The sequence below is a fragment of the Bacillus sp. PAMC26543 genome (genome assembly GCF_014250375.1).
GTDB lineage: Bacteria > Bacillota > Bacilli > Bacillales > Bacillaceae > Bacillus > Bacillus halotolerans.
On record NZ_CP060193.1, the window covers coordinates 353,529 to 411,199 of the forward strand.

A 57,671-nucleotide genomic window follows, 5' to 3' on the forward strand; every position below is an offset into this window, starting at 1 on the left:
GGGGATATTTGCAAGTGTATTCGGAGAGAAAGAGGGATTACGGTTTTTTTTCGCACCGGGAAGAGTGAATCTGATTGGAGAACATACGGATTATAACGGCGGGCACGTGTTTCCGTGCGCGCTGACCATGGGTACATATGCTGCTGTTGCAGAAAGAAAAGACGGGCTGGTCAGATTGTATTCGGACAACTTTCAGGAAGCCGGCATAAAGGAATGCAATCTTGACGGCATCCGTTTTCAAAAAGAAGATGACTGGGCCAATTATCCGAAAGGCATCATATATGAATTTCAGCAAAGGGGTTATTCGATTCCGCATGGCTTTGACATCGTGTTTTCAGGGAATATTCCAAACGGGGCAGGGCTTTCATCTTCCGCTTCCATTGAGCTGCTGATGGCGGTCGTGCTCCAAAGCTATTTTCATCCTCAACTCGATGCGCTGGAGCTTGTCAAAATGGCGCAGCATGCGGAAAACACATTTATCGGTGTCAATTGCGGAATTATGGATCAATTCGCAATCGGAATGGGGAAAGAACATCATGCGATGCTTCTGAACTGCGATACGCTGGACTATGAATATAGCAAACTCGATGTCTCCGGGCTTGCGCTGGTTATTGCGAACACGAACAAAAAAAGGACATTGGCGGACTCAAGCTATAATGCGAGACGCCAAGAGTGCAGTGACGCGTTGCTGGATCTGCAAAAGGAGCTCGACATTACATCACTTGGCGACATCAAGCCTTCTGACTTCGACGCCCACTCTGGCCTGATCCAAAATGAAACGAACAGACGCCGCGCAAAGCACGCCGTATATGAAAACCACCGCGCCATCAAGACCGCCGACATGTTTAAAGAAAACAATATTCAGGAAATCGGGCGGTTAATGAAGGAATCCCACCTTTCATTGAAGGATGATTACGAGGTGACATGCCCGGAACTCGATGAGCTCGTATTTGCAGCGTGGGAGCAAGAAGGAGTGATCGGCTCAAGAATGACGGGAGCGGGTTTCGGCGGCTGCACGATCAGTATTGTAAAGGATGAATTTGTTGATGACTTTATCCAAAAGGTTGGAGACAGGTATCAAGAAAAAACAGGCCTCAAAGCTGATTTTTATGTCGCTGATATTGGTGAAGGAGCGAGAGAGCTAAAGGGGGAGTGACACATGAGCATTTTTGAACATCTGGAACAGCTGATCGAGTATGGGCTGGAACGAAAACTGATATCGATTTGGGATCAGGAATACACGAGAAACCGACTTTATGAAGCGCTGGACATCAAACATCCCCAGCCGGTCTCAAGCACACTCATTAAGCAGAGCAAGCGTCTTCCTGACTTGCTTTCTCCCATTTACAAGTGGGCGGCAGAAACCGGCCGTATAGAAGCAAATACAGACACCTATCGAGATTTGCTCAGTGCAAAGCTGATGGGCTGTTTTGTCCCGCCTCCGTCTGAGGTCATCCGCAAGTTTGAAGAGACAAAGGCGTTATACGGACCGAAACAGGCGACAAAAGAGTTTTATCAGTATGCAGAGGATGTCTATTATATCAGGTCTGACAGAATCGCCAAAAACGTTCATTGGACGGTGCCGACCGAATATGGCGAGCTGGAAATGACAATTAACCTGTCAAAGCCTGAAAAGGACCCGAAGGCGATTGCGGCTGCCAAAGAACAGACGCAGACGGATTATCCTCCGTGTGTGCTTTGTAAGGAAAATGTCGGCTTTGAGGGAAGTGTGAACCATCCGGCCCGGCAGAATCACAGAATTATTCCTGTTATTCTCAGAGACGAGCAATGGTATTTGCAGTTCTCGCCATACGTGTATTATCCGGAGCATTGCATCGTTTTAAAGGGTGAGCATGAACCGATGGAGATCAGCAAAAAGGCGTTTGAAAGACTGCTCTCATTCCTCGGGCAATATCCGCATTATTTTATCGGATCAAACGCAGACCTGCCGATTGTCGGAGGCAGCATTCTAAGCCACGACCATTTTCAAGGCGGGGCGCACGATTTTCCGATGGCGCGTGCCGAAATGACGGACAGATATGAATTAAACAGTTATCCCGGCGTGTCACTGGGCTTAGTGAAATGGCCGATGTCTGTGCTCAGGCTTCAGGGAGATGATCCGCATATTGTCGCTGACGCAGCGGACCATATATTCCGTGCATGGCAGCAATATTCAGATGAAAAAGCCGGCATAGCCGCCTTCACAGGGGATACGCCACATAATACGGTCACACCGATTGCAAGACGCAGGGGAGGCTCATATGAACTCGACATCGTGCTGAGAAACAATCGGACGGATGAGGAGCATCCATTAGGAATCTTCCATCCTCATCAGGAGGTTCATCATATTAAAAAAGAAAATATCGGCCTGATTGAGGTTATGGGCTTAGCGATTTTGCCGGGCCGTTTACAGGAAGAAATGAAAGCAACGGCAGCGTCCCTGTGCTCTGCTGATCCGAAAACAGCATTAGAAGAAAATGAGCTGACGGCTAAACATAAGGATTGGGCTCTTCGTCTGATGGAAAGAAGAACCATAACAAAAGGGAATGCGGAACAGGTTATAAAAGAAGAGCTTGGCCATGTATTCGCACGCATTCTTGAACATGCCGGCGTATTTAAACAGACACCCGAAGGAAAACAGGCCTTCAAAAGGTTTATCCATTGTTTAGGCGTCAAACAAGTAAAAAGCCTCAACCGTTAAGGGAGAGGCTTTTTACTATTGAAAAAAGAGCCCAAAACGTGACGCTTTGGGCTCTTTTGCTCTTATCCTCTTTTTCTTGCTAAGAGGCTTACTAGAAATACAACAATGGCTGAACCGATAATCGCCGGGATAATGGCAAATCCGGCAAGGTGCGGTCCCCATGTTCCAAGCAGCCCGTGGCCGATCCAGGCACCGATAAGACCTGCGATCATCGACCCGATAATTCCTCCGGGCATATCTCCTTTTACAAACAGGCTGCCAACCCATCCGATAATAATAGCGACGATAAGTGAAATTATGAAACTCATCATGCAACACATCCTATTTTAAATTTATTTGCTTATATCATTCCTCCTTTTTGTATAAGATAAACAATTGAATGTGCTAATAAAAAAGCGGGATCAGTTCAGAGCATATCGCCGCTCTATTCAGCCTTTTCTTTCAATATTGGTTGCGTTAAAATGGTAATCGTGTGAAAAGGTGCTAGGCAAGGAAAAATTAATTCCCTTGTAGAATGTTTAACAAAATGAAATTTTTGATTGACCTTGGTTTTTTATTGTGGTAAACCTTTATTTGTCAGTAGAATTAGTTCTTCATCATCTTTCTTTACTTATATGCGGAAATAACTAGAAACTTTTCATCTTAAGCGATAGATATGAATAAAGTTGGAGCAATTTTTGTCGATTTTATGACATTTAAGCGAAAATGGGCTGAAGTTTATAAAAAAATAAAGCTAATAAGTGAAGTTTTTGATAGCATAACAAAGTAGAGAAAAGATTTTGAGGAAGTATGCACTTCAGATTTATTACATCAATAGGAAGGATGGTGATCTTCTTGTTCAGAGCAATAAAACCGTTACTTGTATTAGCGCTGTTAACTGTGGTTTTCGTCCTTGGGGGATGCAGCAATGCCTCAGTACTAGATCCGAAAGGGCCTGTGGCTGATCAGCAAAGTGATTTAATCCTGTTATCTATCGGATTTATGCTGTTTATTGTCGGGGTCGTCTTTGTTCTATTTACCATTATTTTAGTAAAATACCGCGACCGTAAAGGCAAAGATAATGGATCTTATAACCCAGAAATTCACGGTAACACGTTCTTAGAAGTAGTCTGGACAGTGATCCCAATTTTAATCGTCATCGCACTTTCTGTGCCAACCGTACAGACGATATATTCGTTAGAAAAAGCTCCTGAAGCAACAAAGGATAAAGAGCCTCTTGTTGTTTACGCTACTTCGGTAGACTGGAAATGGGTATTCAGCTACCCTGAACAGGATATTGAAACGGTCAACTACTTAAACATTCCTGTCGACCGCCCGATCTTGTTTAAAATCTCATCTGCAGATTCAATGGCATCGCTATGGATTCCTCAGCTTGGAGGACAAAAATACGCGATGGCAGGAATGCTGATGGATCAATACTTACAGGCTGATGAAGTGGGAACTTATGAAGGCCGCAACGCGAACTTTACAGGTGAACATTTTGCCGACCAAGAGTTTGATGTGAATGCTGTAACAGAAAAAGACTTTAACAGCTGGGTGAAAAAGACTCAAAATGAGGCTCCTAAGCTGACAAAAGAGAAGTATGATCAATTGATGCTTCCTGAAAATGTGGACGAATTAACGTTCTCTTCTACTCACTTAAAATACGTTGATCACGGACAAGACGCAGAATACGCGATGGAGGCCCGCAAACGCCTTGGCTATCAAGCCGTTTCACCGCACTCTAAAACAGATCCGTTTGAAAACGTAAAGGAAAATGAATTTAAGAAGTCTGATGATACAGAAGAATGATATTGATCAGGAAAGGAGGAAGCCCGCATGAAATTTAAATGGGATGAATTTTTTGTAACAGGTGACCCATTAATTCTGGGCGCACAAGTTTCCATTGCACTATCTACCATCGCCATCATTGTTGTACTTACCTACTTCAAGAAATGGAAATGGCTCTGGTCTGAATGGATAACAACTGTTGACCACAAAAAACTCGGAATCATGTATATTATCTCTGCTGTAATTATGTTATTCCGCGGCGGTGTCGACGGTTTGATGATGCGTGCCCAGCTAGCGCTTCCGAATAACAGTTTTTTAGACTCAAACCACTATAATGAAATTTTTACGACTCACGGTACGATCATGATTATCTTCATGGCGATGCCGTTTTTAATCGGTCTTATTAACGTTGTTGTACCTCTTCAAATCGGTGCTCGCGACGTTGCATTTCCTTACTTGAACAACCTGAGCTTCTGGACGTTCTTCGTAGGGGCTATGCTTTTCAATATTTCTTTCGTTATCGGAGGTTCTCCGAACGCAGGCTGGACAAGTTATATGCCGCTTGCAAGTAACGACATGAGCCCTGGGCCGGGTGAGAACTACTACCTCCTCGGACTTCAGATTGCCGGTATCGGTACCCTGATGACAGGGATCAACTTTATGGTCACAATCTTAAAAATGAGAACAAAAGGCATGACACTGATGCGTATGCCAATGTTCACATGGACAACACTGATCACAATGGTTATTATCGTGTTTGCTTTCCCTGTGCTTACAGTAGCTTTAGCACTATTATCATTTGATCGTTTGTTCGGCGCTCACTTTTTCACACTGGAAGCAGGCGGTATGCCGATGCTTTGGGCCAACTTGTTCTGGATTTGGGGACATCCTGAAGTATATATCGTTATTCTTCCGGCGTTCGGTATTTTCTCAGAAATTATCTCAAGCTTTGCAAGAAAACAATTGTTTGGTTACAAAGCGATGGTTGGTTCTATTATCGCCATCTCCGTATTGAGTTTCTTAGTTTGGACTCACCACTTCTTCACAATGGGGAACAGTGCGTCCGTTAACTCATTCTTCTCAATTACGACAATGGCAATCTCGATTCCGACCGGGGTTAAAATCTTTAACTGGCTCTTTACAATGTATAAAGGCCGAATCAGCTTTACAACGCCTATGCTGTGGGCGCTTGCGTTCATTCCTAACTTCGTTATCGGCGGGGTTACAGGGGTTATGCTTGCGATGGCAGCAGCGGATTATCAATACCATAATACGTACTTCCTGGTATCTCACTTCCACTACGTGCTGATCGCGGGTACTGTATTTGCTTGTTTCGCAGGATTTATTTTCTGGTATCCAAAAATGTTCGGCCACAAACTGAACGAAAAAATCGGAAAATGGTTCTTCTGGATCTTTATGATCGGGTTCAATATTTGTTTCTTCCCGCAATATTTCTTGGGGCTTCAAGGCATGCCTCGCCGTATTTACACATACGGACCGAATGACGGCTGGACAACATTGAACTTTATCTCAACAGTCGGAGCTTTCATGATGGGTGTAGGATTCTTAATCCTTTGCTATAACATCTACTACAGCTTCCGTTACTCTACTCGTGAAATCAGCGGAGATTCATGGGGTGTGGGACGTACGCTTGATTGGGCGACTTCATCTGCGATTCCGCCGCACTACAACTTTGCGGTGCTTCCTGAAGTCAAATCTCAAGATGCATTCCTGCATATGAAAGAAGAAAAAACTGAATTATACCCTGAAAGCAAATTCAAGAAAATCCATATGCCAAGCAACTCAGGCAGACCGTTCTTTATGTCTGTTGCCTTCGGTATCGCCGGCTTTGGACTTGTCTTTGAATGGTACTGGATGGGCGTAGTCGGATTGATCGGAGTCCTGCTCTGCATGGTTCTGCGTTCATTCGAATACGACAATGGCTACTACGTTAGTGTTGATGAAATAAAAGAGACGGAAAGAAAGATTTCCGAATAAGGAGGCGTGAGTTATGGAACATGCAGAACACGGCAATTCTAACGCGCCTATGGAATATCAATCTGAAACCGGCAGACTTAATATTCTCGGGTTTTGGATCTTTTTAGGGGCAGAAATTGTGTTGTTCTCAACACTATTTGCAACCTTCTTCGTTCTTCAAAACAGAACAGCAGGAGGTGTCTTACCGGACGAACTGTTTGAAGTGAATCTGGTAATGATTATGACGTTCTTGCTGCTTATCAGCAGCTTTACCTGCGGGATCGCTGTTCATGAAATGCGCCGCGGAAGTTTAAAAGGCGTAGTCATTTGGACAATTATTACTCTTCTTCTCGGCGCCGGCTTCGTCGGTTGTGAGATCAACGAGTTTGTCCACTATGTACATGAAGGAGCATCTCTCGGTACAAGTGCGTTCTGGTCTGGATTCTTTGTTTTACTTGGAACTCACGGAACTCACGTAACAATCGGTATTTTCTGGATTACAGGAATTCTGATTCAGTTGAAGAAACGCGGCTTAACTCCGCAAACTTCATCTAAAATCTTTATCTCAAGCTTGTACTGGCACTTCTTAGATGTTGTATGGATTTTCATCTTTACAGGTGTCTATCTCATGGGATTGGGGGGTCTGTAAAATGGCAAACAAATCTGCTGAACACAGTCACTTTCCATGGAAGCACATTGTAGGTTTTGCACTGTCTATTGTTTTGACCCTGCTGGCTCTATGGGTTGCAGTGTATACTGACCTGAGCTCATCAGCAAAACTTTGGATCATTTTCGGCTTCGCCTTCATTCAGGCGGCGCTCCAGCTTCTCATGTTCATGCACATGACAGAGAGCGAAAATGGCGGTATCCAAGTCGGAAACACGCTGTTCGGATTCTTCGGTGCGATCGTTATCGTGCTTGGATCCATCTGGATTTTCGCGGCCCACTATCATCACGGTGACCATATGGACGGAAATCCTCCTGGAGGCGCTGAACACTCAGAGCACTCAGGCCACAACAAATAAGCAAAAACCCTCTTCGTCAGAAGAGGGTTTTTTTGCTGTTTCAGCTGCTGCTTCGCTTTCTGCGAAGATAAGGAAGGCCATAAATGATAAAAGCTGCGATATGAGCGACAATGACGTTGACGGCAAACAGGATAATCATGAGAGTGTGTCCGAGTGGAGAAAGGCTTTCTGTTGCGTAAAAGAAGAAGAATACCCACATTAAAATAATTGGCGGAATAGCAGAGAGTGCGACTTTTTTGTTATCGAGCCAAATAAAGAGGGGAGTAGCGCTGGCAACCAATAAATAAGCAAAAAACATGTCCATCATACCCGTCTCCTTTCATTTTGTGACAGCGTTTACAAAAATGAAGTAGAGGAAATGAATTGTGTCTGTTTTGTGGTTGTTTTGTGAACATTTTGTTACAATTATTATACCATGTTTTCCAGAAATTGATACAGGTATTTGCAGAAATGGTCTGGCACTATTGCCTTATTTTTTATCGCCAATCCGCTAGGAGAATGTATGGAAACCGTGAATGGAACAGTTTGTTTACTTAGGCATTGGTTTTCTGGGAACTTGATATACGATAGGAACATTCAATAAATCTTTGAGCAAATCAACTTATTTAATAAGAGGCTGCATTCATAACCCTTGAGAAATAGGGTTTTTTTCATATGAAAAGTTTTGTGTCAATCGAAACATTTCGGTTTATGATACGTCATATTTCGTGTAGCTGAAAAAGCGGCGCAAATGCGCGCAAAAAACAAAAAAGGAAACGAGCTTCACGTGTCATCTTGAACGTGGTTCATGTATAATAAACATTAGTGATTTTCCGATGAAAATGTAAGGCGGGATAGAATGAGTCGATATAAGAAACAGCAAAGCCCCTTTTATCAGGGGGATTTGATTTTTATATTTGGTGTGTTTTTTATCATAAGCGTAGTATCAATTTATGCTGCCGGTCAGTTTGGGCAGTATGGGAATACGGATTGGATACAGCAAATTGTGTTTTATTTTTTGGGGGCTGTTGCCATTACAGTTCTTCTGTATTTTGATTTAGAACAGCTTGAAAAATTAAGTTTATATATTTTTATCATTGGTATTTTATCTTTGATTATTCTTAAAATCAGCCCTGAGTCCATTGCACCTGTCATTAAAGGAGCAAAAAGTTGGTTTAGAATTGGAAGAATAACTATACAGCCGTCAGAGTTTATGAAGGTTGGTTTGATTATGATGATTGCGTCAGTCATCGGAAAAGCTAACCCTAAAGGAGTTCGGACGCTTAGAGATGATATTCACCTTTTATTAAAGATTGCGGGTGTAGCTGTTATCCCTGTTGGTCTTATCCTGATGCAAGATGCTGGGACGGCGGGAATATGTATGTTTATCGTTCTTGTAATGGTTTTTATGTCAGGGATAAATTGGAAGTTGATCACGATCATTGCCGGTTCAGGTATCCTATTCATTTCACTCATTTTATTAGTCATGATTAACTTTCCTGACGTTGCTAAATCAGTTGGGATACAGGATTATCAAATTAAGCGGGTCACTTCTTGGGTTTCTGATTCAAGTGAGACGCAGGAAGATGCAAATAGCAGCTGGCAGGTTGATCAAGCTATCATGGCTATAGGATCTGGTGGCATTATAGGAAATGGTATTTCTGATTTAAAGGTTTATGTTCCGGAAAGTACGACTGACTTCATTTTTTCTATAATAGGTGAATCATTTGGCTTTTTAGGCTGTGCCTTTGTTGTTATCATGTTCTTCTTCTTAATCTATAGACTTGTTGTTTTGATTGACAAGATCCATCCATTCAACCGTTTTGCTTCTTTCTTTTGCGTAGGTTATACGGCGTTAATTGTTATCCACACATTCCAGAATATCGGGATGAATATCGGTATTATGCCTGTTACCGGGATTCCGCTGCTGTTTGTCAGCTATGGGGGTAGCTCGACGCTTGCCACGTTAATCGGTTTCGGTATTGTGTATAATGCGAGTGTTCAGTTGACGAGATACAGAAGTTATTTGTTTAATTCATAAAATGCAGACAGCCTCTAAAGGGCTGTCTTTTTTTGTTTCAGAGCATTTCACTTTTGACTTCACTTTTTTTGGGATATGATAAACAGATAAGGAGGTCCTTGTGATGAACAACACAATTGAAACCATTTTAAACCATCGGTCGATCCGATCTTTTACTGATCAGCTTCTGACAGCTGAGGAAATTGATACATTAGTGAAAAGCGCGCAGGCTGCGCCTACGTCCAGCTATGTGCAGGCTTATTCGATTATCGGTGTTTCCGATCCGGAGAAAAAGCGTGAACTGTCTGTGCTTGCGGGGAATCAGCCTTATGTAGAACATAACGGGCACTTTTTTGTGTTTTGTGCGGACTTGTACCGACATCAAAAACTGGCTGAAGAAAAAGGCGAACCTATTTCTGAGCTGCTGGAAAATACGGAAATGTTTATGGTCAGTTTAATTGATGCTGCGCTTGCGGCTCAAAATATGAGCATCGCCGCAGAATCAATGGGGCTTGGCATATGTTATATCGGAGGCATTCGGAATGAACTGGACAAGGTGACAGAGGTGCTGCAAACGCCTGACCATGTGCTCCCGCTTTTTGGCCTGGCTGTAGGACACCCTGCCAACCTATCCGGCAAAAAACCGAGATTGCCGAAGCAGGCTGTATATCATGAAAATACCTATAACGTGAATGACGATGATTTTCGTAAACATATGAGTGCATATGACAAAACCATTTCTGATTATTATAGAGAAAGAACAAATGGTCAGCGGGTGGAAACGTGGTCTGACCAAATTCTGAACTTTATGAAGCAGAAACCGCGTACGTACTTAAATGAATATGTGAAAGAAAAAGGTTTTAATAAGAACTAAATGTGAAACCTCTCCGCTGGCGGAGAGGTTTTTATGTTTCACGTGTAACATATTCCGACAAATAGAGACAAGATGACCAAATAAATGACGATTGATCGGGGGACACTGATGAACAGTGTGAGCGGCTTAGAAGAAAAAATAATGGATCAGTGATACGATGAGGACGAGGTGGTAGGGATGTTATCATTAAGTATATTAGATCAATCTCCGGTGTCCGAGGGAAGCTCTGCAGAAACGGCATTACGGGAAACCGTTGAGCTTGCCCAGGCGGCTGAGGATCTTGGGTATAAGAGATTTTGGGTTTCAGAGCATCACTTTTCAAAGCGTCTGGCAGGGTCCAGTCCAGAGGTGCTGATCAGCCACATTGCGGCGAAAACGAACCGGATCAGGGTGGGATCAGGAGGTGTCATGCTGCCGCACTACAGTGCCTATAAAGTAGCTGAGAATTTCCGTGTGCTGGAGGGGCTGACACCGGGAAGAATTGATCTCGGCCTAGGCAGAGCGCCGGGAGGAATGCCGATTGCATCTTGGGCGCTGAATGACGGCGGGAAACGCAATGCCGATCAGTACCCGCAGCAAATCAAGGAGCTGACGATGTATTTGCATGATTTGGCGGATGACAGTCACCGGTTTCCTAATTTAACGGCTGCGCCGCATATTTCAACTGCGCCTGATGTGTGGCTGCTCGGTTCATCTGGAGAAAGCGCGCTGCTCGCCGCTGAATCGGGTGCCGGCTATATGTTTGCCCATTTTATCAATGGCGAGGGCGGGGAGGATACGGTCAGACAATATATGAGACGATTTAAGCCGTCTGTGTTAGGAGAAACACCTCGGGCGGCAGTTGCTGTTTTTGTTCTATGTGCGGATACAGCGGAGAAAGCGGAGCAGCTGGGGGCAGTGCTTGATTTTACTCTCTTGGCGGGTGAGCAGGGCATTCCTTTAGAAGGCGTTCCTGATTATGAGGCTGTCCGGCAAAATACGTACTCTCCTTATGAACAAAGACGAATTGCTGATAACAGAAACCGAATGATTGTCGGTACGAAAAAACAGGTCAAGGAACAGCTGATGTCCTTGAGTAAGGCTTATGGTACAGAGGAAATCATGGCGGTAACCATTACGAACCGATTTGAGGATAAACTTCATTCTTATCGCCTTTTACAGGAGGCGTTTGCTGAGGCATGAAGCCGCTAAAGCCTGCATGAAAAAAGCCCCGCCGATGTTTCTCGGCAGGGCTGCTTTTTATTCAACAGTAAACGGCTCTTCAGTCAGAACCTGGCTTGATTTGCCTTTGTTCGCTGCATAGGCGAGCATATAATATTCACCGGCTGGGAGCTTTGTGCCCCCATTGATCGTGCCGTCCCAGTCAAAGTACTGATAGCCCTTATCTTGGTTTTTATAAATGCCGGCTTGGCCTGCAAAGTCAAGGTTGCTGTCATAGACGAGAAATGCCAGCTCTTCCGCTCCCGCAGGAAGGTAGGTTTCAATTTCATAGGTGCCTTGTTCAGAGCCCTCATTAACTGAGACAGACGTTACCCTCGGATAATCCGGCTCTTTTACGATCAGCAATGTAGGAACCTTGGCGACGGTTTTTCCGCCTTCTCTAACGATGACTGTTCCTTCATAGGTGCCTGCTTTTGTTTTCTTTGTGTCGACCTTTACTTTTGCAGTGGCTTTTCCGGTTTTATGAGCCGGAATCACAACACGGCTTGTGCCGGATGTGGAAATGCCGCTTCCGTTAAATGAGTATTCTAGCGTGTATGATTTTCTAATGGAAGATTGATTTTCAATTGTAAAGGTTTCTTTTTTCGTTTCGGTTCCTTTTTCCTTCAAAAATGTGCCGTACGAGTAGCTTCCCGGTGTGACGAACGAGTCGGCTTTGATCGCGTTCATAATTCTTGCGCTGCCTGCGCCTTGAGCGTTATGCGGATAGACTTCTCCGTCGCCATCCTTTAATGTGACGGCGGTATTCATGATGGCAGCCTTGATCTGTTCAACGCTCCATTTCGGTTTAGCTTGTTTGATAACGGCAACCGCTCCGGCAATATGAGGTGATGCCATGCTTGTTCCTTGTTTTGACCCGTAGCCATATGGATTGTCAGGATCATGTGTCGGAATGGTGCTGACGATATTGACGCCTGGCGCGGAAATATCCGGCTTAATCATCCACGTGTCCATCACAGGGCCGCGGGATGAGAAATCGGCAACCTGTTCACCGAGCGCTTTTGAGACCGTCAACTTGAATGTTGCTTTTGTCTCGCCTGCTTTCATGGCGCTGATGAGTTTTTCGCCGTCTTCTAATGAAAGCTTAATCGTTGGTACTGACATGCCTGGCACATTGGCTTCAACTTCTCCGGACAGGTTGTTATACACAACCATGCCGATGGCGCCTGCTTTTTTTGCGTTATCTGCTTTATCCACAAAAGCAATGCTGCCCCGTTTGACGAGTGCCACTTTGCCTTTCAGATCTTTTCCTTCAAAGTCCTTTTCTTCGCCGAGGCCAGCGTCGACAAGCTCAACCTCTTTATTGTGAAGCGCCTTGACGTCCTCTTCTTTGTCATAGCCCATGACTTTTGCTGAAGAGTAAGAGCCGAATGAGACGGCGTATTCATTGAGCGGGAGCTGCGTTGCGCCGACAGAAATCGCTTCTCTGGATGTGCCTGGCGATCCGACTGTCCAGCCGTTTGGTCCGCTGTTGCCATTTGATGTAACGGCGACAACGCCTTCTGACATGGCCCAGTCAAGCGCTGTGCTCGTCGCCCAATCCGGGTTGTTTAACGAGTTTCCGAGAGACAGGTTCATCACATCTGCTCCGTCCTGAACTGCACGTTCTACACCGGCGATGACGTTTTCTGTTGTGCCGCTTCCTCCCGGTCCGAGAACGCGGTAAGCGAGAAGTGTTGCATCAGGCGCTACGCCTTTAATCGTACCGTTTGCAGCGACAGTTCCGGCCACGTGTGTTCCATGGTCAGTGGCTCCGCCTCTTGGATCGCCTGTCGGTGTTTCTTTCGGATCGTAATCATTGTCTACAAAATCGTATCCTTTATATTGTCCGAAGTTTTTCTTCAGATCAGGGTGATTGTACTCAACCCCTGTATCAATAACAGCCACTTTGACGCCTTTCCCTGTGTAGCCTAAATCCCATGCATCATTTGCTCCGATATATGGCGCGCTGTCATCCATTTGCGGAGAGACAGCGTCCTCGGAGATGGTGATGTCTTGCTCCTTGATATTGTCTGTTTTGTAAGTGACGTTCGGGTACACAGCTTTAACGTCATCTACTGCTAGAAGTTTTGGAATTTCATTAGCTGGAAGCTTCATAGAAAATCCGGAGAATACCTGCTCATATTCTCGTTTTACTTTTCCGTTTTTCACCGCTTTCACGGCTTTATTTTTTGCTTTTGAGCGGGCGTTTTTGAGCTTGCTTTTCGTTTGGTTTACTCCCGCTTCTTTCGCCTCTGCTAAGGATTTTTCTTTTAATTCCACAATCACCGTTGTTTGTTTGCTTGTTGTCATGTCAATATCACCGAATACCTCGGCCTTTTCCAGATTCGCCGATCCTTTTGAAGAAACCGGTGCTGCCTGTACACCTGTAATGCCTGTGGATAACGTAAAGAATAAAACCAAACCTAGAAGCAGAAAACGAATAATCCCGTTTTTCAATGTGTTTCCCCCTTTGTGTTTAGAAAAAGTGTTAAATATCTAGTATATATTTCTTGAAAATTCAAAAAAATCCTTGTGTCATTTGGACCATTTATTGGATTTTGGTTGTGTATAAGGAAGGAGTTATACACAGAACCCTGTGTATAAGTGAATAAAGCTGTGTATATATATAGTTGGGAATATATGTTCTTATACAAAATATAGATGGGGTTTGTGGACATGTGGATATCTCTTGTGATTAAGTTGTTCTTATCTTTGGGATAACTTGTGTATAAACTTTTTAAAGCCGTTCTCCAATTTTCATTTCATTTCTTTCAGCTTTCAACAAAACTTCTTAAAACTAGTTTGTTTTTTCACTCATATTGTGACAAAGAATTCTCTTTCCACGGTCTATCATAGAGTCATGAGTTTTGCTAGAGCTGCTAGTTTGCGAGAAAAGAAATCGGCCGTCTTTTCCTGTGAGCTGCGGCTGAAAAAACGGGCTGCTAAAAAGGCTGCCTGCCAAAAAGAAGCGGAGGGATGTTTTTCTATGAAACGTTTGTTTGTATCTTTACGGGTGTGGATGGTCTTTTTGATGAACTGGGTGGCGCCGGACCGAAAACATGCGGCTGCCGCTATTTATTCGGCTCAGCGTACATATCAAAGAAAAGCGGCGGTGCAAGCCGCAGGACTGGTTTCGTTTTATGAATGGCGGATGGCTGTGAATGACGAAGAAAAACAGAAAGCGAAAGCCGCCGCTCTCTATAAAAGAAGATGTCTGCAAGCCTTCAAGGAATCGCCAAAGCAGGAGAGGGCCGGCCCGCAGCTTTACATGGCGGTCAAAAGGAGGTAAAATCCCAGTCATAAAAGCTAATTTGGCGGGAGAGAGAGCCTCTTGAAAATCTATAAGGTATTAAACAACAATGCGGCTTTAATCAAAGAGGATGATCAGGAAAAAATCGTTATGGGTCCGGGCATCGCTTTTCAAAAAAAGAAAAATGATCTCATCCCTATGAATAAAGTAGAAAAGATTTTTGTCGTGCACGACGAGAATGAAAAATTTAAACAAATCCTGCAAACACTGCCTGAGGAGCATATTGACATAGCTGAGGAAATCATCAGCTATGCGGAAGGGGAGCTCGCGGCGCCGCTGAGCGACCATGTTCATATCGCGCTTTCTGACCATTTGTCCTTTGCGATCGAAAGGATTCAAAATGGGCTGCTTGTGCAAAATAAATTATTGCATGAGATAAAGGCGCTCTATAAAAAAGAATACGAGATCGGCCTGTGGGCGATCGGACATGTAAAAGAGACATTGGGCGTGTCTCTGCCTGAAGATGAAGCGGGTTATATTGCCCTTCACATCCATACGGCAAAGATGGATGCAGAGAGTATGTATTCAGCGCTGAAGCATACGACGATGATAAAAGAAATGATAGAGAAAATAGAAAACTACTTTAATCGAAAGGTGGATGAAAACAGCATTTCCTATCAACGCCTTGTCACGCATTTGCGATACGCGGTCAGCCGGTTGGAATCAAATGAAGCGTTTCATGCCATGGACGAAGAGATGCTTTATTTCATCCAAAAAAAGTATTCATTTGCCTATCAATGTGCGCTGGAGCTGGCGGAGTTTCTGAAAAATGAATATCAATTACATTTGCCGGAGTCCGAGGCCGGCTATATCACGCTGCATGTCCAGCGTCTTCAAGATCTCTCGGAATAACCGCTTTGACTTGCAGGGAGTGATCTCTGGAAGTTTTTTTATTGATCGGCATTCAGCATGTGATACATCCAGCCCATCATCACAATTCCTGCGGCCAGATTGCCGAGTGTAACAGGAATTAAGTTTCTGGCTGCTCCCGCCAGTGTGACTGTATCAGGGTGATCGATCAAAAGTGAGATCGCAAATGTGCACATATTGGCAATGCTGTGTTCAAAACCGGAAATAAAAAAGCAGAAAACGAAAAGCATCATGGCAAACAGCTTTGCCCCTTCTCCTTTGAGAGACATCGGAATGAAAAAAGCGAGACATACAAGCCAATTGCACAGCATTCCTCGGAAAAACAGCTCTGAGGCAGGCGGCTCTATCTTGTGCTCTGCCAGATGAATCAAAAAGGAATGGGATGCCCCCTCGAAAAGCCCGGTTGCGCTGATAAGAATCGCAAACAAAACGGCTCCGATCAAATTGCCGGTATAGCTGAAAACCCACAGGTACAGGGTGTCGCGCCAGCGGATTCTTTTCCGGAGTGCGGTATAAGTGAAATAAAAGGTGTTGCCGGTGAATAAATCCCCGCCTCCGTAGGCAATTAATACAATAGCAGCTCCAAATGTCACAGCGGCAGCCGGGAAGGCAAACGGTGAGTCGGCAATAGAGAAATAGCTGCCTGTTTTGCTTGCGGCTGTAATGCCAAAACCGATAAACATGCTGGCCAAAATGGATCTGAGCAAATAACGGATTTTGCTTGAAACGAATATGTTTTGTTTTCTTAAAGCATACTGTTCAACCTTTTGCAATGCTTGAGTTTCCATTGTCTTTTCCTGCTTTCTTTGATAGATGAGCATAGTATAGCACGATATTGTGAAGTATTTCACAATTAATATTTACGACTTTTTGTCTAAATGTTTTACATCACTTTTTATCTAAAAAAACAGTTGACGAAAACGCTGTCATCAATTATGATGAAAGCGTATTCTTTATTCGAATAAGCGGGATTGTGACTGGTAAAGCAGGCAAGACCTAAAATTTGCGTAAATGAAAAAGGATCGTTGTGTCCTTTATTCGTTGGCGAATTTTAGGTCTTTTTTGTTTATAAAAGGGGGAGAAGAAGATGGATTACAAAGAGACTGCAAAACGCCTCATTGAGCTTCTCGGGGGACAAGAAAACATTATCAGCGCGGCTCATTGTGCGACAAGACTGCGTTTGGTGATTAAGGATGAATCAAAGATAGATCAAGCACAAGTAGAAGAGCTTGAAGGCGTCAAAGGCGCTTTCAGCAGTTCAGGCCAATACCAGATTATTTTTGGAACAGGCCTTGTCAATAAAGTGTATGACGCTTTTTCTAAGGAAGCCGATGTAGAGCGTGAAGAACATGTGAATCACCAGGATGCTGCTAAAGAGAAACTGAACCCTGCAGCGAGATTTGCGAAAACGCTTTCGAATATTTTTGTTCCGATCATTCCAGCCATCGTAGCCAGCGGCCTGTTAATGGGGTTATTGGGAATGATCAATGCCTTTCATTGGATGAGTAAGGACTCTGCGCTGCTGCAGCTCCTCGATATGTTTTCAAGCGCGGCATTTATCTTCCTGCCGATTTTGATCGGGGTCAGCGCTTCAAAAGAGTTTGGAAGCAATCCGTATTTAGGAGCGGTCATCGGGGGAATCATGATACACCCCACTCTTTTGAATCCATGGGGTCTGGCGGAAGCATCACCTGATTATATGCATCTTTTCGGGTTTGATATCGCGCTTCTCGGATATCAGGGAACTGTCATCCCTGTTCTGCTGGCAGTTTACGTCATGAGCAAGGTAGAGAAATGGACAAGAAAAGTGGTTCCGCATGCGGTCGATTTGCTTGTTACGCCTTTTGTTACTGTCATTGTCACCGGGTTTGTCGCATTTATTGCCATCGGTCCTCTAGGAAGAGCGCTTGGCTCCGGTATTACTGTTGCTTTAACATATGTGTATGATCATGCCGGTTTTGTCGCAGGCCTTCTTTTCGGAGGCACCTATTCACTGATCGTCCTGACAGGTGTTCATCACAGCTTCCATGCGATTGAGGCGGGGCTCATTTCAGATCTTGGCAGGAACTATTTATTGCCGATTTGGTCTATGGCGAATGTCGCCCAAGGTGGGGCCGGCCTTGCTGTCTTCTTTTTAGCGAAAAAGGCAAAAACGAAGGAAATCGCTCTTCCGGCGGCATTTTCCGCTTTTCTAGGCATTACAGAGCCTGTCATTTTCGGGGTGAACCTTCGATACCGGAAGCCGTTTATCGCCGCCATGATCGGGGGCGCGTTGGGCGGCGCGTATGTCGTATTTACACATGTTGCTGCAAACGCTTACGGGTTAACAGGCATTCCGATGATCGCCATTGCAGCACCGTTTGGCTTTGGAAATCTAGTAAACTATATGATAGGAATGGTTATTGCAGCAGTATCAGCATTCATTGCGGCGTTTGTCATGAAAATTAACGAAGATGAGGAGAGAAAAAAATGACAGCACATGATCAGAAGCTGCGTCGCCGGGCTTATGAAGAAATTGAGAAAAAAGAACATATCGCTGCCAGCGATCCGCACCGCCAGCACTTTCACATCATGCCTCCGGTTGGTTTGCTGAATGATCCAAATGGCGTGGTGTATTGGAAAGGAGTCTATCATTTGTTTTTTCAGTGGCAGCCGTTTCAGACGGGGCACGGCGCAAAGTTTTGGGGGCATTATACGACACGCGATTTTGTGAATTGGAAGCGGGAAGAGATTGCACTGGCTCCGAGTGATTGGTTTGATAAAAACGGCTGCTACTCGGGCAGCGCTGTTGTCAAAGATGACCGGCTCTATCTGTTTTACACAGGAAATGTCAGGGATCAGGATGGGAATCGGGAAACGTATCAGTGCCTTGCTGTATCGGATGATGGGCTGACCTTTGAGAAAAAAGGTGTTGTCGCCCGCCTTCCGGAAGGCTATACAGCTCATTTTCGCGATCCGAAGGTGTGGGAGCATGAAGGAAAATGGTATATGGTGATCGGTGCACAAACGGAGAACATGAAAGGCCAAGCTGTTTTGTTTACTTCCGATAACCTGACAGAATGGGCGTTTCTTGGCCCGATAATAGGTGCCGGCCTCAACGGACTGAACGGTTTCGGGTATATGTGGGAGTGCCCTGACCTGTTTTCTCTTCAAGGCTCTGAAGTGCTGATTGTCTCGCCCCAAGGACTTGAAACTGACGGCTATCGTTATCAAAATGTGTATCAATCTGGATATTTTGTAGGCCGGCTCAATTATGAAAAAATGGGGCTGATGCATGCTGCGTTTACGGAGCTTGATCAAGGCTTTGATTTTTACGCGCCGCAAACACTTGAAGACGATCAGGGACGCCGGATACTGTTTGCGTGGATGGCTGTACCTGATCAGGATGAGAAGGATCATCCGACGAAAGATTATCACTGGATTCACTGCATGACGCTGCCGAGACAGCTGACGCTATCAGGGGAGAAGCTGATTCAGCAGCCGCTTCCCGAGCTGAAAGCGATGCGGAAAAATAGGCAGGAAGTTCAAATCAACATGTATGGATCGTCTGGTACGCTGCCAGTCGAAAATCCTGAAAGAGCTGAGATTTTGATTGAAGACATTAGTACGGAGTCTGGTTTTGAAATCGATATCCGAGCCACTGCCACATTCTCTTTCCAGAAGGAAGAAGGGCTTATCACGCTAACGCGCACAAGCTTTGACGGTACAAGAACAGAAGCGAGACATTGCCGAATCAGCAATCTGCACACAGTGCACATGTTTATCGACGCGTCATCTGTGGAAGTCTTTATCAATCATGGGGAAGAGGTATTCAGTGCGAGATATTTTCCTTTCCCGGGAAATGATGAAGTGACAGCGAGATCAAATGGAAAATCTGAAATGAAAGTCGGAATTTGGACACTCATGTAGAAAATCCTCCTATTTTCTTATGTGAAATCTGTGCCATCTGTGCTATTCTTCAACGATAACCTACTATTTTTTTTCTGTAAAAGGAGTTGTTTTCTTGAATATACATGAACAGAAGATAACACCGGAATGTTTAGAAAAGGCTGCGGATCATGTTGAGGATAAGCGGGAAGAGTATAAGGATGTGCTTCTTCAGCTGAAAAAAATGCTTCGGGGAACATCGCCGCATAGTGAAGCGGCAGAAACCCTTTCACGGGCATATGAACAAATGAAGGAATATGCACTTTTTGTTCAGTCGATAGAAACATTTTTGAGATCATCTGCGAACAATTTAAAAACCAAATAAACAGGCTGCCGATGTGATCGGCAGTTTTTTCTGTTGCAAAAGAGGACTACTTTCAAGTATGGAAGCGGCAGATGAAACGCACAAAGACTCTTGTGATATAGACATTTTTGAGGCGGACGGTTACGAAGATGTGAAATGGAATGCGACAGAGCGTCCCAATATGTAAGATTGAACATAAAAACAGGCTGCCTCTTTATAAGGCAGCCTGTTACGCTTATGATTGCTTATTCAGGCGCAAAGCAGAATGCTTCGTAGGTCCGACATACTGATTCAGCGGGAAGGATTCTTTAATCGCAGCTGTAATAAATTCTTTCGCCGCGTAAATCGCTTCTTTGACTTCCGCACCTTTTGCGAGTTCTGCTGTCACCGCTGCGGAGAACGTACAGCCGGCGCCATGTGTATAAGGCGTATCAATCATTTCGCTTTCAAGGACTTCCGCTGTTTCTCCGTCATACAGAACGTCTACAGCTTTTTCGTGCTTCAGCTTGCCTCCGCCTGTAATCACAACATATTGAGCACCGAGGGCGTGGATTTTTTTCGCCGCTTCTTTCATGTCTTCAATCGTTTTTAATTCGCCCATGCCGCTGAGCTGGCTGGCTTCGAACAGATTTGGCGTAATCACGGTAGCGAGCGGTGCCAATTGTTCACGCAGGGCTTGCGCGTGCTCTGGATAAAGGACCTCATTTGCCCCTTTGCAAACCATAACCGGATCAATCACGACGTTTTGCAGTTGTTTTTCCTTGATCGTTTTCGCCGCAAGCTCAATAATTTCAACGGTTGGCAGCATTCCTGTTTTCATGGCGTTCACACCGATGCCGTCTACAATCGTTGCGAGCTGGGCGCGAATCGTGTCAGGATCGATCGGAAAGACTTGATGGTCCCAGCTGTTGTTTGGGTCCATCGCGACGATCACCGTTAAGGCCGTCATCCCGTATACGTTTTTTTCTTGAAATGTTTTTAAATCAGCTTGAATTCCCGCGCCGCCGCTGGAATCGGAGCCGGCAATCGTGAGTGCTTTATGCATAGACATGTGTTGAACCTCCATCAATGTTTTATATCTCATTATAGTTAGATTTTCTGCTTATCACAATATGAAAGGTTTATAGGAATCAATTGACAATATCAGGGTGATTTCATAAAATGCTACATAAGAAAACTAGGTAGGGGTTTTGTCATGTTAAATCGTGAGCTGATTAAAGGCAGCACTGTGATATTGGTATTAACGCTCCTGAGTGAGAGGCCGATGTATGGCTATGAGCTTGTAAAAGAGATGGGAAGCCGCAGCGATCATGAACTGCAAATGAAAGAGGGAACATTGTATCCTTCCCTTCATAAACTTGAACGGCAAGGATATATTTCTTCCTATTGGGAGAAGCAGGAGAAAGGCCCGGATCGTAAGTATTATCGGATTACAGAAGACGGCAGAGAGATCCTGGCAGAGCGCACAAAGGAATGGAGCATGTTTTCAGCCATGATGGACCGAATGCTGAAGCGGGGCGGACAGAATGGATAAAGAGACTTATATATATAAAGTGAAAAACGGGCTTAAAGGGGTTTCTGATTGTGAAGCGATGATCGAAGAGATCGAAAACCATATTGAACACCACTTGTTTCACTTCATTCAAGAGGGAAAGAGTGAGGCGGAAGCCATGGAATGTTTGCTTCGGGAATTTGGCACACCGGATGAGATTGTGTCTTCCTTTCAGAAAGAACAGCCTGTATCCGCCCGTACGTTTTTATTATTCCATCTTTTCTGCAATAGTGCTTTATTTGCAGCAGGTATTATCATTACGGCATTGCATGCATGGTTAGAATCTCCCTTTGTTCATGCAGTGTGGAAAGGCATTTCTGTTTCTGTGTGGCTGATTTTAGCTGCTTATATTCTCTATTGGGTGCTGATTGGGTACCAAGGCGTCAGGGAGTTCGGGCAACGCGGTGAACGGCTTGTTTTACATACGATTCTTATTTCCATGGTGCCGAACGTTATTTTTATGTTTGTTTTTCTGTTTGATCTCGTTCCTGCTGCGCTGTTTCAATCTTTGCTGACACCTTGGTTTATAGGGGCGTGTGCTTGTGCTACGCTGTTATTTCCGGCGTGCGGACGAATAGGCTGTTATTTTGGCAGGTGCCAGCTTGCCTGATTTTTTAGGTATATACATAGAATTTCTATGTAATAAGGGGGATTGTCATGAGACTCGGCTCTTGTTTATATGGCTTTGTTATTCATGTGGCTGTATTTTTGTTTGTGGGTGCCTCCATGCTTTTGGTTATGGCTGTGTCCGTACCGCTTGTTTTTTTGTTCGATAGGCTGCCAGATGTTGTTTTTACTGCTGGTGCAATCATTTTTCTATTATTCTTCTATTCTATAGGCTGGTTTTGGGCACTCAGGCTTGCTTGCCACCAACGCATGCGTCTGTTTGATGTTCAATTGGGGTCCTTTGTTCTGCTGGCCTTGCTGATTGGTTTGTTCTTATCAGATGGAACGAGTGTTTCTGAAATTGTGAGGGATTGGGACGATGCAGGCTGTGCTTTTGTTCCGCCGGCATTCACTTTTTTGTGCCTTTCTTACGCATTGGTGCTGCTGCCGGTCTATCAATCGAAGCTATGGCATCTCGTCCTGCCGAATGGCGTCCGCCTGAAAGATGTCGTTCGTGTATGCGCAGATCTGATGCTGATTATGGTGCTTCTGGTAGGCGTCACATTGCTGTTTCTGTAGTTTCCATTTCACAGTTCGGTAGGATCTTCCCACTGATCTCCCGTCCAATATATGTTTTAATAGTACATGACTATGAAAATGAGAAGGAGAGCATCATGAAGATTTCTATCGTAATTGTGACCTATAATCGGATTCCGGCTTTGTGCGAGCTGCTGGAGTCGATTTCGCAGCAGACTATGAAGCCGTATGAAGTCATTATTGTCAATGATGCCGGGGAATCGGTTGAGCGGGCCAAAGCACTGTATCCGGATCTGCCGATTGTTGTGATTGATTTAGAGAAGAACTCAGGTCATGTGGCCGCGAGAAATGCGGGTGTCAAAGAGGTGTCAGGCGACTGTATCATGCTTTGTGATGATGATGATTTCTTCACGCCGGGCCATCTGGAAAGAATGGCGAAGGAAATGGAAACGGCAGATTTCGTTCATTCTGATGCCGAAATTGTGTCGTTTGAAGAGAGGGAAGGGACAAGATATCCGATTTCGCGGAAGTTATTTGCGTATACCGCTGATTATGAGGATATGAGAGTGTTCTCGACCTACGTGCCGTCGGGCAGCATGTACAGACGTTTCCTGCACGATGAGATCGGGTATTTCGATGCTGATGTGCATAATTATTGGGACTGGGATTTTTACTTGCGTGCAGCGAAGGATTACCGGGTCAAGCGTGTGCCTTGTGCCAGTGTGATATATGCATTCAGTGACGCGGGAGACAATCAGTCCGCAGACCTTGGCGCCAAGCGGAAGCAATATTTGGATCGTTTAAGCGAGAAGCACGGACTAGGGGAACTGCCGACGAAAAACTTTGCCGTCCTGCTTGAAGAGCCTGACATGAAGAGGCGGGAAGCACAAAGTGAGATTGTTTGGGATGGCAAACCTGTCTATTCCAGACTTCATCGTTCGTAAGGAGGTTTGCATGTTGAAACAGCTTTTACAGGACAGCTGGTGGGAACAGCTGAAGGAAGAGTTTGAAAAACCGTATTATCAAGAGCTGAGAGAAATGCTGAAGCGGGAATACATGGAGGAGACGATCTATCCGGACAGCCGCGATATCTTTAATGCGCTGCACTATACGCCGTACGATGATGTCAAGGTGGTCATTCTCGGCCAAGATCCGTATCACGGGCCTGGACAGGCTCAAGGCTTAAGCTTCTCCGTAAAGCCGGGCGTGAAGCAGCCGCCTTCATTAAAAAATATTTTTCTCGAGCTTCAGGATGATATCGGATGCACCATACCGAATCACGGGTCGCTCGTCAGCTGGGCGAAGCAGGGGGTTCTTTTGCTGAATACCGTGCTCACGGTGCGGCGCGGACAGGCGAATTCCCATAAGGGAAAAGGCTGGGAGCGGCTGACTGACCGGATGATTGACGTGCTGAATGAAAGAGAGCGGCCGATCATCTTTATATTGTGGGGCCGGCATGCCCAAATGAAAAAAGAACGGATCGATACGTCCAAGCATTTTATTATTGAATCGACGCATCCCAGCCCGTTTTCAGCAAGAAACGGATTTTTTGGCAGCAGGCCATTTTCAAGGGCAAATGCCTTCTTGGAGAAAATGGGTGAGGCTCCGATTGATTGGTGTATAAAGGATTTATAAAAAGCGCAGATGGCCTGCGCTTTTTTATTTGAGTATTTTTCGAATCAAACGCAAGCCGTTTTTGGAGGATGGATAACGGAAAGCGAAGTCGAAGCGGTTCGTTTGCTTGACGACGCTTTTTTTATGCGTAAATGTATTAAAACTGTCAAATCCGTGATAGCTGCCGATTCCGCTTTCTCCCACGCCGCCAAATGGCAAATACGGTGTCGCGGCATGCATTAACGTATCGTTGACACAGCCGCCGCCAAACGACAGGTTTTCTAATACCTCTCGTTCAATTGTTTGGTTTGTCGTAAACACATACAGGGCGAGCGGCTTGGGACGCGACTTGATTTTCTCAATGACTTCATCGATGCCGCGATATGTAAACAGCGGAAGAATGGGTCCGAAAATTTCCTCTTGCATTACAGGGGAATCATCTGTGACTTGATCGAGAATGGTCGGCGCTATTTTGTGGTGCCTGTGATCGGCTTGGCCGCCGCTTAGCGCGACGCCGTCTTTCAGAAAGCTCAGCAGCCGCTGATAGTGGCGTTCACTGACGATTTTGCCATAAGCCGGATTCAGTTCGGGCTGCGGTCCGTAAAACTCGCCAATGACACGCTTCATTTCTTCCGCAAGCACTGTTTTGATGTCTTCGTGAACGAGCAAATAATCCGGTGCGATGCAGGTTTGGCCCGCATTCGTAAATTTCCCGAAGACGATGCGTTTGGCGGCAAGCTTGATGTCAGCATCCTTATGCACGATGCAGGGGCTTTTGCCTCCGAGCTCTAAGGTGACAGGAATTAATTGTTTGGCCGCCGCTTCCATGACAACTTTTCCTATGGCGACGCTTCCCGTAAAAAATATGTAGTCGAACGGCTGCTGTAATAAAGCTGTGCTGATGTCCGGCCCGCCTTCCGCCAAAGCGACATAATGATCGGGAAAAACGTCGCGGATGAGATCGGAAAGAACAGCCGAAACAGCTGGCGTATATTCTGAGGGTTTGAGAACGACCGTGTTTCCGGCCGCAATGGCTCCGATCAATGGAGAAAGCGCCAGCTGCAAGGGATAGTTCCATGGCGCAATCACCAAGACGGTGCCATACGGCTCGGGGATAATGACACTTTTGGAACCGATATGGGTCAATGGCGTTTTGACTCTTTTCGGCTTGGCCCATTTTTTCAGCCGTTTCATCACAAAGCTGATTTCCTCCAGAACGATGCCGATTTCCGTTGAGTATGCTTCTTGTTCAGATTTGTGAAGATCCTGATAGAGAGCGGCTGTGATGTCTGCTTCATACGCTTTGATGGTGTGTTTCAGTTTCTTTAAGACGTCCAGTCTTGAGTCAATTGATTTTGTATGCCCTGCCGCGAAAAATGCTTGATGGCTGCTGACAATAGAGGGGATGCTGTTCATATTCTCTCTCCTTCCTGGGGGTCATGGTGATTCATTATGTGAAAATTGTCTTCTGCTTGTCAAATGCGAGGCGCTTGTCAGAAAAAATAACAAACTCTTGTCTGCGTTTGCGGCGGGAATTTGATAAAATGCAGGGAGACTACATTTTATTTTTGGAGGATTTTTTATGAACATTCATATATCCGCTTTGATTCAGAAGATGGAAGAGGAATTGAAGAAAGCAAAGACGGCTGAAGGTGATGAGGAGCTGAAGCGTCACGTGGCGGTCGTCCGTTCTTTGTGCGACGTTGTGCTGGATCAGCAGGAGACGGGGAGCGCGCCGCGCATTCAGCCGAGTGTCACGGCAAGTCCTTCGGTGCCGCCTTCGACAGATCAGCTGCTGATGGAAAAAATGATGGGCAGCGCGGGATTAAACAAATATCGGAAGCAGGAAAAAGATAAGCAGGAAGAGGATGGAAACGGAGAGTCTTTATTTGATTTTTAATCAGAAAGGTTGAGCTTACGTGAAATTGGTTCTTGGCGCTCTGCAATGGACAGCGTTTATGATTGCCGCGGCGATTGTTGTTCCGGTGGCGGTTGCCCAGTCGTTTCATCTGGATCATTCAGATTCTGCACGGCTGATTCAAAGCACTTTTTTTGTATTGGGAATTGCCGCAGTTATTCAGTGTTTGAAAGGACACCGGCTGCCTATAAATGAAAGCCCTGCCGGCTTGTGGTGGGGAGTGTACACGATCTACGGCGGCCTGACCGGAACGGTGTTTGCGACATATGGCGAAACATTGCGCGGCTTGCAGGGGGCGCTTCTTGTAAGCGCTGTATGTTTCTTTTTGTTAAGTGTCTTCAAGGTCATTGACCGGCTTGCTGCCTTGTTTACTCCGGTTGTGACAGGGGTCTATTTGCTGCTGCTCGTCATGCAGCTGAGCCAGCCGATAATAAAAGGGCTTCTCGGCATCGGCTATTTAAAAGACAGCGTGGACGGTCTTGTATTTGTCCTCGCGCTGGTTGTCGTTGCTGCAGCTTTTATCATGTCAAATTCTCATATCGTTTTTTTAAAGCAATATTCTATTTTATTGGCCCTTTTCGGCGGATGGGTGCTGTTTGCGGCTGCGGGCGTTGCGAAACCGATCGAAATGCCGGATCGGCTGTTTCAGCTGCCGTCTCTGTTTCCGTTCGGTGCCCCGTTATTTAACAGCGGCCTAGCCATCACCTCGGTTTTTATTACGATCCTGCTGATCGTTAACATGCTGGCAAGTATGAAGGTTGTGGACATTGCAGTGAAAAAATTCGGCAAACAGACAGATGGAAAGCGTCATGAGCGCCCTGCCGGTTTTGCGGCTGCATTCAGCCATTTGCTGAGCGGTTTGTCTGGAGCCATTGCACCGGTTCCGATTTCGGGAGCCGCGGGTTTTATTGAAACGACAAAGATGCCTTCTAAAAAGCCGTTTGTTCTCGGCAGTATGCTGGTCGTTTTCATCAGCGTGATTCCGTTTTTTATGAATGCGTTTGCGAGTCTGCCGTCACCCGTTGGATTCGCGGTAAACTTTGTTGTGTTCTCGGCAATGGTTGGTTTGGCGTTTACTGAATTTGATTCCTATGAGAAATCAGAGCTGAAAAGAGTGCGGGCTGTGATCGGCATTTCACTGCTTACAGGTGTCGGCATTATGTTTGTGCCAGAAAGTGCATTAAAGGATATGCATCCGGTGTTTATTTCTCTGTTAAGCAACGGGCTTGTCTTAGGGACGCTTGCTGCAATAGCGATGGATCAGTTTCAGCTTTGGCGCAGGAGAAAATCCGACAATCTCGTGTCATCAGAGAACAAACATTGAATTTTCATACAGGTGCGATATGATAATTGATATGATTTTAACGAAAAGGCGGGAGAGAATAGATGAAAGTATTTATTATATTAGGCGCTATTAATGCCATGCTTGCCGTGGGCCTCGGGGCATTTGGCGCACACGGATTAGAAGGGAAAATTCCTGATAAATATCTTCAGGTGTGGCACACAGGCGTGCAGTATCATATGTATCACGCGCTGGGGCTTTTTGTTGTCGCGTTTCTTGCGGATAAACTGTCTGGCATCGGCAGCGTCACAACAGCCGGCTGGCTGATGTTTGCGGGGATTGTGCTGTTTTCCGGAAGCTTATACATCCTCAGTGTGACGCAAATTTCCATTCTCGGGGCAATCACGCCGCTTGGCGGTGTGGCGTTCATTATTTCTTGGATCATGATCGTTGTCGCAGCCGTCAAATATCTATAAATAAAAAAGCCAATCCTCATGATATGAGAGATTGGCTTTTTTTCTTTATCTTGGCGAATAGGATGACATCGAGTATGGGTACGTATATGCAATTTCTTCATCAAAGGTAACGTAATCAAGATAGATCGTCAGCAGAAGATAGCGGGTTCCTGTCTTTGGATCGCTGATAATAATGTGATCCCGGCCCGCAGCCTCGATGACGCCGCGAAAAATCTTTGATCCCCACTCTTTGCTGTTTTCAAATGTCATATAGATGGTAGCCGTTTTTCCCCTGTTCAGGCGCAGTATATTTTCGATATATGATTCCTCGACAGGCAGCATGCCGGGAATGTTTTGGCCGCCCGATGGCGTCGGCCCCGATGGAATTTGAAACCCGCCGCCCTGGCCTTGCTGCTGAGTGGGGAATCCGAAGCCTTGCTGCCCCTGCTGCATGGGCATTTGCTGCATTTGTCCCATAGTCTGCATTTGTGGGCCTTGCATTTGCGGGCCTTGCCCTTGCGGCTGCGGGTACGGATTTGGGCCGAATTGAGGCGAATACCCCTGCATATCATATCCCTGCATTTGCTGATATTGATTTTTTTTCGGTTTCATATCGTTCCTCCTTTTTATGAAAACCATTCAGAACATGTTCCGGATGTATAAATAAACGATCCGAGATGACTCACCTCCGATGACAAACGATCTTAGTCGCTAGTGCGATTTTTATCTCTTTCACCTTATGAGGCCAAAGCTTGGAATATGCTGAAAAAAAGAACAGTGAGCGTGCCGATTTCTCTGGCCGATCACTGTTTTTTCAATGGACGTACACAATCTTTTCGCATATTAGTCTGTATTCCTAGCGCAACTTGCGCTTAAGCAACATAAGATAACGTTAGTTTCAGGTGTGAAAATTCAAGAAGGAGGTGTAGGATTTGCCGAAAGTTTCAGTGATTATGACGAGCTATAACAAAAGCGATTATGTGGCAAAGTCCATTTCAAGCATACTCTCACAAACTTTTTCTGATTTTGAATTGTTTATTATGGATGACAACTCAAATGAAGAGACGCTGAATGAAATCCGTCCCTTTTTGAATGATAACCGTGTGCATTTCTATCAAAGCGATGTATCTGGAGTGAAGGAAAGAACGGAAAAAAACGAGATACGCGGCCCTGATCAATCAAGCGATTGAGATGGCAGAGGGTGAATATATCACCTATGCGACGGATGACAACATCTATATGCCGGATCGGCTGTTAAAGATGGTGCGTGAACTCGATGATCACCCGGAAAAGGCTGTGATCTACTCAAGCTCGAAAACCTATCATTTAAACCAGAATCGAGACATTATAAAAGAAACTGTCAGGCCCGCCAGTCAAGTAACGTGGAACGCTCCGTGCGCAATTGACCATTGCTCGGTGATGCACAGGTATTCGGTGCTTGAGAAGGTGAAGGAGTCGTTTGGCTCTTATTGGGATGAAAGCCCGGCGTTTTATCGGATCGGTGATGCCCGGTTCTTTTGGAGAGTCAATCATTTTTATCCGTTTTACCCGCTGGCCGAGGAGCTTGATCTGAACTATATTACAGACCAATCCATTCATTTTCAGCTGTTTGAGTCAGAAAAAAACGAGTTCGTTCGGAATCTTCCTCCGCAGCGCAACTGCCGCGAACTGCGTGAATCATTAAAAAAGCTTGGAATGGGGTGAGAGTTTGTCGGCCTATTTAAGCAATTATTGGGTGTTGTACCGGAAGTATGCGGAGCTTTTTGACAGGCTTCGCTACAAGGGGATTCCGCTCGGGCTTATCAGTAATTTTTACCAATACATCAGCCCTGAGCTGAGAGTGATGATGGAAGAAGAACCGGAATTATTCGGGCCTGCGGATCAGCATATCGATGAAGGCCAGATTCAGACGTTTTTTGAAGAGAAAAAACAGAGCATTGCCAAAACAAATGACGCGCCTGTTAAGGGAAAAGTGATCTTGCATTTTGATCACCTTCGTTTTGTAAACGCTAATTACTACCAATTTGATCCTGAGAAAACAGCTGTTTTGGCAAGATGGAGTATGCCGAATTATTGCGATTTGCCTGTGATCAGCAAGCCTGAAGTGGCTGCTTCATGTGAAAAAGGCGATCCGAAGCCGTATCTTGAAAAGGCTTTTTCGATTCTTTCGGCTTATGACGACCACCCGGCATTCGGTGATCAAGCATTTCGTGAACGGCTTTTCAAGGATATTCCTTTGTTCATGGAAGCCATTGACACAGTAGATGCTTTATTCACGAAAGAGAACATTTCTGCCGTTGTTGTAGGAACGACAGAAGACATTTACAGCAGGGTGCTCGCTCTTATGTGCGAAAGGAGAGGGGCCGTGAGCGTCTGCCTTCAGCATGGAGCGCTGATGGGTGATGAAGCCTTCTTGCCCGTTTTTACAACCTATCAGGCTGTTTTTGGCGCATATGAAGCTGGTTGGTATCAGCAAAAAGGCTGCAAACCAGAACAGATTCTTATAACGGGACATCCCCGCTTTGACGAAATTTTTAACAGGACACCTATGGACATGTCAGTATTTTATCGAAAGCTGGCCTTTCACCCGTCTAAAAAAATCGTTTTGATCGCGACACAGCCCTTTTCCGAGGAATTTTATTCAAGTGTGTTAGCGGAGCTTACCACGCAAAAACAGCTGCAAATCATCATTAAACCTCACCCATGGGAAATCGGAAAAAACAAGCTGGATCTGTATCATGCGGCGGCAAAAAAACATAAAGCATGCAGAGTCATCAAAAAAGAGATGGATCTGTACGATATTCTGGCGTATGCTGACGCCGCTGTGACACAAACCTCAACGGTGGGCCTTGAGGCCATGCTGTTTCAAAAGCCCGCACTGATCGGGAAATCGACCGGAAACCGCACGTATCCGTATTACGAGTCTCTTGGCGATTTTATATTTGAAAAACCGGAGGAATTAGCGCGCACCCTGATTGAGGTTCTTCAAAATCCCGCCATGTATCAGAAGGCAGAAGCGGCGCGTCTGTCATTTACGGCTTCCAATTACCCGGTTACTGAGTCGACGCTCGCCTTGTTTTCGGAACTGAAAGCAAAAACAGGAGTTGATTACAGGCGGGATCATTCTGAATAAAACGATAGGAGCGCAAAGAAATGGTGCAAAAGAGAAATCATTTTCTTCCTTATTCCTTGCCGCTGATCGGAAAGGAAGAAATTCAGGAGGTCACAGAAACGCTTGAATCCGGATGGCTTTCCAAAGGCCCGAAGGTTCAGCAGTTTGAAAAAGAGTTTGCCGCGTTTGTCGGAGCCAAGCACGCCGTGGCGCTGAATTCATGTACCGCTGCTTTATTTTTGGCTTTAAAAGCAAAAGGGGTCGGACTGGGTGATGAAGTCATAACCTCTCCACTGACGTTCAGCTCAACCGCCAATACGATTATTCATACCGGAGCAACGCCGGTGTTTGCGGATATAGATGAAAAGACGCTTAACATTGATCCGAAAAAGCTTGAGACGGCGGTCACACCGCGGACGAAAGCCGTTGTACCCGTCCACTTTGGGGGGCAGTCCTGTGACATGGACGCAATTTTAGCCATTGCCCAAACGCACGGTCTATTTGTGCTCGAGGATGCGGCGCACGCAGTATACACCACTTATAAGCAGAGAATGATCGGCTCCATCGGGGATGCGACAGCATTCAGCTTCTACGCGACCAAAAACCTGGCGACAGGGGAAGGCGGCATGCTGACGACGGATGATGAGGAGCTTGCCGACAAAATCAGGGTTCTGAGCCTTCACGGCATGAGCAAAGGCGCGTGGAACCGTTATTCTTCAAATGGCAGCTGGTACTATGAGGTCGAGTCGCCCGGCTACAAAATGAACATGTTTGATCTGCAGGCGGCGCTCGGGCTTCATCAGCTGAAACGGCTGGATGACATGCAAAAACGGAGAGAAGAGATTGCAGGTCAGTATCAAGCCGCTTTTCAGCAAATCCCGGGGCTGATCACGCCGTTTGTTCACAACGAAGGACGGCATGCCTGGCATTTATATGTCCTGCAAGTTGATGAAAAACAGGCCGGCGTCACTCGGGATGAAATGATTACGGCTCTAAAGGATGAATACAATATCGGGACCAGTGTTCATTTTATCCCAGTGCATATTCATCCGTATTATCAAAAGGAATTCGGATTTAAGGAAACAGACTACCCGCTCGCCATGAAGTATTACAAACGCACCCTGTCACTCCCGCTGTATCCATCAATGTCTGACGAAGATGTCAACGACGTGATAGAGGCCGTGCGGGACATCGCAAAAGGGGCTGGTTAGGTGTATACGATAAAAGAGAATGTTTCCAAAGAGGCGATCATGGAATTTCTCCAAAGCAAACAGATGACACTTGACGGGTCGTATCAATTTTCGCTCGGCCTATTTGAAAACAGCCAGCTTCAAGGCGTGATGATGTATGAAGACGCCCTTTGGGAAAGCAAAATGCTTCAGAAAAAAGCCATGAACGTAAAGCTTCTCGCGGCTAACAGCACAGGACAGCTGAAACGGCTATTTCAGGCCTTTTATTCTGTTCGGCAAACGGATGAAACGGATTTTGTGTTTGTGCGTGTACCGGCAGAGGATATCGGAGCAGTACATGTCATTCAGCAGCAGCCGTCATCTTATTTTGTCGGCAGTTTGCTTAAACTGGCGAAGACCCCGTCTATATATGAAAAAACGCCGCCATTTTTTGAACTGGTTCAGCCTGAGCCTGGAGACACCGAAGAGATTTGCCAGTTAGCCAGCGACGCATTTACGAAAAGCAGATATTTTCACGATCCTTATCTCAGCCGTGAGGCAGCGAACAAAATCTTTCAAGAGTGGACACGAAACAATCTGATGGGGAGAGCGGATATCAATATTGCCGCTAGATATAATGGGGAAATAATCGGCTACCTGCAAGGTTTATCAAAAGGTGATGAGTATGTGCTTGATTTGATGGCTGTGAAGCCGGGGTATGAAGGCAAGCGTATCGCGTTTCATTTATTGGCGCATCTCATAGAACAACCGGAGACGCTGAAGCATAAAACGGTAACAGCGGGGACGCAGCTTCATAATGTAAGAGCGATCCGCCTATATGAAAGAATGGGCTTCACCGCTGTTCAATCATATTACTATTACCACATTTGGTCGGGCAAGGAGGCGAAATAATGGCGGGTTTTCAGATCGCAAACAAAACTGTCGGCAAAGATGCTCCCGTTTTTATCATTGCCGAGGCAGGAATTAATCATGACGGAAAATTGGATCAGGCCTTTGCACTGATTGATGCCGCGGCGGAAGCGGGTGCAGATGCCGTTAAATTTCAAATGTTCCAGGCTGATAAGATGTATCAGAAAGATCCTGGATTATACAAAACGGCTGCGGGCAATGATGTATCAATTTTTTCTCTCGTTCAGTCCATGGAATTGCCCGCGGAGTGGATTGATCCGCTTTTGGACTACTGTCGCAAGAAACAGGTGATTTTTTTAAGCACGGTGTGTGATGAAGGATCAGCTGATCTGCTGCTTTCCACTTCTCCAAGTGCTTTTAAAATCGCATCCTATGAAATTAACCATCTCCCGCTGCTCAAGTACGTCGCCCGCATGAACAGGCCGATGATTTTTTCGACAGCCGGAGCGGAAATTGCTGATATTCATGAGGCTTGGCGCACCATCAGAGCAGAGGGCAACCACGAAATTGCCATTATGCATTGTGTGGCGAAATACCCTGCACCGCCTGAATACAGCAACCTCAGTGTGATCCCGATGCTTGCCGCCGCTTTTCCGGATGCGCCCATCGGTTTTTCGGATCATAGCGAGCACCCGACAGAAGCGCCATGTGCCGCGGTCCGGCTCGGCGCCAGACTGATAGAAAAGCATTTTACTATCGATAAAAACCTGCCGGGGGCTGATCATTCATTTGCATTAAATCCGGATGAATTAAAGGAAATGGTCAAGGCCATCAGGGAAACGGAAGCCGAGCTGAAACTAGGCATCAGGAAGCCAGTTTCTGAAAAGCTGCTGGGCAGTTCATACAAAACAACAACTGCCATTGAGGGTGAGATCAGAAAATTTGCATATAGGGGAATTTTCACAACGGCTCCGATTCAAAAAGGGGATGCCTTCAGCGAAAACAATATTGCCGTGCTCCGCCCCGGACAAAAGCCTCAGGGGCTGCACCCGAGATTTTTTGAGCTATTGACCGGCGGCGTGCGTGCGGTAAGGGACATCCCGGCAGACACAGGCATTACGTGGGAAGATATTTTAACGAAGGACAGCCCGTCCCATGGATGACATACTTTTTATCGTGCAGGCGAGAATGGGATCGGAACGCCTTCCTGGAAAAGTACTGCGTCCGCTTGGTTCGGAGCATTTACTCGATATTCTCGTTCAGCGCGTACGGCAAAGCGCATTCTATCAAAAGGAGCGCGATAATCTTGTCATCGCTACATCTGACAAAAAAGCCGACGATGTATTAGAGGCACACTGCATCAAGAACGGCATTCGCGTTTTCCGCGGCAGTGAGGAACGGGTTCTCGACAGATTTGCGCGAGTCATAAAGGCTGCGAAACCGGAAGTCGTCATCCGCTTAACGGGGGATAATCCGTTTGTCGATCCAGAGTTGCTCGATATGATGATTTCAGCTCATCTTGATCAAGGTGCGGATTATACGTATATCCTGAATACGCCGTTAGGCATTTGCGGTGAAGCGGTGAGCGCCAAGCTTTTGCTCGATATCAGCGGCATCAAAATGCTGGAGGATAAATACCAAGAGCATGTCACCTTGTATGTCCGGAAACATCCCCATCTTTACCGTTTGCAGTTTTTAGAGGCTCCGGAACAGCTCTGCGCTCCTCAATATCGGCTGACCGTCGATACGGAGGAAGATTATCAATTGGTCTCAGCCCTCTATCAAAAAGCAGGTGAGCGCCCTGATGTCTCGGCTGCAGAGTTAATCAGCCTGCTGAACCAGCACCCTGATCTGGCGGCGATGAACGGTATGACAAAGCAAAAAGAGGTTGAGTAGCATGCATATCGGGATATTCGCAGACGGCGGGTTCGAGAAAGGAATGGGGCACGTCGTTCGAATGAAAAGGCTTGCGCAAGAACTCAAACACCGCTGTTCCATTACGTTTTACACAAATGACGAGTCTGAACAATTTCTTCAAGAAGAGTACTGGCAGGTCATCGTAAAACCGGGGCTTCAGCAAAATGAATGTATTCTCCGGGAAATAAACGATAAAAAGCTCGATCTGCTTTTATTCGATATCCTTGGTGCACCTGTCGATTTATTAACAAAAATAAAAGCAGGCACAGATGCCAAAATCGTTCTGTTCGAAGAAAAAAATGAGAAAGCGATAGGTCAAAGTGATGCGGTCATTAACGGAATTTACGGCGATGTCAGAAGCAAGGTTTACGATCAGGGAAACGCCCGTGTCTATGAAGGCCCGGATTATCTGATTCTCCACCCTGCCTTTCAAGCCGCAAGAGCTGATTACGCACTTAAGGAAGACTGCCGCAATATTCTTGTTGCATTAGGAGGAAGCGATCCAAAGCAGCTTGTTTTTAAAGTGATAGCAGCGGCCGATCAGCTCCCGGACAGGAAAGACAAGAAAATGATTTTTATCATGGGCAGCGCTTCGCCGCATCAAGAGGCGGTCCGTAAATTGATTCAAAACAAACCCCAATACGCACTAATCGAGCAGACAAATGACATGGCTGTGTTTATGAAACAAGCAGATGCAGCCATTGTCGCCGGCGGCATCTCGCTTTATGAAGCGATCTGTATCGGCGTGCCGTGCCTCGTACTTTCTCAGGTTGCCCATCAAACCACAACCGCTGCAAAATTTGCGGAACATGGCGCCGTTCTTGATCTTGGCCTGGGAGAGAATGTATCCGTCGAAAAGCTTGCTTATCATATGTCACAAATATTCAGCAGCTATCCTCTCCGTCTTTCTCTGCACGAGGGAGGAAGGCCGCTCGTAGATGGAAAAGGAATGAAACGGGTATCAGCCATTCTTTATGATTTGCTTGATGATAAGATATAAAAATGCACGTAAGGAAGTGTTAATGTGAAAGGTGTCATTTTAGCCGGAGGAAACGGCTCACGCCTTATGCCCTTAACCAAAGCCGTCAACAAGCATTTGCTTCCTGTAGGCCCTTATCCGATGATTTACTGGTCGATAATGAAGCTTGAGGAAGCCGGAATTAAAGAGATTTTACTCATCAGCCAAAAAGAGCACATGCCGCAGTTTTATAAGCTGCTGGGAAGCGGGGAGGAGCTTGGCGTCTCTGTCACTTATCAAGTGCAGCCCGCCGCATCGGGAATTTCAGATGGGTTATCTTATGCAAAACGCTTTACCGGAAAGGAGCCTTTCATTTTATTATTAGGTGATAATATATTCGAAGATTCATTAAAGCCTTATACGGAACGATTTGAACAGCAGGGAAAAGGGGCGAAAGTGCTTCTGAAAGAAGTGGATGATCCAGAACGTTTTGGGATTGCTGAGATTGATGAGAAAAACAAACACATTCGATCCATTATTGAAAAACCTTCACATCCGCCGACCAACCTTTGTGTAACCGGCATTTACATGTATGATGCAGAAGTGTTTTCGTATATTGAACAAATATCACCATCAAAGCGCGGCGAGCTGGAAATCACTGATGTAAATAATTTATACATTGAAAACAGCAAGCTGACGTATGATGTGTTATCGGGCTGGTGGGTTGATGCAGGTACACACGAATCGCTTTATCTCGCCTCCCGGCTGGTACATCAGGCTTTACAGAAAGGACAGGACGAATAGCTATGGCAAAATCATATTTCATTACAGGCGGGGCCGGATTCATAGGGCTCACGTTTACAAAGCTCATGCTGGAGGAAACGGATGCGCGCATTACCGTTCTAGATAAATTAACGTATGCCAGCCACCCTCAGGAAATCGAAAAACTAAAGGAAAACAGCCGGTTTCGGTTTGTAAAAGGGGATATCAGCATTCAGGAGGATATCGACCGGGCGTTTGACGAGACCTATGACGCCGTGATTCATTTCGCCGCGGAATCGCATGTAGACAGAAGCATCTCCCAAGCGGAGCCGTTTATCACAACGAATGTCATGGGCACATACCGTCTGGCGGAGGCAGTCTTACAAGGAAAAGCCAAAAAGCTGATTCATATTTCAACAGACGAGGTGTACGGGGATTTAGAAGCGAATGATCCCGCATTTACGGAAGCAACGCCGCTTTCTCCTAACAACCCTTATTCCGCGAGCAAAGCGAGCTCTGACCTTCTTGTTCTATCGTATGTGAAAACACACAAACTGCCGGCTATTATTACACGCTGCAGCAACAATTACGGCCCATATCAGCATAGTGAAAAAATGATCCCAACGATTATCCGCCATGCAAAACAAGGCTTGCCGGTTCCGCTCTACGGTGACGGGCTTCAGATCAGAGACTGGCTTTTTGCAGAGGACCATTGCCGCGCCATCAAGCTTATTTTAGAAAAAGGAACCGACGGTGAGGTGTATAATATCGGCGGCGGAAATGAACGCACGAATAAAGAGCTGGCGAGTATTATCATGAAACATTTGGGCTGTGAGGAATTGTTTGCTCACGTCGAAGACCGAAAAGGGCATGACCGGCGCTATGCGATCAATGCGTCAAAGCTGAAAAATGAGCTTGGCTGGCGGCAGGAAGTGCCGTTTGAAGAAGGCATTGCGCGCACGATTCGCTGGTATACAGACAATGACCGATGAGAAGGTGATCCGATTGAAAAAGGTATTGGTAACCGGTGCGGGCGGACAGCTTGGCTTGGAGCTGTGCCGCCAGCTGAAGCAAGCCGGATATGAGGTCATTGCGTTAACAAAGCAGATGATGAACATCGCCGATCAGCGTTCTGTACGGCATTCGTTCGGGCATTATCAGCCGGATATCGTGGTCAATACCGCCGCGTTTACGTCCGTCGACAAATGCGAGACGGAGCTGGATAAAGCTTACTTGATCAACGGAGTTGGCGCTTATTACACTGCGCTGGAGTCATCCCGCATCGGAGCGCAATATGTTCATATCAGCACGGATTATGTATTTGACGGGAAGGGGACCCAGCCATACAGGGAAGACGGCCACCTTGACCCGAACACCATCTACGGTAAAAGTAAAAAACTCGGAGAAGAGCTGATCCAGTTAGCAAGAACCGACAGCACGATCATCAGAACATCGTGGGTGTATGGACAAAGCGGCAGCAATTTTGTTCATACGATGCTGAAGCTCGCAGAAACAAAACAAGAGCTGCGGGTTGTGAATGATCAAATCGGCTCGCCGACCTATACGAAGGATTTGGCGGAAGCGGTCATCAAGCTGTTCAGTCATCCGCCGGGCATCTACCATGTCAGCAATTCAGGCATATGCAGCTGGTATGAGTTCGCAAAGGCCATTATGGAAGAAAGCGGGCTGAACACAACGATTACGCCTGTGACGACAGAGGAATACGGGAATCCGACACCCCGGCCGGCTTACTCTGTGCTGAGCCACCGTGCCATTGAAGAAGCCGGCATACGCCCGCGTCATTGGCGGGAAGCTTTACGGGAATTTTTGCAGGAAAGGAGCAGTGCGCGTGATTGAAGGAGTCAAGGTTAAGAAACTGACAAAGCATTGTGATGACAGAGGTTTTTTTGCCGAACTGGTTCGCGATGATGAGAACCTTCTTGAGCATTTTGGGCAGGCGTCTTGGTCCAAAAGCTATCCGGGTGTGATTAAAGCGTTTCATTATCACGAGAAGCAGGATGATCTCTGGTTCTTCCCGACAGGCCACGCTCAGGTTGTCCTTTACGACCTGCGGGAGGATTCAGAAACAAAGGGAGAAACCGATGTCTATTATATGGGAGAAGACAACCCGATGCTGTTATTGATTCCAAAAGGCGTCGCTCACGGATACAGAGTGCTGGGCGAAACGCCGCTGACAATTATCTATTTTACGACAACCTCGTATAACCCTGATCAGCCCGATGAAAAAAGAATCCCATGGAATGATGAGACAATCGGTTTTAACTGGAATACCGAATTTAAATAAATCATAGAGCAGTTATCCATCGAAGATCATCAGGCATCTTCGACTTTTTTTGTCCTGTTTTGATATCAGGACAAAAGATAGAGATACAAGGCGCATATTTTACTAGATACGGATCAGAAATAGTCTATTAGAATCTTGTGTAAATAGGATGAATTTATTACATCATTCCAAGTGTTAATATTCCTGAAAAAACATTTACTTCCATGGAAAATGGTGATAGATTAACTTTTAAGAAAAAGAAATGGTAATTCGCGAGTTACGGTAAAACGCTTTTTCTGCAGAGGACGCTCTGGCCAAATTCCAACCGTGATTTGAGGAGGAAATGTCATGTTAAAAAGAAATTCATTCGTATCTTCATTTTTCATCAGTTCAGCTGTCCTGCTATCAATCTTGCTTCCTTCAGGCCAAGCGCATGCACAGTCTGCATCAATTGAGGCAAAAACCGTAAACAGTACAAAAGAATGGACGACTTCAGATATTGAAGTGACTTATAAACCAAACGCAGTGCTTTCTCTGGGAGCAGTCGAGTTTCAATTTCCTGACGGATTCCACGCGACAACAAGAGATTCTGTGAATGGAAGAACACTGAAAGAAACACAGATTTTAAACGATGGAAAAACGGTCAGGCTGCCGCTTACTCTTGATTTGTTAGGGGCGTCTGAATTCGATCTCGTCATGGTGCGCAAAACGCTTCCGCGTGCAGGCACATACACGATTAAAGGCGATGTGGTAAACGGTCTGGGAATCGGCAGTTTTTATGCTGAAACACAGCTGGTTATCGACCCTCGTTAATATCAATAGAAATGATCAGGGGCTGGTGTGATATCAGCCTCTTTTTTTGTATGGTTAAAAAACTGGTACGAATCTTGCATGTAGATAAGGGTGAACCCAATCAAGAAAGGAATTGATCTATTACAGTTTTTTAAAAGCGCTTACATTTTTCTGGAGATAAAAATATGATGAGGTGAAAAAACATGTCAGAAAAACAAATCACAAAGGATGAAGAAAAAGAAGCTCTCAATTTATTTCTGTCTACGCAAGCGATCATAAAGGAAGCCCTGCGGAAATTGGGCTATCCGAGCGGAATGTATGAATTAATGAAAGAACCGATGAGAATGCTCACTGTACGAATTCCGGTGAAAATGGATAACGGCAGTGTGAAAGTGTTTACAGGCTATCGTTCACAGCACAATGACGCGGTCGGCCCCACAAAAGGGGGCGTGCGTTTTCATCCCGAGGTGAATGAAGAGGAAGTGAAGGCGTTATCGATTTGGATGACGCTCAAATGCGGGATCACGAATTTGCCGTACGGCGGCGGAAAGGGCGGCATTATTTGTGATCCGCGGACAATGTCGTTTGGAGAATTGGAACGGCTGAGCCGGGGGTATGTCCGCGCCATCAGCCAGTTAGTCGGCCCGACAAAGGATATTCCCGCTCCCGATGTATACACCAATTCGCAAATTATGGCGTGGATGATGGACGAATACAGCCGGCTTCGGGAATTCGATTCCCCGGGTTTTATCACAGGAAAACCGCTCGTTTTAGGCGGCTCACAGGGCCGGGAAACAGCAACCGCTCAAGGCGTAACCATTTGTATAGAAGAAGCGGTTAAGAAAAAAGGAATCAAGCTGCAAAACGCGCGCATCATCATACAGGGCTTTGGGAACGCCGGCAGTTTTCTGGCTAAATTTATGCATGATGCCGGCGCCAAGGTTATCGGTATTTCGGATGCCCACGGCGGTCTGTACAACCCGGATGGCCTCGATATTCCTTATTTGCTCGATAAGCGGGACAGTTTCGGAATGGTCACCAATTTATTTACAGATGTCATCACAAATGAAGAGCTGCTCGAACAAGAATGCGATATTTTAGTGCCGGCGGCTATTTCAAATCAAATCACAGCCAAAAACGCCCATAACATTAAGGCCTCAATTGTGGTCGAAGCGGCTAACGGGCCGACGACAATCGACGCGACAAAGATTTTGAATGAAAAAGGCGTACTCCTGGTGCCGGATATACTGGCGAGTGCCGGCGGCGTAACGGTTTCTTACTTTGAATGGGTTCAAAACAACCAAGGATATTATTGGGCAGAAGAAGAGGTTGCTGAAAAGCTGAGAAACGTGATGGTCAATTCATTTGAAACGATTTATCAGACCGCGGCCGCACACAAAGTTGATATGCGCTTGGCGGCTTACATGACGGGCATCAGAAAATCTGCAGAGGCGTCTCAATTCCGCGGATGTGTTTAGGGGGGATAATCCCCCCTTTCTCCTGCAAAAATATTTTGCGTTTTTGTTTGCGAACGACATAAAAATCGCAAAGTGATTTTGCACTTTATACTCATAAAAGGGAAAATGTTTAGATTTCTGACAAAGTTCTCTGCGATTCTGCAAGTTTTTTTGTGAAAAGACGAAATATTGGTACGAATCTTGCTTTTATATTCGTATGAAGACATATTACATAATGAGGGGGATTACATATGACCGTTTCATATGCGCACGAACCATTCACTGATTTTAAGGAAGCAAAGAATAAAACAGCCTTTCAAGAATCACTGGCCTTTGTAAATACTCAGCTCGGCAAGCATTATCCGCTTGTCATTAATGGAGAAAAGATCGAAACGGATCGTAAAATTGTTTCGATTAATCCGGCCAATAAGGAAGAGGTGATCGGCTACGCCTCAGCGGCTAATCAAGAGCTTGCTGAAAAAGCGATGCAATCGGCGTTACAGGCATTTGAATCGTGGAAAAAACAAAGACCGGAGCACCGTGCGAATATCTTTTTTAAAGCTGCGGCTATTTTGCGCAGAAGAAAGCATGAATTTTCAAGCTATCTTGTAAAGGAAGCGGGAAAACCGTGGAAGGAAGCAGATGCTGACACAGCGGAAGCAATAGACTTTTTAGAATACTACGCGCGCCAAAGCTTAAAACTGAAGGACGGGGCTCCGGTAAAGAGCCGGGCAGGCGAGTACAATCAATATCATTATAAAGCGCTTGGCGTCGGCATTGTCATTTCGCCATTTAATTTCCCGCTCGCCATTATGGCAGGGACTGCTGCGGCTGCGATTGTCACGGGGAATACGATCCTGTTGAAGCCGGCAGATGCTGCGCCAGTAGTGGCTGCTAAATTTGTCGAGGTGATGGAGGAAGCGGGTTTGCCAAACGGCGTTCTCAATTACATTCCGGGAGACGGAGCGGAAATTGGTGATTTCTTAGTAGAACACCCTAAAACAAGATTTGTATCATTTACAGGTTCCCGTGCGATCGGCTGCCGGATTTACGAGCGTGCCGCAAAAGTGCAGCCGGGCCAAAAATGGCTGAAACGCGTGATTGCTGAAATGGGCGGGAAAGACACAGTGCTTGTCGACAAAGATGCTGATTTGGATCTTGCTGCCTCTTCTATTGTTTACTCCGCATTCGGGTACTCAGGGCAAAAATGTTCAGCGGGTTCCCGTGCAGTGATTCATCAGGATGTCTATGATGAAGTCGTAGAAAAAGCAGTTGCGCTGACCAAAACGCTGACAGTCGGAAGTCCGGAAGATCCTGATACGTATATGGGGCCTGTGATTCATGAAGCTTCCTACAATAAAGTCATGAGCTATATTGAAATCGGCAAGTCTGAAGGCAAGCTTTTGGCCGGCGGAGAAGGCGATGATTCAAAAGGCTACTTTATTCAGCCGACGATCTTTGCAGATGTTGATGAACATGCGCGTCTCATGCAGGAAGAAATCTTCGGTCCGGTTGCTGCCATCTGCAAAGCGCGTGATTTCGATCATATGCTTGAGATTGCAAATAACACAGAATACGGACTGACAGGCGCTCTGCTGACGAACAACCGTGCACACATTGAACGGGCTCGCGAGGATTTTCATGTCGGAAACTTATACTTTAACAGAGGCTGTACCGGAGCTATTGTCGGCTATCAGCCATTCGGCGGGTTTAATATGTCCGGAACAGACTCAAAAGCAGGAGGTCCGGATTATTTAATTCTTCATATGCAGGCGAAAACAACGTCCGAAGCGTATTAATTGAGAAAACCGAAATAGTGCGATTGTTTTTAGATCGCACTATTTACATGTTTGGATGAGGGGGATGATGTATGCTCTATACAAAAATCAGTCACATGCCGCCGGCAGAACGGGTTGAGACACTGACAAAGTCTTTGGTCAGCCTCAGCAGTGTAAACGGCACCATCGGCGAAGGGACGAAAGCAGATTTTATCAAAGAAGTCATCATGAGCTATCCTTACTTTCAGGAACATCCTTGCCATGTATGGGAACAGGCTATTCCTAATGACCCGTACAACCGGAAAAATATTTTTGCGTTTGTGGAAGGCAGCGGGGAAAGCCGGAATACTGTCATTTATCACGCCCACTTGGATACGGTGGGAATTGAAGATTTCGGCCCGCTTAAGGATATCGCTTTTGATTCTGGAAAATTGGCTGAGTATTTCTCCAACTATGACTTTGATGAAGACGTTCAGCGGGACGCCAAGTCGGGTGAGTGGATGTTCGGCAGAGGCTCTGTCGACATGCAAAGCGGCATCGCGGTGCATTTGTCCAATCTCCTGCACTTTTCAGAGAACCCCAAAGCATTGCCGGGAAATCTATTATTTATGGCAAACCCGGATGAAGAAAGTCAGCATGCCGGTATTCTCGCCAGTATTTCTGAGCTGAACCGATTAAAAAAGGAGAAACAGATTCAGTATCTGGCTGCCATTAATACCGATTTTATTACGCCGCTGTACGATGGTGATTCAACCAGATATATCTATACCGGAGCCGCGGGAAAGCTGCTGCCTTGCTTTTATATATCCGGCCGGGAAGTGCATGTCGGAGACACGCTTGCTGGCATCGATCCAAATCTCATTTCTTCTGAAATCACAAGACGCATCCACAACAATATTCATTTAGCAGAAAAGATTGAAGGCGAATTAGTTCTGCCCCCATCCTGCTTGTACCAGCGTGATAACAAAGAATCCTATAACGTCCAAACCGCCGTCAGCAGCTATTTGTATTTCAATTATTTTATCTATGAAAAAACAGCAAAGGAAGTCATGGACCAGCTTACCCAAGTCGCTGAGAAAGCGTGCCGGGACACAGAACGAAAATTATCAGAGTATTATGAAGAATATCTGAAGCGAACAAATCTTCCGAAGAGACATTTGTCTTGGGATATTCAAGTCTTCAGTTTGGATCAATACATGGAAAAGCTAAGAAGCCGCGGCGTCGATCCTGAGCAGTGTATAGAGCAAGCATTCAAAGCCAATGAGCACCTTGAACTGCGCATGAGATGTTTTCATGCAATTGAAGAACTCCAAAAGCTTGATCCCGATCAGGGCGCAAAAGTCATTCTGTTTTATGCTCCTCCTTATTTACCGCATAACTATTTAAAAGAAGAAAGCACAAGAGACCAGCTATTGCAGCATGTGATCAAAGAAGCGGTGGACAAAACCGCCGAAACGACAGGCGAAACCTTTGTTTTCAAAAAGTTTTTCCCTTACTTGGCAGACGGCAGCTTTTTATCGCTGCATGAAACCGATGACGAAATTGATTCCTTTATCAGAAACTTCCCGGGGTGGGAGATGATTGGAACCATTCCGTTTAAAGATATACGGAAACTGAACATTCCTTCCATTAACATGGGTGTATACGGAAAAGACGGACATAAATGGACTGAAAGAGTATACAAGCCGTACACATTTCATGTATTGCCTGATCTGATACAGCAGACCACTGTTCACCTTTTGCAAAGCTATCGGATGAATATCAGCACAAAAGAGCCGAAGGGAGAAGGATGATGCAGGATCATAAAAATGAATTGCAGCGCAGTATGAAAAGCCGGCATTTGTTTATGATTGCCTTGGGCGGCGTCATCGGCACCGGTCTGTTTTTAGGTTCCGGCTTTACGATCAGCCAGGCGGGTCCTCTCGGAGCCATTGTCGCCTATATGATTGGCGGATTTTTAATGTATCTGGTCATGCTTTGTTTAGGGGAGCTGGCTGTCGCCATGCCGGTGGCCGGATCGTTTCAAGCCTACGCCACAAAGTTTTTGGGGCCGTCGACAGGTTTTATGATCGGCTGGCTGTATTGGTTCAGCTGGGCGAATACAGTCGGCTTGGAGCTAACGTCAGCGGGCATTTTGATGCAAAGATGGCTGCCCTCCGTGCCGATCTGGATATGGTGTCTCGTTTTCGGTGTCATCATCTTTTTGATTAATGCGCTGTCTGTCCGAAGCTTTGCGGAAATGGAATTTTGGTTTTCGAGCATCAAAGTGACAGCGATCATATTATTTATCGTGATCGGCGGGTGCGCCGTGTTTGGCTTGATTGATTTTAAAGGCGGTCAGGAAACGCCTTTTCTATCTCATTTCATGACTGATAAAGGACTGTTTCCAAATGGCGTGCTGGCTGTTATGTTTACGCTGGTTATGGTCAATTTCTCATTTCAGGGGACGGAGCTGGTCGGAATTGCGGCAGGGGAGAGTGAAAGTCCGGAAAAGACATTGCCAAAGTCCATTCGAAATGTCATCTGGCGAACACTGTTTTTCTTTGTGCTGGCTATGTTCGTTTTGGTTGCCATTCTTCCGTATGAAACGGCTGGGGTGATTGAGAGTCCGTTTGTAGCTGTACTTGATCAAATCGGCATCCCATTTGCGGCTGATATGATGAACTTTGTCATATTAACGGCCATTTTATCTGTTGCCAATTCTGGTTTATATGCAGCCTCGCGTATGATGTGGTCGCTTTCAACAAACAAAATGGGCCCGGTTCTTTTAACGAGACTGACCAAAAAAGGGGTGCCGATCAATGCCCTGCTGATTACGATTGGGATTTCCGGCTGTTCGCTGCTGACTAGCGTCATGGCTGCAGAAACCGTGTATTTATGGTGCATATCAATCTCAGGTATGGTGACAGTTGTCGCGTGGATGTCCATTTGCGCCTCGCAATTTTTCTTTCGCAGGCGGTTCCTCGCTGAAGGCGGAAACGTGAACGACCTGGAATTCAGAACCCCTCTTTATCCGTTGGTGCCGATTCTTGGGTTTGTATTATACGGATGCGTATTGATAAGCCTTATATTCATCCCAGATCAAAGAATCGGCTTGTACTGCGGTGTACCAATCATTATTTTCTGCTATGCGTACTATCATCTGAGCATCAAGAAACGCTTACAAAATGAACCGCTGAAAAAAGAGCAAACAGAAGCGCAATAGAAGAAGCTCTCCGGGAGACCGGAGAGCTTTTTTACGCGTTACGTCTGACAAGAAACACATAGGACAATATCGCGAGCACATCAAAGCCGAATATACTCAACGCCATCGGCCGCGCGTTTTCTTCCCCGGCTACACCGGCGAGCGCCGTTGATGGCAAACGGCATGCTGAACATCTGAGCCGACACATCGTATATGTTTTGCAGGATAAACGGCGAACCGGAAATATACGCAAACATGCCGGTCCCGATATAGGCCTGGCTGAAAGCAAAACCCATAAACGCCCGGTCGCCAAGCAAGTGCCGACATGTGATCAGCTTTCAGGCAGTGATTCAGGCAATGCGGTCAGAACCGTGACAAAAATAAGACACCCGGTCCCTGCCAGCACGATAAGCAAAGTTGACCAGTCAGTAAATTGAAGGATGAATCCTCCCGAAATCGGGCTAACTGTTGAATAACCTTGATTCATCACCTGACCCGCCTTAACAAATGCATTACTATAGCATATCCCAGGATATGTTTTTATTTTATTTTAAATTTGAAACAAGAAATCCCTTATTCGTATTTGAATGAAAATAATAAAAAGAAAATTATTTTCGTTCGAATTGTAAATTGCAAATAAAGGATGCTAAACTATAATTCAACTTTATTTTAAGATTCCGGAAGAGGTGTTAAGGGAGAATGAACAGTAAACAAAACAATCACATCAAATCAAAACATCATTTTCCGCTATTTCTTGCGCTGGCTTTAACAATGGGCGTATTTGCGGCTGGATCTGAAGAGCTTGTCATTTCACCGCTGCTGCCTGATTTAGCAGATGCCTTCAACTCAGATGTCAGCGTGCTTGCGCTATCTATCAGTATATATGGGATCATGATCTTTATCGGTGCCCCGCTGCTGGTGCCTTTAGGGGATAAATACTCGAGAGAACTGAGTTTAATGCTGGGACTCGTGATCTTTATTATAGGAACCGTGATATGCGCTTTGGCGCAAAATATTTTTTTCTTCTTTTTAGGCCGTGCGCTTTCAGGGTTGGCGGCAGGTGCGTTTGTCCCGACCGCTTACGCAGTTGTCGGGGATCGTGTTCCGTATACATATCGGGGGAAAGTGATGGGTCTGATCGTCTCAAGCTGGTCGCTTGCACTGATTTTCGGTGTGCCGATCGGATCATTTATAGGCGGCGTCTTACATTGGAGATGGACATTCTGGATTTTCGCCTTGATGGGTGCACTTGTTGTTTTGCTCGTCCTATTTGAAATGCGCCGCCATAACGATAATAAAAGCACCGTCCAGGAGGAAAAAGATGAGCCGGCGGGGACATTTCGAGACGCGCTTAAAGTGCCGCGTGTTCCCGTTTATATCATAATCACTTTGTGCAATATGATTGGTTTTTACGGTATGTATTCGTTTTTAGGCTCTTACCTACAGGACGTTTTTACCGGAGGCAATACGGCTGCCGGCTTATTTATTATGATTTATGGCATCGGGTTTTCCATGAGTGTCTTTACAGGTAAGATTGCCGACCGCATTGGAAAAATGCGCTCTCTGATCATTGCGCTGGCGGTCATCAGCGTTCTGCTGGCTTGTATCGCGTATGCGCCCGCATCAATGCCTCTGCTAATCATCAGTCTATTCATCTGGGGGTTAATGCAAAGCTTGACGGTGACGCTGCTCAGCACCATTTTGAGTGATTGCTCAGAGCGTCATCGCGGGAAAATTATGGCGTTTTACAGCCTTGCCTCAAATTTGGCTGTGACATTAGGTTCTGCTTTGATGGGACCTGTATATGTGGGATACGGGTATGCAGCTGTCGGAATGATTTGCGCCATCATTACAGTGCTCGGTTTTGTGCTCAGTGTATTCGCATATAAAAAGTACGGAAAGCATGAGCAGAAAGCAGATCATTCCTTATCCCAATAAACAAAGTTTCTAAATTCCTATAACAAAAAACCCTTTCTTAAGGGTTTTTCTGTTTGTATGGGAATAATTATCAGTATTTTCAAAAAATGTTGACAGTTCGATTTTCGCTGGATAAAATTTACTTAAAATTTAAAAGATTGGTTGGTGCTCATGATTATATTGGATAATAGCATTCAGACAAAAAACAAAGCTTATTCAATATCAAAACTGATTACAGTCAACACGCTCGGCCCAGAAGGGACAAGCAGTGAGTACGCAGCAAAACATTTCATCTCTAATTTTACTCTTCTCCAAGGGCTAAACAGTAAATTATCTTTGCATGATACATTTGAATCATGCATCGAAAGGACTCTTCAAAGCCCGCTGGAATACACCATCGTTCCACATGCTTATGACGGCATTAAACATTTCTACATGAGGCCGGATTTGCAGCTTTTGCAAATCTTCAGGTGCGATACACCGATGTACGGCCTGGCTGTTCGTCCTGATTTCACATACAGCGACGACATGCTTGACACATCTATTATTGTTTCACACCCATCACCTATCAATTTAATTAAATATTTTACCCGCAAAGACGTCAGGTTCGAGCTGGTCAACTCAACCAGCGCCGCGGCAAAAAAAGTAAAAGAAGGTCTTTCTGACATTGCTTTAACCAATGAACTGGCAAGACAAAAATACGGGCTCAAATTTGTTAAGACATTTAAAAGCATTCCTATGAGCTGGTCATTATTCGGAAAAGGAGACGTTGATTATGAAAACTGAACAAGATGTGAAGGAGATTTATTTCCCGACACCAAAATTAATAGAGTGGGAGAACGGAGTGAGACAGTATTCCACCGTCCGCGGCGATACTGAAGTGCTAATGTCTTACGTTCCGCCGCATACGAACGTTGAACCGCATCAGCACAAGGAAGTCCAAATCGGCATGGTCGTTTCAGGCGAGCTGTCCATGACTGTCGGAGACGTCACAAAAAAAATGACAGCCTTGGAATCGGCATATATCGCGCCGCCGCATGTGCCTCACGGAGCAAGAAATGAAACAGACCAAGAAGTCATTGCCATTGATATTAAAAGGTATAAAGCTGATGAAACGTATACAAGTCCTGAAGACTACTTTTTGAATATTTTCAAAACGAGAGATTTATTGCCTGGCATGGAAGTCACATTTTTTGTTGAGGATTGGATAGAAATTATGCTGGCCAAGATTCCTGGAAACGGCGGCGAAATGCCTTTCCATAAACATCGCAATGAACAAATCGGCATCTGCATCGGCGGCGGATATGATATGACCGTTGAAGGCTGCACAGTAGATATGACATTCGGCACCGCCTATTTCTGTGAACCTCGTGAAGACCACGGTGCCATCAACCGTTCTGAAAAAGAATCTCAATCTATTAACATCTTCTTTCCGCCGCGCTACAACAGAGCAAAAACGAAAAAGATAAAGGCGGATGAATCATCATGAACCTCATCGATAAAACCGTCCTCATAACAGGAGGCGCATCAGGCATCGGCTATGCCGCGGTTCAAGCTTTTTTGAACCAGCAGGCAAATGTGGTTGTGGCGGATATTGATGCAGCACAGGGAGAAGTAATGGTCCGGCAAGAAAATAATGACCGGCTGCACTTTGTGCAAACAGATATAACAGACGAAGCTGCCTGCCAGCACGCTGTTCAATCGGCAATCAATACATTCGGAGGATTAGATATTTTAATTAATAATGCGGGGATCGAAATCGTGGCGCCTATTCATGAGATGGAGCTGAGCGATTGGAATAAGGTGCTCCAAGTCAATCTGACGGGCATGTTTTTAATGAGCAAGCACGCACTCAAGCATATGCTGGCTGCCGGCAAGGGCAATATCATTAATACGTGCTCTGTCGGCGGAGTCGTGGCATGGCCTGATATCCCGGCATATAACGCCAGCAAAGGCGGCGTGTTGCAGCTGACAAGGTCAATGGCTGTTGATTACGCCAAACATCAAATCCGCGTTAATTGTGTATGTCCGGGGATTATTGATACGCCGTTAAATGAGAAATCCTTTATGGAAAATAATGAAGGCACACTTGAAGAAATCAAGAAAGAAAAGGCGAAGGTGAATCCGATGCTAAAACTCGGAAAACCTGAAGAAATAGCAAACGTTATGCTGTTTTTAGCCTCTGATTTATCAAGCTACATGACCGGAAGCGCCATCACCGCAGACGGAGGATATACCGCACAATAGAGAGAGAAGGAGTGTTTTACATATGGAGAGAAAAACAGTTTTGGTTATCGCTGATCTTGGAGGCTGCCCGCCGCATATGTTTTATCAAAGCGCTGCTGAAAAATATAACCTGGTCAGCTTTATTCCGAGACCATTTGCCATTACAGCTTCCCATGCGGCACTTATTGAAAAATACTCGGTCGCGGTCATAAAGGATAAAGATTATTTTCAGAGTATCACAGATTTCGAGCATCCCGATTCCATTTACTGGGCGCATGAGGATCATGACAAACCCGAAGAAGAGGTAGTCGAGCAAATCGTCAAGGTTGCCGAAATGTTTGGAGCGGAAGCCATCACAACAAACAATGAATTATTCATCGCTCCGATGGCGAAAGCCTGTAAACGTCTCGGCTTAAGAGGAGCGGGTGTACAAGCTGCCGAAAATGCCAGAGATAAAAATAAAATGAGGGCAGCGTTTAATAAAGCCGGGGTCAAAACAATCAAAAACAAACGGGTCACAACCCTTGAAGATTTCCGCTCCGCGCTGAAAGAGATCGGCACGCCGCTCATCTTAAAACCCACATACTTGGCGAGTTCAATCGGCGTGACGCTGATTACGGACACCAAAACAGCAGAAGCCGAGTTTAACAGAGTGAATGACTACCTGAAATCCATTAATGTGCCGAAGGCGGTTACGTTTGAAGCCCCGTTTATTGCGGAGGAATTTTTACAGGGAGAATACCCGGACTGGTATCAAACCGAGGGATACTCCGACTATATCAGCATAGAAGGGATCATGGCGGACGGAGAATATGTTCCAGTCGCGATTCATGACAAAACACCGCAAATCGGATTTACGGAAACCTCGCATATCACGCCGTCCATCTTGGATGATGAAGCGAAAAAGATCATTATTGAAGCGGCCAAAAAAGCAAATGAAGGGCTTGGGCTGGAAAACTGCGCGACACATACAGAAATCAAGTTAATGAAAAATAGAGAAGCCGGTTTAATAGAGTCTGCGGCCAGGTTCGCCGGATGGAATATGATTCCGAATATTAAAAAGGTCTTCGGCGTCGACATGGCGCAATTATTGCTGGATGTTCTCTGTTTCGGAAAAGACGCCGATCTTCCGGATGGATTGCTGGAGCAAGAACCTTGCTATATCGCCGACTGTCATTTGTACCCGGAGCATTTCAAACAAAACGGGCAGCTTCCTGAAGCGGCGGAGGATATGATCATTGAATCCATCAACATTCCGGATGGGCTGCTGAAAGGAGATACGGAACTTGTTTCTTTCTCGGCTGCGGCACCAGGTACGTCTGTTGATTTGCGCCTTTTTGAAGCCTTCAATTCCATTGCCGCATTTGAACTGAAAGGAAGCAATTCCCAGGATGTAGCCGATTCAATTAAACACATCCAGCAGCATGCAAAGCTTACTGCGAAGTATGTGCTGCCGGTATGAAACAGTTAAAGCCAAATTCTAAATACTTGCTTTACGGGCAGGCGCTTTCGTTTATGGGAGACTATTGTGTTCTCCCGGCCCTGCTCATTTTGTCTACATATTATCACGATTATTGGGTGACGTCAGGAGTCATTGCGGTCAGAAGCATTCCGATGGTGTTTCAGCCGTTTTTAGGGGTGCTCGTTGACCGATTGGACAGAATTAAAATTATGCTGTGGACGGATGTCATCAGGGGCATCATCTTTTTGGGGCTCACCTTTCTCCCAAAAGGCGAGTATCCGCTGGTTTTTCTGGCCCTGCTGTTTGTCTCTTACGGGAGCGGCGTATTTTTTAATCCGGCGCGTCTCGCGGTCATGTCTTCTCTGGAATCAGATATTAAAAATATCAATACCTTATTCGCTAAAGCCACGACCATTTCTATCATTGTCGGGGCGGCCGCCGGAGGGTTATTCCTGTTAGCCGGGTCTGTAGAGATGGCTGTTGCCTTTAACGGTGTGACATACCTGGTTTCAGCGTTTTTTATCAGGCGAATTAAGCTGCAATTTGTCCCGATTCAGTCTGAAAATATAAAAGAAGCCTTTCAGTCTTTTAAAGAAGGGCTGAAGGAAATCAAAACCAATTCATTCGTGTTAAACGCCATGTTTACGATGATTACGATGGCAATGCTTTGGGGGATCGTGTACAGCTATTTTCCGATTGTCAGCCGCTTTTTGGGTGACGGGGAGATCGGCAACTTTATCCTTACCTTCTGCATCGGCTTCGGCGGTTTCATCGGAGCTGCGCTTGTCAGCAAGTGGGGCTTTAACAACAATAAAGGCTTGATGTACTTTACCATTTTATCAATCGTCTCGCTGGCGCTGTTTTTATTCACGCCCATTTTTGCTGTATCTGTCATTGCTGCCATTCTCTTTTTCATCGCCATGGAATATGGGGAAGTGCTTGCAAAGGTTAAAGTTCAGGAAAACGCGGCGAACCAGATTCAAGGGCGTATTTTTTCGGTGGCTGAAGCGTCCATTGGCTTGTGCATTTCGATTGGTTCCATGCTTATCAACGTGTTAGAGGCTCCTGTCATCATGGGGCTGATTGTTATCATGGTAAGCGGTTTGTTTTTGCATACGAAGCTGGTGAACAAGTCTTTTTTGGAACGGGATAAAAAAACTGAGCAAATTCACTTATAAGGAGTCTTTCAGATGGAAATAACACCGTCCGACGTCATCAAGACACTTCCAAGGCAAGAATTTTCTCTCGTTTTTCAAAAGGTAAAAGAAATGGAAAAAACGGGGGCGCAAGTCATTAATCTTGGACAGGGGAACCCTGACCTTCCTACTCCGCCGCATATCGTGCAGGCATTGCAGGAGGCGGCTGTGAACCCTTCTTTCCACGGGTATGGGCCATTCAGAGGCTATCCCTTTCTGAAGGAAGCGATTGCCGCTTTCTATAAAAGAGAATACGGAGTGACAATCAATCCTGAAACAGAAGTGGCGCTCTTTGGCGGGGGAAAAGCAGGATTGTATGTTTTGACACAATGCCTGCTCAATCCGGGAGATATCGCTTTGGTACCGAACCCGGGCTATCCTGAATATCTTTCGGGTATTACAATGGCAAGAGCAGAGCTGCACGAAATGCCGCTGCACGCAGAAAACGGCTATCTGCCTGACTTTGAGAAAATAGATCCCGCTGTGTTACAAAAAGCGAAGCTGATGTTTTTGAACTATCCGAATAACCCGACGGGAGCTGTGGCGGATGCGGCTTTTTATGCGAAAGCGGCCGCATTTGCAAAAGAGCACCAGATTCATTTGATCCATGACTTTGCGTACGGCGCATTTGAGTTTGATAAAAAACCGGCCAGCTTCCTGCAGGCGGAGGACTCAAAAACTGTGGGCGCGGAGCTTTATTCGTTTTCAAAAACATTTAACATGGCCGGCTGGAGAATGGCGTTTGCCGTCGGGAATGAAAAGATCATTCAAGCGGTCAATGAATTTCAGGATCACGTCTTTGTCGGCATGTTCGGCGGACTGCAGCAGGCGGCCAGTGCGGCGCTGTCAGGAGATCCGGAACAAACAGATCGCTTGAAACGCATCTATGCGGAACGGATTGACTTTTTTACGGAGCTATGTGAAAAAGAACTGGGCTGGGAGATAGAAAAACCAAAAGGAACATTTTATGTATGGGCTGAAATTCCAAAAATGTTTGAGTCTTCTCATCAATTCTCTGACTACCTGCTGGAGCAGGCCCATGTTGTCGTAACGCCGGGCGAGATTTTCGGCAGCAACGGAAAACGTCATGTCAGAATATCAATGGTATCGAAGCAGGAGGATCTGCGGGAATTTGTCATGCGGATTCAAAAGCTGAACCTGCCGTTTGCCTCATTAGAAGAAGTATCCCGCTAAAAAGCGGGATTTTTTTATATGCTTTTCATGCTGCCGCCGTCAGCAGAAATTTGCTGCCCGGTGATATAGGAGGCTTCCTCGGAAGCGAGAAACGCGGCGAGCGCTGCGGTTTCTTCGGCTGATCCGACCCGTTTCATCGGGATGCCAGAAGCAATCTGTTCTACGGCTTCTTGTTTGGATATGCTGTTCTTTTCCATCACATTCTTCACAAATTGATGGTAACGGTCTGTAGCGATAAAACCAGGATTCAGGCAGTTGACAGTAATATTGTGAGGAGCAAGCTGAATGGAAATATTTTTACTGGCGTTAATTAAAGCGGCATTCATCATGCTGTTTGTAAACATATTGGCGCCGGGTTCTTTCCACAGATTTCCGACAATGTTGATGATTCTGCCAAACTCGTTTTGTTTCATCAGAGAGGCGGCACGCTTGATAGCGTCAATATAGGCAACGGTTTTCTGTGTGAACGTGGCCGTCATATCCTCTATATGACAGTTATCAAATGTGTCAGGCGCGCCGCCCGGGATATTATTAATCAGAACATCAAGCCGTCCGCATTGAGATTCAATTTCTTTAAAAATCTCCTCTCTCGTTTGCTGGTCAGACATATCACCCGCAAGGACAATGACACTCGCTTCAGGATGCTTGGCCAAAATGTCTTCTTTGACAGATTCAATATTGTCCAAGACTCGCGAATTGATGACAACGGTAAAATGCTGGTCTGCTAATTTCAGAGCAATTGCTTTTCCGATCCCTTGACTGGCTCCCATAATAAATGCGGTTCGTTTTGACAAATAACTGCACCCCTTTGAAAAAATTGGATTATTATCTCCATCGTAAGAAAAAACGGATAAAATAGCAAATTTTATTTAAATTCTGACAAAGAGGAATCGAAAAACTCCCGCCAGCTGCGGCGGGAGGAGAAATTATACATATAGAAATTGAGGAAGTGTATCAAGCGAAAGGCGGTTGCCCACAAAGAACGAGCCAAATTCGCCGTAGCGCGCGCTGACTTCGTCAAAACGCATTTCATATACAAGCTTTTTGAATTGAAGCACATCATCACTGAACAGCGTAACGCCCCATTCGTAATCGTCAAAGCCGACTGAACCTGTGATGATCTGTTTCACTTTGCCAGCATAGCTGCGTCCGATTAAGCCGTGGCTTCTCATCAAGTTTCTTCGTTCTTCCATAGAAAGCATGTACCAGTTGTCATTGCCGGATCTTCTTTTATCCATTGGATAGAAGCATACATATTTTGATTCCGGCAGTTCAGGGTAAAGGCGCGCACGTACATGCGGATTTTCATACGGGTCGCCGTCGCCGCTCGCCAAATAGTTGCTCAGTTCAACAACTGACACGTAGGAGTAAGCCGGAATGGTGAACTCAGCAAGTCTTGATTTGTTGAATTCGAGCTCAATTTCATTTAATTCTTCCATTGTAGGGCGAAGAATCATCAGCATAAAATCAGCTTTTTGGCCAACGATGCTGTAAAGGGTTTGTGAGCCTTTCCCTTCTTTTTGGGCGACTCCCCATTTTTCAAGCAATCCTGTAAATTCATGAATGATAGACTGGCGCTCATCACTTGACAGCAGCTTCCAGGAAGTCCAGTCCATTGTGCGGAAATCATGAAGCGCATACCAGCCGTCCAGCGTTTTTGCCGCTTCATTTGTCATTTGCTGTTCACTCATTTATCTTCACTCCTATTATCTTTTCGTTAATGCCTTCACTATATCATAGTTTATCCGATTCTACTGTGGAGAAACCTTGAACATCCGATTCGTATATCTCCTCAAAAATAAGAGAACATATAAGGAAAGAATCAGTTGCTTAAATTAGTTAGAAAAATAAGATTTTTTGATGAAAGCGCTATAATAAAAGTTGGCTGTTTGAATTTGACTGGAAGAAGAGTATGCTAGTAAAAGAAAGCGTTTTTGTAACTTTTTGAGGAGGGTTTATTGTGGCAGATTTATTTTCAACAGTGCAAGAAAAAGTAGCTGGAAAAGGCGTTAAAATTGTATTTCCTGAAGGCTTGGACGAACGTATTTTAGTTGCGGTCAGCAAGCTTGCAGACAATAAAGTGCTGAATCCAATTGTGATCGGCAATGAAAATGAGATCCAAGCAAAAGCAAAAGAACTGAATGTGACGCTTGACGGCGTTGATATTTATGATCCTCATACATATGAAGGCATGGAAGATCTTGTACAGGCATTCGTGGAACGCCGCAAAGGCAAAGCAACAGAAGAACAGGCTCGAAAAGCGCTCTTAGACGAGAACTACTTCGGCACAATGCTTGTGTACAAAGGCCTTGCAGCGGGTCTTGTGAGCGGAGCGGCTCATTCAACTGCCGACACTGTCCGTCCGGCTCTTCAAATCATCAAAACAAAAGAAGGCGTGAAAAAGACTTCAGGCGTCTTTATCATGGCACGCGGCGATGAGCAGTACGTATTCGCAGATTGTGCGATCAACATTGCACCTGACAGCCAAGATCTTGCAGAAATCGCAATCGAAAGCGCCAATACGGCAAAAATGTTCGACATTGATCCTCGCGTAGCAATGCTCAGCTTCTCTACAAAAGGCTCAGCAAAATCTGATGAAACAGAAAAAGTAGCGGATGCTGTGAAAATCGCGAAAGAAAAAGCGCCTGAATTAACGCTTGACGGCGAATTCCAATTTGACGCTGCATTCGTTCCATCTGTAGCTGAGAAAAAAGCGCCGGATTCCGAGATCAAAGGAGACGCGAACGTATTCGTATTCCCAAGCTTGGAAGCAGGAAACATCGGCTACAAAATTGCTCAGCGTTTAGGCAACTTTGAAGCTGTAGGACCAATCCTGCAAGGCTTAAATATGCCTGTTAACGATCTTTCAAGAGGTTGTAACGCTGAAGATGTTTACAATCTTGCATTAATTACAGCGGCACAAGCACTGTAAGAAAAGCGATGGCAGCTCTCTCGCAGAGGGCTGCTTTTTTTGCGCCTTCTTTACCAGGACAGATGATATGAGTAAAATAAAGAAAACTGATTATCATTATAAATCTTATTCATGACAGGGGTGGGGCCTTTGTATTACGACGTGCTGAAAACCTTTATCGCGGTGGTGGAAGAAAAAAACTTCACAAAAGCAGCAGAAAAGCTGATGATTTCCCAGCCCAGCGTCAGTCTGCATATTAAAAATCTTGAAAAAGAATTTCAAACGGCTCTGCTGAATCGGTCGCCGAAGCATTTTACGACAACACCGACAGGGGACATTTTGTATCAAAGGGCAAAGCAAATGGTATTTCTCTACGAGCAGGCCAAGGCTGAAATTTACGCGCACCATCATTATGTAAAAGGTGAATTGAAAATAGCCGCCAGTTTTACAATCGGAGAGTATATTCTTCCGCCGCTTCTTGCCCAGCTGCAAAAGCTGTATCCTGAGCTGAATCTGGACGTCATGATTGGCAATACAAAGGAGGTAAGCGAACGTGTC

The 57,671-nt window shown here is 45.6% G+C and carries 57 protein-coding genes and 1 pseudogene (2 of these 58 cut by a window edge); 47 read left to right on the plus strand and 11 right to left on the minus strand.

Annotated elements, in window-relative coordinates; all coding sequences use genetic code 11:
* Both H7F27_RS01750 and galT read left to right on the plus strand, forming a co-directional pair.
* A protein-coding gene (locus H7F27_RS01750; RefSeq protein ID WP_185848477.1) for a galactokinase crosses the window boundary here: on the plus strand, positions 1-1,156 show its 3' portion. 17 nt of this gene lie to the left of the window's left edge; only the last 1,156 of its 1,173 coding nucleotides appear in the window; its start codon lies beyond the left edge, outside the window; its stop codon occupies positions 1,154-1,156.
* Positions 1,157-1,159: 3 nt separating this feature from the next.
* On the plus strand, positions 1,160-2,701 hold the full coding sequence (galT, locus tag H7F27_RS01755) for a UDP-glucose--hexose-1-phosphate uridylyltransferase (RefSeq protein ID WP_185848478.1): 1,542 nt from the start codon (positions 1,160-1,162) through the stop codon (positions 2,699-2,701).
* Between the two features lie 62 nt (positions 2,702-2,763).
* On the opposite strand, the gene H7F27_RS01760 is transcribed toward galT, so the two are convergent.
* Positions 2,764-3,009, minus strand: coding sequence for a GlsB/YeaQ/YmgE family stress response membrane protein (locus tag H7F27_RS01760; RefSeq protein WP_010332356.1), 246 nt, complete (start codon positions 3,007-3,009; stop codon positions 2,764-2,766).
* Positions 3,010-3,526: 517 nt separating this feature from the next.
* On the opposite strand from H7F27_RS01760, the gene qoxA reads away from it, so the two are divergent.
* The 4 genes from qoxA to qoxD are packed head-to-tail and all read left to right on the plus strand — an operon-like array spanning position 3,527 to position 7,473.
* Positions 3,527-4,492 (plus strand): cytochrome aa3 quinol oxidase subunit II, encoded by a 966-nt coding sequence (qoxA, locus tag H7F27_RS01765; protein ID WP_081638380.1) that lies wholly within the window; start codon positions 3,527-3,529, stop codon positions 4,490-4,492.
* A gap of 27 nt (positions 4,493-4,519) precedes the next feature.
* A complete protein-coding gene (gene qoxB, locus H7F27_RS01770) occupies positions 4,520-6,469 on the plus strand; it encodes a cytochrome aa3 quinol oxidase subunit I (RefSeq protein ID WP_010332354.1) in 1,950 nt (649 codons plus the stop codon).
* A 13-nt stretch (positions 6,470-6,482) separates the two neighbouring features.
* Complete coding sequence (gene qoxC / locus H7F27_RS01775) at positions 6,483-7,097, plus strand: cytochrome aa3 quinol oxidase subunit III (RefSeq protein ID WP_003236031.1); 615 nt, start codon at positions 6,483-6,485, stop codon at positions 7,095-7,097.
* Between the two features lies 1 nt (position 7,098).
* Positions 7,099-7,473, plus strand: coding sequence for a cytochrome aa3 quinol oxidase subunit IV (gene qoxD, locus H7F27_RS01780; RefSeq protein WP_095712737.1), 375 nt, complete (start codon positions 7,099-7,101; stop codon positions 7,471-7,473).
* A 40-nt stretch (positions 7,474-7,513) separates the two neighbouring features.
* On the opposite strand, the gene ywcE is transcribed toward qoxD, so the two are convergent.
* Entirely contained in the window at positions 7,514-7,780 is a 267-nt protein-coding gene (gene ywcE / locus H7F27_RS01785) for a spore morphogenesis/germination protein YwcE (protein ID WP_081638379.1), read from the minus strand.
* A gap of 531 nt (positions 7,781-8,311) precedes the next feature.
* Here ywcE and rodA point away from each other — a divergent pair.
* From rodA to H7F27_RS01800, 3 genes are all read left to right on the plus strand, one after another.
* Positions 8,312-9,493, plus strand: coding sequence for a cell shape-determining peptidoglycan glycosyltransferase RodA (gene rodA, locus H7F27_RS01790; RefSeq protein WP_024123289.1), 1,182 nt, complete (start codon positions 8,312-8,314; stop codon positions 9,491-9,493).
* A 103-nt stretch (positions 9,494-9,596) separates the two neighbouring features.
* Positions 9,597-10,346 (plus strand): oxygen-insensitive NADPH nitroreductase, encoded by a 750-nt coding sequence (nfsA, locus tag H7F27_RS01795; RefSeq protein ID WP_185848479.1) that lies wholly within the window; start codon positions 9,597-9,599, stop codon positions 10,344-10,346.
* A 177-nt stretch (positions 10,347-10,523) separates the two neighbouring features.
* The gene (locus H7F27_RS01800) at positions 10,524-11,528 is read left to right on the plus strand and encodes an LLM class flavin-dependent oxidoreductase (protein ID WP_185848480.1); all 1,005 of its coding nucleotides are present in this window, start codon (positions 10,524-10,526) and stop codon (positions 11,526-11,528) included.
* A gap of 57 nt (positions 11,529-11,585) precedes the next feature.
* Here H7F27_RS01800 and H7F27_RS01805 read toward each other — a convergent pair whose 3' ends face one another.
* On the minus strand, positions 11,586-14,006 hold the full coding sequence (locus H7F27_RS01805; RefSeq protein ID WP_185848481.1) for a S8 family peptidase: 2,421 nt from the start codon (positions 14,004-14,006) through the stop codon (positions 11,586-11,588).
* Positions 14,007-14,535: 529 nt separating this feature from the next.
* On the opposite strand from H7F27_RS01805, the gene H7F27_RS01810 reads away from it, so the two are divergent.
* A complete protein-coding gene (locus H7F27_RS01810; protein ID WP_185848482.1) occupies positions 14,536-14,838 on the plus strand; it encodes a hypothetical protein in 303 nt (100 codons plus the stop codon).
* 42 nt (positions 14,839-14,880) lie between these two features.
* The gene (gene sacT, locus H7F27_RS01815; protein WP_185848483.1) at positions 14,881-15,711 is read left to right on the plus strand and encodes a sac operon transcriptional antiterminator SacT; all 831 of its coding nucleotides are present in this window, start codon (positions 14,881-14,883) and stop codon (positions 15,709-15,711) included.
* 38 nt (positions 15,712-15,749) lie between these two features.
* Here sacT and H7F27_RS01820 read toward each other — a convergent pair whose 3' ends face one another.
* Positions 15,750-16,517, minus strand: coding sequence for a formate/nitrite transporter family protein (locus H7F27_RS01820; RefSeq protein WP_185848484.1), 768 nt, complete (start codon positions 16,515-16,517; stop codon positions 15,750-15,752).
* 299 nt (positions 16,518-16,816) lie between these two features.
* On the opposite strand from H7F27_RS01820, the gene scrA reads away from it, so the two are divergent.
* From scrA to H7F27_RS01835, 3 genes are all read left to right on the plus strand, one after another.
* Entirely contained in the window at positions 16,817-18,202 is a 1,386-nt protein-coding gene (gene scrA, locus H7F27_RS01825; RefSeq protein ID WP_024123281.1) for a PTS system sucrose transporter subunit IIBC, read from the plus strand.
* Positions 18,199-19,638 (plus strand): sucrose-6-phosphate hydrolase, encoded by a 1,440-nt coding sequence (gene sacA, locus H7F27_RS01830; RefSeq protein ID WP_103671837.1) that lies wholly within the window; start codon positions 18,199-18,201, stop codon positions 19,636-19,638. The genes scrA and sacA overlap by 4 nt, the downstream gene beginning before the upstream one ends.
* Before the next feature lie 94 nt (positions 19,639-19,732).
* Entirely contained in the window at positions 19,733-19,981 is a 249-nt protein-coding gene (locus H7F27_RS01835; RefSeq protein WP_024123279.1) for a hypothetical protein, read from the plus strand.
* Positions 19,982-20,195: 214 nt separating this feature from the next.
* Here the strand turns inward: H7F27_RS01835 and H7F27_RS01840 are convergent, their stop codons facing one another.
* Entirely contained in the window at positions 20,196-21,011 is an 816-nt protein-coding gene (locus H7F27_RS01840; RefSeq protein ID WP_185848485.1) for a bifunctional hydroxymethylpyrimidine kinase/phosphomethylpyrimidine kinase, read from the minus strand.
* Between the two features lie 144 nt (positions 21,012-21,155).
* On the opposite strand from H7F27_RS01840, the gene H7F27_RS01845 reads away from it, so the two are divergent.
* The 5 genes from H7F27_RS01845 (at position 21,156) to H7F27_RS01865 (ending at position 24,290) form a co-directional block, all read left to right on the plus strand.
* A complete protein-coding gene (locus tag H7F27_RS01845) occupies positions 21,156-21,494 on the plus strand; it encodes a PadR family transcriptional regulator (protein ID WP_095712745.1) in 339 nt (112 codons plus the stop codon).
* A complete protein-coding gene (locus H7F27_RS01850) occupies positions 21,487-22,122 on the plus strand; it encodes a permease prefix domain 1-containing protein (RefSeq protein WP_103671839.1) in 636 nt (211 codons plus the stop codon). Before H7F27_RS01845 ends, H7F27_RS01850 begins: the two co-directional genes overlap by 8 nt.
* A gap of 47 nt (positions 22,123-22,169) precedes the next feature.
* Positions 22,170-22,697: a hypothetical protein gene (locus H7F27_RS01855; protein WP_103671840.1), complete on the plus strand. Its 528-nt coding sequence runs from the start codon at positions 22,170-22,172 to the stop codon at positions 22,695-22,697.
* A gap of 95 nt (positions 22,698-22,792) precedes the next feature.
* Positions 22,793-23,599, plus strand: a complete 807-nt coding sequence (locus H7F27_RS01860) for a glycosyltransferase family 2 protein (protein ID WP_095712748.1) — start codon at positions 22,793-22,795, stop codon at positions 23,597-23,599.
* A gap of 13 nt (positions 23,600-23,612) precedes the next feature.
* Positions 23,613-24,290: a uracil-DNA glycosylase gene (locus H7F27_RS01865; RefSeq protein ID WP_103671906.1), complete on the plus strand. Its 678-nt coding sequence runs from the start codon at positions 23,613-23,615 to the stop codon at positions 24,288-24,290.
* A gap of 24 nt (positions 24,291-24,314) precedes the next feature.
* Here the strand turns inward: H7F27_RS01865 and H7F27_RS01870 are convergent, their stop codons facing one another.
* Positions 24,315-25,685 carry an aldehyde dehydrogenase gene (locus H7F27_RS01870; RefSeq protein ID WP_185848486.1) on the minus strand — a complete coding sequence of 457 codons (1,371 nt, stop codon included), beginning with the start codon at positions 25,683-25,685 and terminating at the stop codon, positions 24,315-24,317.
* Between the two features lie 166 nt (positions 25,686-25,851).
* Here H7F27_RS01870 and H7F27_RS01875 point away from each other — a divergent pair, with 166 nt between their 5' ends.
* The 3 genes from H7F27_RS01875 to H7F27_RS01885 all read left to right on the plus strand — a co-directional run bounded on the left by H7F27_RS01875 (position 25,852) and on the right by H7F27_RS01885 (position 27,945).
* Positions 25,852-26,169, plus strand: coding sequence for a YwdI family protein (locus tag H7F27_RS01875; RefSeq protein WP_185848487.1), 318 nt, complete (start codon positions 25,852-25,854; stop codon positions 26,167-26,169).
* A 19-nt stretch (positions 26,170-26,188) separates the two neighbouring features.
* The gene (locus H7F27_RS01880; protein ID WP_106019756.1) at positions 26,189-27,511 is read left to right on the plus strand and encodes a purine/pyrimidine permease; all 1,323 of its coding nucleotides are present in this window, start codon (positions 26,189-26,191) and stop codon (positions 27,509-27,511) included.
* 62 nt (positions 27,512-27,573) lie between these two features.
* Positions 27,574-27,945: a DUF423 domain-containing protein gene (locus H7F27_RS01885; protein ID WP_010332332.1), complete on the plus strand. Its 372-nt coding sequence runs from the start codon at positions 27,574-27,576 to the stop codon at positions 27,943-27,945.
* 45 nt (positions 27,946-27,990) lie between these two features.
* Here H7F27_RS01885 and gerQ read toward each other — a convergent pair whose 3' ends face one another.
* The gene (gerQ, locus tag H7F27_RS01890) at positions 27,991-28,536 is read right to left on the minus strand and encodes a spore coat protein GerQ (protein ID WP_024123267.1); all 546 of its coding nucleotides are present in this window, start codon (positions 28,534-28,536) and stop codon (positions 27,991-27,993) included.
* Positions 28,537-28,856: 320 nt separating this feature from the next.
* On the opposite strand from gerQ, the pseudogene spsA reads away from it, so the two are divergent.
* The 16 genes and pseudogenes from spsA to H7F27_RS01970 all read left to right on the plus strand — a co-directional run bounded on the left by spsA (position 28,857) and on the right by H7F27_RS01970 (position 46,228).
* Positions 28,857-29,628, plus strand: a pseudogene (gene spsA / locus H7F27_RS01895) (spore coat dTDP-glycosyltransferase SpsA).
* 4 nt (positions 29,629-29,632) lie between these two features.
* Positions 29,633-31,057, plus strand: coding sequence for a CDP-glycerol glycerophosphotransferase family protein (locus H7F27_RS01900; RefSeq protein ID WP_103671842.1), 1,425 nt, complete (start codon positions 29,633-29,635; stop codon positions 31,055-31,057).
* 20 nt (positions 31,058-31,077) lie between these two features.
* Positions 31,078-32,247: a DegT/DnrJ/EryC1/StrS family aminotransferase gene (locus H7F27_RS01905; RefSeq protein WP_024123264.1), complete on the plus strand. Its 1,170-nt coding sequence runs from the start codon at positions 31,078-31,080 to the stop codon at positions 32,245-32,247.
* On the plus strand, positions 32,248-33,117 hold the full coding sequence (locus H7F27_RS01910) for a GNAT family N-acetyltransferase (protein ID WP_185848488.1): 870 nt from the start codon (positions 32,248-32,250) through the stop codon (positions 33,115-33,117).
* Positions 33,117-34,238, plus strand: coding sequence for an N-acetylneuraminate synthase family protein (locus tag H7F27_RS01915; RefSeq protein ID WP_095712757.1), 1,122 nt, complete (start codon positions 33,117-33,119; stop codon positions 34,236-34,238). The genes H7F27_RS01910 and H7F27_RS01915 overlap by 1 nt, the downstream gene beginning before the upstream one ends.
* Complete coding sequence (locus tag H7F27_RS01920; protein WP_024123261.1) at positions 34,231-34,971, plus strand: cytidylyltransferase domain-containing protein; 741 nt, start codon at positions 34,231-34,233, stop codon at positions 34,969-34,971. The genes H7F27_RS01915 and H7F27_RS01920 overlap by 8 nt, the downstream gene beginning before the upstream one ends.
* 1 nt (position 34,972) lies before the next feature.
* Entirely contained in the window at positions 34,973-35,992 is a 1,020-nt protein-coding gene (locus H7F27_RS01925; RefSeq protein WP_024123260.1) for a PseG/SpsG family protein, read from the plus strand.
* Between the two features lie 24 nt (positions 35,993-36,016).
* A complete protein-coding gene (locus tag H7F27_RS01930; protein ID WP_024123259.1) occupies positions 36,017-36,754 on the plus strand; it encodes a sugar phosphate nucleotidyltransferase in 738 nt (245 codons plus the stop codon).
* Between the two features lie 2 nt (positions 36,755-36,756).
* The gene (rfbB, locus tag H7F27_RS01935; RefSeq protein ID WP_024123258.1) at positions 36,757-37,704 is read left to right on the plus strand and encodes a dTDP-glucose 4,6-dehydratase; all 948 of its coding nucleotides are present in this window, start codon (positions 36,757-36,759) and stop codon (positions 37,702-37,704) included.
* A 13-nt stretch (positions 37,705-37,717) separates the two neighbouring features.
* Positions 37,718-38,569 (plus strand): dTDP-4-dehydrorhamnose reductase, encoded by an 852-nt coding sequence (rfbD, locus tag H7F27_RS01940; RefSeq protein WP_024123257.1) that lies wholly within the window; start codon positions 37,718-37,720, stop codon positions 38,567-38,569.
* A complete protein-coding gene (locus tag H7F27_RS01945; protein WP_010332322.1) occupies positions 38,562-39,017 on the plus strand; it encodes a dTDP-4-dehydrorhamnose 3,5-epimerase family protein in 456 nt (151 codons plus the stop codon). Before rfbD ends, H7F27_RS01945 begins: the two co-directional genes overlap by 8 nt.
* 327 nt (positions 39,018-39,344) lie before the next feature.
* The gene (gene bslB, locus H7F27_RS01950) at positions 39,345-39,809 is read left to right on the plus strand and encodes a biofilm surface layer hydrophobin BslB (protein ID WP_024123256.1); all 465 of its coding nucleotides are present in this window, start codon (positions 39,345-39,347) and stop codon (positions 39,807-39,809) included.
* 182 nt (positions 39,810-39,991) lie between these two features.
* A complete protein-coding gene (gene rocG, locus H7F27_RS01955) occupies positions 39,992-41,266 on the plus strand; it encodes a glutamate dehydrogenase (RefSeq protein WP_185848489.1) in 1,275 nt (424 codons plus the stop codon).
* A gap of 230 nt (positions 41,267-41,496) precedes the next feature.
* Positions 41,497-43,044 carry an L-glutamate gamma-semialdehyde dehydrogenase gene (gene pruA, locus H7F27_RS01960; protein WP_185848490.1) on the plus strand — a complete coding sequence of 516 codons (1,548 nt, stop codon included), beginning with the start codon at positions 41,497-41,499 and terminating at the stop codon, positions 43,042-43,044.
* A gap of 71 nt (positions 43,045-43,115) precedes the next feature.
* Positions 43,116-44,816, plus strand: coding sequence for a M20 family metallopeptidase (locus H7F27_RS01965; protein WP_095712764.1), 1,701 nt, complete (start codon positions 43,116-43,118; stop codon positions 44,814-44,816).
* Positions 44,816-46,228: an amino acid permease gene (locus H7F27_RS01970; RefSeq protein ID WP_024123252.1), complete on the plus strand. Its 1,413-nt coding sequence runs from the start codon at positions 44,816-44,818 to the stop codon at positions 46,226-46,228. The genes H7F27_RS01965 and H7F27_RS01970 overlap by 1 nt, the downstream gene beginning before the upstream one ends.
* Before the next feature lie 80 nt (positions 46,229-46,308).
* On the opposite strand, the gene H7F27_RS21105 is transcribed toward H7F27_RS01970, so the two are convergent.
* Complete coding sequence (locus H7F27_RS21105) at positions 46,309-46,503, minus strand: hypothetical protein (RefSeq protein ID WP_024123251.1); 195 nt, start codon at positions 46,501-46,503, stop codon at positions 46,309-46,311.
* A 35-nt stretch (positions 46,504-46,538) separates the two neighbouring features.
* On the minus strand, positions 46,539-46,694 hold the full coding sequence (locus tag H7F27_RS21110; RefSeq protein WP_024123250.1) for a hypothetical protein: 156 nt from the start codon (positions 46,692-46,694) through the stop codon (positions 46,539-46,541).
* A 212-nt stretch (positions 46,695-46,906) separates the two neighbouring features.
* On the opposite strand from H7F27_RS21110, the gene H7F27_RS01980 reads away from it, so the two are divergent.
* The 7 genes from H7F27_RS01980 (at position 46,907) to H7F27_RS02010 (ending at position 54,202) form a co-directional block, all read left to right on the plus strand.
* Positions 46,907-48,145, plus strand: a complete 1,239-nt coding sequence (locus H7F27_RS01980; RefSeq protein WP_024123249.1) for an MFS transporter — start codon at positions 46,907-46,909, stop codon at positions 48,143-48,145.
* A gap of 150 nt (positions 48,146-48,295) precedes the next feature.
* The gene (locus H7F27_RS01985) at positions 48,296-48,910 is read left to right on the plus strand and encodes a prephenate decarboxylase (protein ID WP_101859788.1); all 615 of its coding nucleotides are present in this window, start codon (positions 48,296-48,298) and stop codon (positions 48,908-48,910) included.
* Positions 48,900-49,613 (plus strand): 3-((4R)-4-hydroxycyclohexa-1,5-dien-1-yl)-2-oxopropanoate isomerase, encoded by a 714-nt coding sequence (locus H7F27_RS01990; protein ID WP_024123247.1) that lies wholly within the window; start codon positions 48,900-48,902, stop codon positions 49,611-49,613. The genes H7F27_RS01985 and H7F27_RS01990 overlap by 11 nt, the downstream gene beginning before the upstream one ends.
* Complete coding sequence (gene bacC / locus H7F27_RS01995; RefSeq protein WP_024123246.1) at positions 49,610-50,371, plus strand: dihydroanticapsin 7-dehydrogenase; 762 nt, start codon at positions 49,610-49,612, stop codon at positions 50,369-50,371. The genes H7F27_RS01990 and bacC overlap by 4 nt, the downstream gene beginning before the upstream one ends.
* Positions 50,372-50,393: 22 nt before the next feature.
* A complete protein-coding gene (locus H7F27_RS02000; protein ID WP_024123245.1) occupies positions 50,394-51,812 on the plus strand; it encodes an alanine--anticapsin ligase in 1,419 nt (472 codons plus the stop codon).
* Positions 51,809-52,990, plus strand: a complete 1,182-nt coding sequence (gene bacE / locus H7F27_RS02005) for a bacilysin exporter BacE (RefSeq protein WP_024123244.1) — start codon at positions 51,809-51,811, stop codon at positions 52,988-52,990. Before H7F27_RS02000 ends, bacE begins: the two co-directional genes overlap by 4 nt.
* 12 nt (positions 52,991-53,002) lie before the next feature.
* Positions 53,003-54,202 carry a transaminase BacF gene (locus H7F27_RS02010; RefSeq protein ID WP_185848491.1) on the plus strand — a complete coding sequence of 400 codons (1,200 nt, stop codon included), beginning with the start codon at positions 53,003-53,005 and terminating at the stop codon, positions 54,200-54,202.
* A 14-nt stretch (positions 54,203-54,216) separates the two neighbouring features.
* Here H7F27_RS02010 and bacG read toward each other — a convergent pair whose 3' ends face one another.
* Together bacG and hemQ are read right to left on the minus strand one after the other, a co-directional pair.
* Positions 54,217-54,996, minus strand: coding sequence for an NADPH-dependent reductase BacG (gene bacG / locus H7F27_RS02015; RefSeq protein ID WP_185848492.1), 780 nt, complete (start codon positions 54,994-54,996; stop codon positions 54,217-54,219).
* 132 nt (positions 54,997-55,128) lie between these two features.
* On the minus strand, positions 55,129-55,893 hold the full coding sequence (gene hemQ / locus H7F27_RS02020) for a hydrogen peroxide-dependent heme synthase (RefSeq protein WP_003235942.1): 765 nt from the start codon (positions 55,891-55,893) through the stop codon (positions 55,129-55,131).
* 269 nt (positions 55,894-56,162) lie between these two features.
* On the opposite strand from hemQ, the gene pta reads away from it, so the two are divergent.
* Together pta and cysL are read left to right on the plus strand one after the other, a co-directional pair.
* A complete protein-coding gene (gene pta / locus H7F27_RS02025; RefSeq protein ID WP_024123241.1) occupies positions 56,163-57,134 on the plus strand; it encodes a phosphate acetyltransferase in 972 nt (323 codons plus the stop codon).
* Positions 57,135-57,263: 129 nt separating this feature from the next.
* Positions 57,264-57,671, plus strand: partial view of a cysJI operon transcriptional regulator CysL gene (gene cysL / locus H7F27_RS02030; RefSeq protein WP_024123240.1) — the start only. 492 nt of this gene lie beyond the right edge of the window; 408 of the gene's 900 nt are visible here — the first part of the coding sequence; the start codon lies at positions 57,264-57,266; its stop codon lies beyond the right edge, outside the window.

Coding starts and splice junctions, on each gene's coding strand:
- galT (WP_185848478.1), top strand. CDS start 1,160: ATGAGCATTTTTGAACATCTGGAACAGCTGATCGAGTATGGGCTGGAA.
- H7F27_RS01760 (WP_010332356.1), bottom strand. CDS start 3,009: ATGAGTTTCATAATTTCACTTATCGTCGCTATTATTATCGGATGGGTT.
- qoxB (WP_010332354.1), top strand. CDS start 4,520: ATGAAATTTAAATGGGATGAATTTTTTGTAACAGGTGACCCATTAATT.
- qoxC (WP_003236031.1), top strand. CDS start 6,483: ATGGAACATGCAGAACACGGCAATTCTAACGCGCCTATGGAATATCAA.
- qoxD (WP_095712737.1), top strand. CDS start 7,099: ATGGCAAACAAATCTGCTGAACACAGTCACTTTCCATGGAAGCACATT.
- ywcE (WP_081638379.1), bottom strand. CDS start 7,780: ATGATGGACATGTTTTTTGCTTATTTATTGGTTGCCAGCGCTACTCCC.
- rodA (WP_024123289.1), top strand. CDS start 8,312: ATGAGTCGATATAAGAAACAGCAAAGCCCCTTTTATCAGGGGGATTTG.
- nfsA (WP_185848479.1), top strand. CDS start 9,597: ATGAACAACACAATTGAAACCATTTTAAACCATCGGTCGATCCGATCT.
- H7F27_RS01800 (WP_185848480.1), top strand. CDS start 10,524: ATGTTATCATTAAGTATATTAGATCAATCTCCGGTGTCCGAGGGAAGC.
- H7F27_RS01810 (WP_185848482.1), top strand. CDS start 14,536: ATGAAACGTTTGTTTGTATCTTTACGGGTGTGGATGGTCTTTTTGATG.
- H7F27_RS01820 (WP_185848484.1), bottom strand. CDS start 16,517: ATGGAAACTCAAGCATTGCAAAAGGTTGAACAGTATGCTTTAAGAAAA.
- scrA (WP_024123281.1), top strand. CDS start 16,817: ATGGATTACAAAGAGACTGCAAAACGCCTCATTGAGCTTCTCGGGGGA.
- sacA (WP_103671837.1), top strand. CDS start 18,199: ATGACAGCACATGATCAGAAGCTGCGTCGCCGGGCTTATGAAGAAATT.
- H7F27_RS01840 (WP_185848485.1), bottom strand. CDS start 21,011: ATGTCTATGCATAAAGCACTCACGATTGCCGGCTCCGATTCCAGCGGC.
- H7F27_RS01845 (WP_095712745.1), top strand. CDS start 21,156: ATGTTAAATCGTGAGCTGATTAAAGGCAGCACTGTGATATTGGTATTA.
- H7F27_RS01850 (WP_103671839.1), top strand. CDS start 21,487: ATGGATAAAGAGACTTATATATATAAAGTGAAAAACGGGCTTAAAGGG.
- H7F27_RS01855 (WP_103671840.1), top strand. CDS start 22,170: ATGAGACTCGGCTCTTGTTTATATGGCTTTGTTATTCATGTGGCTGTA.
- H7F27_RS01860 (WP_095712748.1), top strand. CDS start 22,793: ATGAAGATTTCTATCGTAATTGTGACCTATAATCGGATTCCGGCTTTG.
- H7F27_RS01870 (WP_185848486.1), bottom strand. CDS start 25,685: ATGAACAGCATCCCCTCTATTGTCAGCAGCCATCAAGCATTTTTCGCG.
- H7F27_RS01875 (WP_185848487.1), top strand. CDS start 25,852: ATGAACATTCATATATCCGCTTTGATTCAGAAGATGGAAGAGGAATTG.
- H7F27_RS01885 (WP_010332332.1), top strand. CDS start 27,574: ATGAAAGTATTTATTATATTAGGCGCTATTAATGCCATGCTTGCCGTG.
- gerQ (WP_024123267.1), bottom strand. CDS start 28,536: ATGAAACCGAAAAAAAATCAATATCAGCAAATGCAGGGATATGATATG.
- H7F27_RS01905 (WP_024123264.1), top strand. CDS start 31,078: ATGGTGCAAAAGAGAAATCATTTTCTTCCTTATTCCTTGCCGCTGATC.
- H7F27_RS01915 (WP_095712757.1), top strand. CDS start 33,117: ATGGCGGGTTTTCAGATCGCAAACAAAACTGTCGGCAAAGATGCTCCC.
- H7F27_RS01920 (WP_024123261.1), top strand. CDS start 34,231: ATGGATGACATACTTTTTATCGTGCAGGCGAGAATGGGATCGGAACGC.
- H7F27_RS01925 (WP_024123260.1), top strand. CDS start 34,973: ATGCATATCGGGATATTCGCAGACGGCGGGTTCGAGAAAGGAATGGGG.
- rfbB (WP_024123258.1), top strand. CDS start 36,757: ATGGCAAAATCATATTTCATTACAGGCGGGGCCGGATTCATAGGGCTC.
- bslB (WP_024123256.1), top strand. CDS start 39,345: ATGTTAAAAAGAAATTCATTCGTATCTTCATTTTTCATCAGTTCAGCT.
- rocG (WP_185848489.1), top strand. CDS start 39,992: ATGTCAGAAAAACAAATCACAAAGGATGAAGAAAAAGAAGCTCTCAAT.
- pruA (WP_185848490.1), top strand. CDS start 41,497: ATGACCGTTTCATATGCGCACGAACCATTCACTGATTTTAAGGAAGCA.
- H7F27_RS01965 (WP_095712764.1), top strand. CDS start 43,116: ATGCTCTATACAAAAATCAGTCACATGCCGCCGGCAGAACGGGTTGAG.
- H7F27_RS01970 (WP_024123252.1), top strand. CDS start 44,816: ATGCAGGATCATAAAAATGAATTGCAGCGCAGTATGAAAAGCCGGCAT.
- H7F27_RS21105 (WP_024123251.1), bottom strand. CDS start 46,503: ATGGGTTTTGCTTTCAGCCAGGCCTATATCGGGACCGGCATGTTTGCG.
- H7F27_RS21110 (WP_024123250.1), bottom strand. CDS start 46,694: ATGAATCAAGGTTATTCAACAGTTAGCCCGATTTCGGGAGGATTCATC.
- H7F27_RS01980 (WP_024123249.1), top strand. CDS start 46,907: ATGAACAGTAAACAAAACAATCACATCAAATCAAAACATCATTTTCCG.
- H7F27_RS01985 (WP_101859788.1), top strand. CDS start 48,296: ATGATTATATTGGATAATAGCATTCAGACAAAAAACAAAGCTTATTCA.
- H7F27_RS01990 (WP_024123247.1), top strand. CDS start 48,900: ATGAAAACTGAACAAGATGTGAAGGAGATTTATTTCCCGACACCAAAA.
- bacC (WP_024123246.1), top strand. CDS start 49,610: ATGAACCTCATCGATAAAACCGTCCTCATAACAGGAGGCGCATCAGGC.
- H7F27_RS02000 (WP_024123245.1), top strand. CDS start 50,394: ATGGAGAGAAAAACAGTTTTGGTTATCGCTGATCTTGGAGGCTGCCCG.
- bacE (WP_024123244.1), top strand. CDS start 51,809: ATGAAACAGTTAAAGCCAAATTCTAAATACTTGCTTTACGGGCAGGCG.
- H7F27_RS02010 (WP_185848491.1), top strand. CDS start 53,003: ATGGAAATAACACCGTCCGACGTCATCAAGACACTTCCAAGGCAAGAA.
- hemQ (WP_003235942.1), bottom strand. CDS start 55,893: ATGAGTGAACAGCAAATGACAAATGAAGCGGCAAAAACGCTGGACGGC.